The sequence below is a fragment of the Paenibacillus sp. RU5M genome, assembly GCF_900221055.1.
In the GTDB taxonomy this organism is placed as follows: domain Bacteria; phylum Bacillota; class Bacilli; order Paenibacillales; family Paenibacillaceae; genus Paenibacillus; species Paenibacillus marchantiae.
In genome coordinates this window covers 1-57,671 of sequence record NZ_OBQM01000016.1, presented here as the reverse complement: position 1 = coordinate 57,671, position 57,671 = coordinate 1, and the positions used below count along the sequence as shown (strand labels likewise).

The following is a 57,671-nucleotide window of genomic DNA, read 5'->3' as shown; positions in this document are numbered from 1 at the left end:
TGGGACATATTCCCGGAAAACGCAAAAAGGGCGGAGAATGAACAAACGTCATTCTCCGCCCTTAACGTACGGGAAAGTAGGGCCCGTTATAGGTCTATACAAAAAAATCCACGCTGAACACAGCGCGGAAATAGACCCGGACACGTACAATCCCGGAGGCGATTTATGATATCCGCTGTTCTTAACTAAGTACAGGGTAATGGCGCATCATGAAATACACATATGCCACAAGGCACAAGTGAATCGAAGGCCAAACTCCTGAATATGAAACTAGTTAGTTAAGAACGCTCACCGACATCAAAATCTCTCCTTTGATTGAGGAATATGCAACCAATATAAACTGGAAATTGCCTTGAAGTCAACCTTCAATAATAAATAGTGGACTTGAATAACAATGGGTTTTAAAATAACAATAGTAAATTAATCCAATGAAAGCGATATTATACATACGTTTTGCATTAGATCGGGTAGTGATTCCGAAATCGTTCTCGATCAAATAACGCAAAATGCACAAAGGAGGATGCTCTTTTTGCCTAAATACCTGCTGCGTTTGCTCTGTTTTACCATGATTCTCGGAGCCCTTCCGGTCATTGTTATTGGTTCAGTCTCCTATTCGATTGCTTCACGTGACATTGAACAGAAGGTCCGGGAGAGTAATTTGCAGATTCTGCATCAGACCCAAATGCGGGTAGAGCAAGTATTGCGCAGCCTGCAATTATCGTCCATCCAATATGTGAATTCTCCACTGGTATTACAAGCGATGAAAAAACCGCTGGACAGCAGCGAATTTCAGGAAATTCGTGATCTGACTTCCGGATTTAATAATCTGCAATCGGTTACTAATATCGATCAGGCCTATCTCGTGAATCTGGATGAAGACTGGGTCGTTTCGATGCGTTCCTTTGGAAAATTGGATGATTTCAGTATTCGGGACCGGATAGGCTCTTATTTGAAATATACAAACAGCCTGTTCTGGGTAACGCAAAATGTGAGTTCAACCAAAGAAAGTGTGCCGGTATCGGCGGGAGTTGGTGAAGCAACGCCAGAACACGCACCTACTCTTATTTCATCCGACAACGTGGTAAGTATGGTATTCAAGATTCCGATGATACCAACGAATGTGAAACCCAAGGGATTTTTGGTTATAGACATAGCCGATACAGAGCTAAGTACATTTCTAAGTCGAAATCCGAATTCAGGAGATATGTACGTCCTTGATCGGGAGCAAAAATATTTTCTCAACGATACAGAACAAGACGGGAAATACGACACGCTAAATCAGGAAATCCATGAAAAGGTACAAACGACAGGACAGTCGGAGGGTTTCTTCAGTGCAGAGGTCGAGGGAAGTCAGGTGGCAGTTAGCTACCGGCAGTCCCCACTCAATGGTTGGTTGTATGTATCCGTTGTATCGCTGAGTCAGATAACCGCCCAATCGCAGAAAATTGCATTGGTTACGGGAGTGGCTACATTAGTCATGTTATGTTTGACGGGATTAGTAGCCATCTACGGCAGTCGCAAGATGTATTCTCCCATTTCCAGACTTCTGCAGTTTACAAAAGGACTGGATTCTCCATTGGCTCCGTCGGGACGCCGTCAGGATGAATTTATATACATCGAAGAGCGATTATCGACCTTGTTCAGCTCGGAAAAGACGATGCGTGAGCAGATGAAGGGCCAGCATGTTCATTTGCAGGAATTTTTTATGACCAAACTGCTTACAGGCAAAATATCGGAAGATGACTTCAGATATCAGGGTCAGTTATACGATTTTCCAACCTCATGGTCCAGACTTGGGTTACTTACACTTCAGATCGATACCCTTGAAGGGACAAGGTATGAAGAGCAGGACCGGGATCTGCTGCTGTTTGCGTTAAACAATATGGTCGGTGAGCTGCTGCCCTCTGATATTCGTTTTGCACCTGTCATGATTGATGACGCCCAGGTTACGGTATTGGCATCCGTGTTGGATGATGAAGTACAACTAAAAGAGTGGATGCACACTCAAGCGGAATTGATCCGTGAGCGGGTTGTGACCTATCTGAATCTGCCTGTAAGTATCGGTATTAGTCGTTCCTATTCTGCAATAGGTGATTCGCCACGGGCTTACCAGGAGAGTCGTGAGGCTCTGCAAGGCAGGGTAAGTCTGGGCAGCCGTATTATTTTGCATTACGAGGATATTCAGCCGCGAGGTCAGACGGAGGCAGCGTTATATACACAGCTCAGGATGATTGAAGACCAGTTGGCTTCTGCACTCAAGCAAGGGGACGAGGAGAAAACCGATGCGTACTTTAAGCGGTATCTCGGATTGCTCTCAGACAAGAAGCTGCACTTCAGCGAATACCCCGTTATCATGGTTCAACTGTTGTCCCGTGTGTATCAGCTTGTACAGGAGCAGGGGGGGAATGTTGCGGAAGTGTTGGGCGAAAAGGCCTCTATGGCTCGACTACTCAAGTTATCCACATTGGATGAAATGACGAACTGGTTCCGCAAATGTTTATTTCACCCTGTCATTCGATTCTGGCGTGAACAGGAAGAATCTCAATATCTGAATATTGCCCGGCGCATGATTCGGCTGATCGAGGAGCGATATGATCGCGAATTGTCGCTGGAAGCTTGCGCAGAAGAACTGAATTTTCATCCAGTCTATCTGAGCCGTGTGTTCAAGAAGGAGGCTGGTGTGAACTTTACGGAATACCTTGCCGAATACCGGATGGAAAAAGCCAAAACCTGGCTGCAGACGACCAACCTGAAAATATCGGAGATTGCCGAGAAACTCAATTACACCAACCCTACTGCTTTTATCCGTACATTTCGTAAAATTACGGGAACTACCCCCGGAAAATACCGGGAGCAGCAGCGATAAAAGCAACCTGCTCTGCCTGCCATGGCAGGCAGGTTTTTCTTTGTTTCAAGGTCAGCCTTTATTCTGCGTTTGCAGCAGAGTTAAGACAGGAATATCGGAGGTTAAATGTGGTTCATTCAGGGGAGCATTCCAGAATTACAAATGCCTTAAACCCTTGCTGCATAAGGGAAAACAAGAAGCTAAAACGAGACGATAGCCAGTTACCCATTTATCCTCCACAATGAAGACATGAATTCAGGAAGTGATATTTTGTAATCGTTTCCAATGTGGGGAGGAAGACACTATGAAAGCCGAAACGGCGGCTCGAACACGACCCGCTACCCGCAGTGACAAAAACCTGCTGTGGAGGGACATCATCAAAAACCGGTGGCTTTATATTATGTTGATACCGGGCGTGCTTTACTTTGTTATTTTCAAATACATACCCATGTACGGCATTACGATGGCTTTTCAGGATTACACGCCTTATAAGGGCATTCTGGGCAGCGACTGGGTAGGGTTCAAGCACTTCCAGCGTTTCTTCGGGGAACCGCAGTTCTGGACTTTGTTCCGGAATACGTTTTTGCTAGCGATTTATAATATGGTGTTCTTCTTCCCGCTGCCAATTGTATTGGCACTCATGATGAATGAAGTTCGCCGTGAACGATTCAAACGCTTTGTACAGACGCTGGTATATGTTCCGCACTTTGTTTCCTGGGTTGTTGTGGTTGGTGTGTTCTACATGCTGTTCACAACCGAGGGCGGCGCTATTAACGAATTACTTTATAACCTGACGGGACAAAAAGTGGCTTTCCTGCTTGAGCCCGGCTGGTTTCGAACGATGATTGTTGGACAATCCATCTGGAAAGAGGTAGGTTGGGGCACGATTATTTTCCTAGCGGCACTCTCCGGTGTAGATACACAGCTCTATGAAGCTGCACGGATGGATGGTGCCAATCGCTGGCGTCAGACATGGCATATTACATTGCCTGCCATCCGCAGTACAATCATTATTTTGCTCATTCTGCGTCTGGGTAACTTCCTGGATACAGGCTTTGAACAGATCTTCCTGATGCTCACGCCGACGAACCGGGATGTGGGTGAGGTATTTGATACCTACGTCTACACCAAAGGTCTCACACAGGCACAGTACAGTTATAGTGCTGCTGTTGGTTTGTTCAAGTCGGTGGTCGGACTGGCACTTGTACTGGGTGCCAACACGATGGCCAAAAAATTCGGGGAGGAAGGCGTCTACTAACGCTTGGCAGCAGACGTTCTTCACCAGACAGGAGTGAACATTAAGATGCAACAGGATAAAACGTGGGGCAACCGGATCTTTGATATCCTCAATCATGGTTTTCTACTTTTGATCGGAATCGTGACCGTTATCCCGTTCATTTATATTTTGGCCGTCTCGTTTACGAGTCCGCATGAAGTGGCCAAGGGAGGATTCATTCTTTTTCCAAAAGAATTCTCCCTCGCCGCTTACCGTTACATCTTCTCTACAGACACATTGATTCGCAGTCTGGGTGTATCCATTTATATCACTGTAATCGGAACACTGCTTAACCTGTTGTTCACTTCGCTTATGGCGTATCCGCTTTCCAGAAGATACTTGCGTGGACGCCAGCCGATCTTGCTGGGTGTACTGTTCACCATGCTGTTCAGCGGTGGGATGATTCCAACCTACTTTGTCGTAAAATCATTGCACCTGACGGATACATTATGGTCTTTGATGCTGCCTACAGCGATTAGTGCGTTCAACCTGATCGTACTTAAGAACTTCTTCCAAGCCATTCCGGATGAACTGGAGGATGCCGCCAAAATCGATGGATGTAACGATGTGGGCGTATTGTTCCGTATTGTTCTGCCTTTGTCGATGCCAGCAATGGCTACATTCTCTCTCTTTTACGCGGTGGCTCATTGGAACAGCTTCTTCAACGCTGTCATTTATATCAACGATAGTGAAAAGTGGCCCGTACAAGTGTGGCTGCGTGAGATTGTCATCCTGGCTCAGAGCCGGATCGGGGATACCAGTATCGAAGAGACCGAGATTCAGCCGCTCACCATACGCATGGCCGTTATCGTGTTCTCCACGATTCCAATCATGCTGGTGTATCCATTCCTGCAAAAACACTTTGCCAAAGGAGTGATGCTGGGATCGGTAAAAGGTTGAAATTGCGCATGGTTGTACATCAAAACGGGTTCATGACTGTATAAAAAAGGGGAGGTTTTCGTTTGATGAAAGCAACAAAAAAGAAAGCCGTAGCTGTCTTGAGCACATTGGCATTGGTAACAGGCCTGCTGGCAGGATGCGGATCGGATGAAGGTCAGGCTGCCGAGGGCGGAGTGCAGAACGTGTCCATTGCAATAGCACAGGTGGGCGACGTACCGAGCAAAGGCAATGAGGTCCAGCAAAAGATTGAGGCGTATACGAACACCAAACTGGACATTCAGTGGATTCCGGCTTCGGCTTACAATGACAAAATCAATGTCATGATTGCATCCAGCGATATGCCCAAAATTGTGAAAGTACAGTATAACCCAACCGTAACCAGTGCGATGCGTAACGATGTATTCTGGGAAGTTGGACCTTTGCTGAAGGATTATAAAAATCTGTCTGCACAGAACGAGCGTTTCTTTGACAATATCAAGGTGGAAGGCAAAATCTACGGGGTACCCGTATTCTCTGATATTGCCCGTGCAACGGTGATTTACCGTAAAGACTGGTTTGATAAGTTGAATCTCAAGGTACCAACGACACCGGATGAATGGTATGAAACGATAAAGACGCTGGCGAACTCCGATCCGGATGGAGACGGTCAGGATAATACGTTTGGATTGATGCTTTTCAAAAAGTATAACGAGGATCAATATTCCTTCACTACACGTCTTGGCGTAAGTTTTGGTGCACCAAACAAGTGGAAGGTAGAAGATGACGGCAGTTTTACGCCGGAATTCATGACACCGGAATATATGCAGGTGCTGGATTTGCTGAAACGTTTGTATAGCGAGAAACTGCTGAATCAGGACTTTGCCGTATTTGACTCCACAGAAGCGGAGAAGAAATATGATACAGGTGTTGTCGGCATGCGTATCGGTGTCGCCCAGAACGGAAAGAGCCAACAAGAGCGTCTTTCTAAGAATGACCCGGATGGCGTAGTAGACATTGCAGGTTTGCTTGGCGTGAGTGGTGACCGTGTGGCAGGGCAGACGGGTAACTCCGGTATTCTGGCTTTTCCGAAAGCGACGGTGAAATCGGAAGACGAGTTGAAAAAACTGTTGTCTTTCCTGGATAAATTGATGGACCCGGAGATGGCGACGCTGCTGATGCGTGGTATTGAAGACAAACATTACAAGAAAGCTGGCGAGGACCAGGTGGAGATGAGTGACTTCGATGCATTCCAGCGTGAAGTGAAGCCATATCGTGATAACTTGCCTTACGTAGAAGGATACAATGTGCCGAAATTGAAAGATACCGAACTCGGTGAGAAGGGTACGGAACTTGCCAAAGAGCTGGCCGAACATGCTGTGCCAAACCCTGCATTAACCTTGTATTCGTCTACTTATGGCGACCGTGGGGCAGATCTGGATCAGATGATTGCAGATGCGCAGACCAAATATATTATGGGCAAAATCGATGAAAATGGCTGGAAACAGGAAATCGAGAATTGGGGCAATGCGGGCGGTACCAAAATTCGTGAGGAATATGCCGAAGACTACAAAAAACAGGCTAAATAAAAAGCCGGAAGCGGAGGAACATCATGAAAGAAACCCTGCAATTCACACCGGTACGGATGGCTGAACAGTTCATGGAAAGTTATCGCAATCATGAGTTATATCCGACCTGGCATTATGAAAATGGTTGTCTGCTGAAAGCGCTGGAAGAGCTGTACACCCATACCGGAGAACAGAAATATTTCGATTACATTCATGAACTAATGGATAACTTCATTCAAGAGGATGGCTCGATTCGCTCCTATGCAGTCGAGGAATATAACCTGGACCAGATTAACCAGGGGAAATCGCTGTTCCTATTGTTGGACAAAACGGGTGAAGAAAAGTACCGTAAAGCCGCGGATTTGCTCATGGTACAGCTTAAGGGACAGCCTCGTACGAGTGAAGGCGGATTCTGGCACAAGAAAATCTATCCGTTCCAGATGTGGCTGGATGGGCTGTATATGGCAACGCCGTTTCTCACGCAATATGGTGCGGTTACTGGCGAGGAGAAGTGGTTTGACAAGGCAGCATTACAGCTGCTGCTGGTGGAGAAACGTACACGTGATCCACGCAGTGGTCTGCTGTACCATGCCTGGGATGAGAGCAGGGAACAGCGCTGGAGCTCGGGAGAAACCGGATGCTCTCCGCATGTATGGAGCCGGGCGATGGGCTGGTATGTGATGGCGGTAGTGGATACATTGGATCATCTGCCTGTAGATCATGAGCAGCGGGGTCAGATTGTGGGGATTTTCGAACGTGTAGCGAATGCACTTGTACCTGTACAGGACCAACAGTCCGGGTTATGGCCTCATTTGCTCGATCAGCCGGGGCGTGAGCGTAATTATTTGGAGGCTTCGGGAACCTCAATGTTTGTGTATGCACTTGCGAAGGGCGTACTTAAGGGTTATCTGAGTGGAAAGTTTAAAGCGATCGCAGAAAAGGGGTATCAAGGTCTGCTGCTGCATCTGCTGCAAACGGACCGTGAAGGTGTATTGTCCCTGACGCAGTGTAACGGCGGAGCAGGGTTGGGGGGGACCCCGTATCGCGACGGGTCATACGAGTATTATGTAACTGAATCCATTCGGATTAATGATCCGAAATCGGTTGCTCCATTTATTTTGGCAGGAGTGGAGATAGAACTAGCGACACGCTAGTTCTTTTCTTCAGACTTATTTATGATAGCGCATTCATGGGGCGTTTTGCATCAATCCAAGGAGCGACTTCAAATCAGCACAATATAGATCGGAACGGTTCAGTCCGTCTATATTGTGTACCCGTAGCGATTTAATCAAATGAGGCAAAATGTGAACAATTTGGTTATCCAAAGGAGAGATGGTTCATGAGTCCAAAAGGTCGGATGTCCCGTTTAGGCGGATTGGTCGTGGTTGGTGCAATGTCCGCCGGGCTGCTTGCAGGCTGTGGGGGAGAAAAAGCGCCTGCGGCAGGGGAAGGCAAGCTTCCCATTTCGATTTCTTTGATGCAGGTTGGTGATGTGCCGGCCAAGGAGAATGGGATTGAACAAAAGATTGAGGAATATACGAATACGGATGTCAGTGTACAGTGGATTCCGCAGTCTGCTTTTGATGATAAAGTGAATGTCATGGTAGCTTCGGGCGAGATGCCGACCATCATGCGTGTGAATTATGTACCCACAACATTTAACGCAGCCAAAACGGGGCTGTTCTGGGAAATTGGACCCTATCTGAAGGATTATAAGAACCTGTCTGCCCAATCCGAGGCTTATTTTGACAATATCAAGATCGAAGGAAAGGTCTACGGGGTACCCAACTTCCGCGATATTGGGCGTACAGCCATGGTGTACCGCAAGGACTGGTTCGACAAGCTTAAGCTGGATGTACCAAAAACGCTGGATGACTGGTACGAAGTGATGCGCTCCATTCGCAAGGATGATCCTGATGGTAACGGCAAGGAAGATACGTATGGAACGGTACTATTCAAAAAGTACAACGAAGGAGTATCCTCTCCGCTGACACGGATCGCCGTAAGTATTGGTGGGGTGAACAAGTGGGGTGTGGACGATGCGGGTAAACTTACCCCTGAATTCCTGACCACAGAATATGTGGACACGATGAAGCTGTTCAAGCGTCTGTTCAGTGAGGGATTGATCAACAGTGACTTCCCAGCGCTGGACCCTTCTGATGCGGACAAAAAAATCGACTCCGGTCTTGTAGCTATGAAGCTGAACGGTGTTGCTCAGAACGGAAAGTCGTTTCAACAGCGGCTGACACCAAACGTGCCTGATGGCGAGATTGATGTGGCTCCGTTCCAAGGACCGGATGGCATTCGAATTGCCGGGGAACCAGGGAACTATGGCATGCTTGTCATTCCCAAAGCTTCCGTACCGGACGAAGAACAGTTAAAACAGGTGCTGACGTTCCTGGATCAACTGATGGACGAACCACTGAGTACGCTTCAGCTGCGTGGTCTGGAAGACGTGCACTATACGAAGACTTCGGATGGCAAAACCGAGTTCAAGGACTTCGACGGGTATCAGCGTGAAGTGAAGCCTTATCGTGACAATCTGCTAAGCATTGAAGGATATAACGTGCCTGAACTTGTCGATGTACCAATCGGTATGAAGGGCACGAAGATGGCACGTGAGAATGAGCAGTATGCTATTCCAAATCCGGCGCTGACCTTGTCTTCTGCCATCTATACTGAGCGAGGCCAGGAGCTGGACCAGATGATCTGGGATGCACAGACCAAATACATTATGGGCAAAATTGATGATGCTGGATGGGAGCAGGAAGTGGCGAACTGGAGAAAATCCGGTGGCGACCAGCTCATTTCCGAATTTGAAGCGTCTTATGCCCAGCTAAACGGGAAGTAATTTGAAGAACAAGTTGTGTTTTGCGTGAAATGACGTGAAGCATGGCTTGTTTTTTTATGTTCTTTTTCATCCCTAAGATTATGGTTAAGTGACAGAACGGGTATAAAAGGTAAGGAGCATTTGTTCACATTCATTTTATTGCTCATCGAGAGGGGAATATACAGCATGATTGATGACCATCACAAGTTAGACGTATTAAACGTAGTAGATACATACCAAGGAAGAGATCTGGGTGTCACGATGGAACCACAAGCCTGTAGTTTCAAAGTGTGGGCGCCTACCGCAGAGCAGGTAGATGTGCTGTTATCCCCGCCTTCAACAGGGGGAAGTCCCAATGAACAGAAGAATCAGGATGAACAGAAAGAAATACCAATGAACAAACAGGATCAGGGCATCTGGTCCCTGAAGCTCGAAGGTGAGTGGAACGGTTATCGTTATATGTACAGGGCAACCTTTGATGACGGAAGACAGGAGATTGCGGTTGATCCATATGCACGGGCTGTGACCATGAATGGAGAAATGGGAGTCATCGTCAGGCTCGAACAGACCCACCCGAATGGCTGGAATGAGGATATTCGTCCAGAACTGGCGAGCCCGGTAGATGCGATCTTATATGAGCTGCATGTGCGCGATTTCTCGATCCATGAGTCATCCGGCATGAGGCACAAAGGAAAGTATCTTGCTTTTACCGAGACAGGTTTGCACGATTCAAACGGGAATACACTGGGGATCGATCATTTGGCTGAGCTGGGAATTACTCATGTACATCTGCTACCGGTTTTTGATTTTGCGACAGTGGACGAATCGAAGGAAGATGACGGGACTTCCGATTGCTCACGTTATAACTGGGGCTATGATCCGCTCCACTACAACGTTCCAGAAGGTTCTTATGCATCCCGTGCAGATGAGCCGGAGACAAGAATTCGAGAGTTCAAATCGATGGTACTCGCCCTTCATGAGAAGGGGATCGGAGTCATTATGGATGTGGTGTACAATCATACGTTTGATACGGTAGCCAGTTCATTTGAGAAGCTTGTTCCAGGATATTACTACCGTCAGAATCCGGATGGCACGTACAGCAATGGATCTGGTACAGGCAATGAAGTGGCTACGGAGCGCCCGATGGTGCGCAAATTCATTATCGACTCCGTACGATACTGGGCAGAGGAATACCATGTGGACGGGTTTCGTTTTGACCTGATGGGTCTGATGGACACTGCAACGATGAAAGAGCTCGCAGCAGAACTGCATGCCAAAGTTTCTCCGTCCATCCTCTTATACGGTGAACCCTGGGGAGCGTTGGAATCACCCCTTGGGGATCAAATGACACTTAAGGGAGCACAGCGTAAAGCCGGATTTGCTGTATTTAACGATAACCTCCGTGGAACGATCAAAGGCGATAGTGATGGAGCGGGAACCGGATTTGCTACTGGAGCGGAGGGAAAGGAAGATGATATATGGACAGGCGTACGGGGAGCCATTACCGATTTTACGGATAACCCATCTGAAACAATTAATTATGTAACCGTACATGATAATCTCAACCTGTGGGACAAAGTCGCCCAGACACAAGGATTGCACGATACACTGGGATTTATCACATATAGTGAGGATGGTCGTGTGAAAGGCGGCGCCAACGTGGAAGAGGCTGTACAGCAGGCGAAGCCGTATTTGCACGTTGACCCCGATCGTATACTGGAGAACGAAACGGTCCGGCGTTGTCTACTTGCTAATGGCATCGTATTGACTTCCCAGGGGGTTCCTTTGCTTGCGGCTGGAGATGAATTTCTGCGAAGTAAATATGGTGATGCCAACAGTCATGAGAGTGGGGATTCAGTCAATGCCATTCGGTGGGAGCAAAAGCAGCAGTTTAAACCTGTTCATGATTATTATCGTGGTCTGATCCGTCTTCGATGCGAGCATCCTGCTTTTCGTCTTCGTAACCGGGAAGAGATTGAGCACCATGTTCGATTGCTTGAAAAAGGAAAAGGGCTGTTGGCCTATGAACTGGCAGGAACGGCTGTCGGAGATTCATGGGGACGGATAATCGTTATATATAATGCTTCCAAAGAAACCCGTACAACCTCCGTTCCTTCAGGTACATGGAATGTGGTCGTAGAGCAGGGGCAGGCTGGTACCGAGACGCTGCGTACGGCCAAGGATGGTCAGGTCAGCATTCCCGCTATATCCATGACGGTTATGTATTCAGGTGAATGAACGTTATTGCACCCTTTCTCCATTGTGGGACGAGGGTGTTTTGTTTTCTCCCGCCTTTTTTTCATCAGGACAGGTACAAATGCTGTCAATCTATGGCGCTTGTTTACATATGCTGTATCTTGAAAGCGATTGCTATGTAGATTTGCATCACATTCAATATGCTAATTGAAAGCCTCTGCTCAACCGATATGTTGAGTACAGACAACCCCGGGTTGACAAATGACGTCTCGCTCCGTAACATCGGGACAACACGAAATCAATGGATATAAAGGCGGTGGGAACGATGCCGGAATGGACATCTTTTCGTTATGAAGGCAACGATCTTGGCTTAACATATACGCGTACAGCAAGCACATTTAAGCTGTGGGCACCTACAGCTCAGCAGGTTTCTATACTCATTTTTGATGATGAGGGACATTATGATGCAAGTGGTAAAGTAACCGAACATGATGACGGACAGCAACGGTCGATGACCCGTGACCCGGATGGAATATGGAGTGTGCAGCTTGAAGGGGATTGGGCCGGACATTATTATATGTATCACATTACGCATGATCAGCATATTGCAGTGGCACCCGATCCTTACGCTCGTGCTGTATCGGCGAACGGACAGCGAACAGCCATAATTGACCTGGATACAACCAATCCAGTGGATTGGGAAGAGGATGTGAAGCCCGTATTTCTACGTCCGGCAGATGCAGTTCTATATGAATTACATGTGCGTGACTTCTCCTCCGACCCTCATGCCGATATTCCGTATAAGGGCAAATATTTGGCATTTACAGCTTCCGGGTTGACGGACAGAGGTGGCAACTCCATCGGTGTAGATCATCTTGTTGAACTCGGCATCACGCATGTGCATCTTCTGCCAGTAGCGGATTATCAGACGGTGGATGAATTGGCAGCGACAACGGACGCCGGTACGAATGCCAAATTGCCATACAACTGGGGATATGATCCGCAGCACTATAACGTGCCGGAGGGTTCCTATGCAACCAATCCGCGTGATCCTGCGGTTCGAATTCGGGAGTTCAAGGCTCTCATTCATTCCTTGCACCGACAAGGCATTCGTGTCGTGCTTGATGTGGTTTATAACCATACGTACAGCGTGGATGATGGACCTTTTGAACGAATTGTACCAAGTTATTATTATCGTTACCGTGAGGACGGCACATTGAGCAATGGCTCGGGTGTAGGCAATGAACTGGCTACAGAGCGCCCCATGGTGCGAAAATATATTTTGGACTCTCTCCTGTATTGGGCAGAGGAATATCATGTGGACGGGTTTCGCTTCGACCTCATGGGTCTGATTGATACAGACACGATGAACGAAGTGACCCGTGAGCTGAGAGAACAGATTGATTCGGCTTTTCTGATCTACGGGGAGCCATGGACAGGCGGAGATTCACCTCTGGATCGGAAAACGTTAAAAGGAACCCAGCGCGGTCAGGGATTTTCCGTTTTTAACGATCATTTCCGCAGTGCCATCAAAGGGGATAGTGATGGTATCGGCAAAGGTTTTGTTACAGGAGCAGACGGTAGGGAGTACGAAATTGCCATGGGTGTAGCTGGAGCGCTGGATGATTTCACATCTTCACCGGTGGAATCCGTCAATTATGTAACAGCACATGATAATCTCAACCTGTGGGACAAAATCGCAACAACGATGTACCTCAGGCATGATCTCGGTTACCCTGTATGGAGAGACGGGCAGCCCGTAGAAGGAGGCAGTGCGGAATCGGCGGTTAAAGCGGCGGACCCTTATCGTTATGTCGATGCGGATGATGTACTTGATCATGAGATGGTCCGTCGTTCCTTGCTCTCAACAGGGATTCTACTTACCTCACAGGGGATTCCATTTCTTCATGCAGGAGATGAGATGCTGAGATCCAAAGCAGGAGATCACAATAGTTATCGCAGCGGGGACGCCGTGAATACGATCACTTGGGCTAACAAAGCTCGATTCAGACCTGTTTTTGACTATTATCGCGGCCTGATTCATCTGCGCCGCACACATCCGGCCTTTCGCATGATTAACGCCGAACAGGTAAGGAATCATCTTCGCATGATGCGAGCAGAAGGAAATGTGGTTGCATTTACACTGGATCACGGAGCGAATCAGGATACCTGGAATCAGATCGTGGTGATTTACAACGGTACAGGTCAGCAGCAGCAAGTGAGTCTGCCGGAGGGTGACTGGCATATCGTGGTGAATGATCACCAGGCAGGTACAGATCTCATTGAGACGGTGAGCGGAACCGCAATGGTAGAACGATGGTCACTGATGGTAATGTACGACACGGAGTATGCTGGCGGTGCTGAACCCGCTGTGATTGAGATTCATTCGCCGCGTCTTGTTTACAGTGTCGGAGAGATTGCCGGTTTGCGAGCATCGGTCAGAGACCGTTTTGGTAATGTGGTGGAGAACGCATCTGTGAACTGGAGCTCTTCGAACCCACAGATTATTGCGATTCAATCCGATGGGACAATTCATACGGTGGAGACCGGAGAAGCCACGATTAGCGTCCAATGTGGCACGATTACCACAGAGTGTACGCTGCAGGTTGATTACCTCCATCCGGAACGAATTGAAATTATCGGGGAATCCGTGATGTACACAACACGTGTCAGTCGATTCCGCGCCTTGGTTCTGGATCAATTCGGCCAGCCTTTGCAAGGTATGAATATACGGTGGAGCTCGTCTCATCTGGATCATGCAGCGGTTAGTACAGCAGGCATTGTGCGTGCTTTAACACCAGGATCTACCCAGATTATCGCGGAGGCTGGAGGGATTAAGGCATCGCTGAATATCAAAATCCACAAACCAATTTCGCGAATAGTGACTCTCCGATATGAACGGGAAGATCAGCATTATGAGGGATGGGATGTCTGGGTATGGGGCACAGGCATGGAGGACGGAGCGGTCTCCTTTGAGCGAGTAGGCAATGCAGCAGAAGCCCGTTTTCGGGTGGCTGCAGGACTGCATCATCTGGGCTTAATCATTCGGCTGAATGAATGGGAAGCCAAAGATACCTGCGGAGACCGTTATGTTGATATCGGACCTGAAGACGGCGATGTGCACATTATCGTTCACAGTGGGTCGGATCAGATGCAGGTTATCCGTGAAAGTGATGTAGAGGATGATCGTAACAGCGCATAGCTGGTCAGGTTATAACTTCATACAAATGGTTGAAAAATATAGGCTTAACAAGCGGTCGGAAGGTATTCCGGCTGCTTTTTTGTTCATCAGAAAGAACCATTTTCACCCGAAAAATAAAAAAACTGCACATGTCAGTGTTTGAGATGGTCTTTCATTGGGGTAAATATAGATATGGCCCCAGATTCGGCCACGCACGAAAAGGCCATTCTGGTCTAAGAGAGAAGCTTACGGCTTCCTAACAAATATGAAGTAAGGATCCCTTGAAGGAGGATGTTCAATCATGAAATCCAACGGAAAAATGGCTCAACTTACGGCAACACCAAGAACTGAAAAGAAAGGTGCAGCATTGCGCCTGTTAAGACAAGGCGGACGTGTTCCGGCTGTCGTTTATGGCCCGGGATTAGAAGGTGCCGCGATACATGTAGATGAAAAAGAAGTGCTGAAAGTAGCACGTACAGGTCGCTCCGAGATGTTCAACCTCAATCTTGAGGGTGGCAAAACGGTTCCAGTGCTGATCAAGGATCAGCAGGAACGTAACGGACGTCTGCTGCACGTGGACTTCCTGCAAATTTCGAAGAACAAGCCGATCAGCGTTAGTGTATCGATCGACTTCCAGGGTACCGCAGCCGGCTCCAAGGCAGGCGGTGTGTTCCAGACACAGGAAACTCAACTGGAGGTCGAAGGACTTCCGGCTGATCTGCCAACCTCCATTGAGGTGGATGTTAGCGGACTGGAAATTGGTGATCGTTTGACAGCTGGAGATATCAAGCTCGAAAAAGGTCTGACTCTGGTGACGTCAGGTGATTCCATCATCGCTTCCGTGATGCCGCCACAAGCGGCTGAGGAAGAGCCTACGGCTTCTGCTGATGAAGCAGCACCGGCAGCACCAGAAGAACCAGCTAAAGAAGAATAGGGAGTCAGAATATTTATTATTCTGTATCTCAACCAAGCCCGGTCATCACGACCGGGCTTTTTTATATTGGAAATGGACAAGTGGAGTCGCTGGAGATGCGCGATAATGAATGTCGTTTTGACTTATGACAGATGGCTACATAGTCGAGCTATTCGGTATGATAACGTTGCCTGTTTGCGTGAAACAGCGTTACAGTATACTATGATTCGGAGCAGCAACAATACACTTTGGAATAATTTGCACAAGAAAGCAGGTTTCGCAACATGTTTGATCCGACGATTTATGACAATTTGAAAGTAGGCTTCGAAAATTACCTATATGATCTCGATAATTTGGATGAACTTATTTCCATAACAGATCGGAAGGATCAGCTTGAGATGGCTCGTATGTCCAGAGAGTTCGTGCTGCAATTCTGCCTGAGAGATTGTCCTGAGGTAACTGGCGAAGTGGTACTGAGCACATCGCTTGAGGATCTCGCGGCTGAGATTTTGGAGACACCAGGTGGTCCATCAGGTTGCCGTTTGCGGCTGCGGTTCAGAATGGTTGTTAAGGAGCCTGAGACTCAATGTCCGGCGATTAGCCCCATATTACAAGAGAGCTGGCCGGAACAACGAAAATTGCAGCATATTCATTATATATTTGAAGATCAGCCAGCAACTTACGCCGTCACTGCTGAAATACATTTTGACCGTAGTGTGAATGAAGATCAGATGGGAGATATCCCTGATCTGTGCGACCATATGGTCAATGTGATGACTAAATTATTGCAATTGCACAAATAACCAAGCGAAAAAGTCTTGTCTCTGCTCAAAGAGACAAGACTTTTTTTATTTTTTTTTGAATGCCAAATAGGCTATCAGGCGTAGGTATAAGGACTTGAGGTTAATATTTTACGCAAGCAAGTAAGAGAATGTATATTTAATAAGCCGAATAAGTGCGATTGAACTATATACATAAGGTGAAATTGCGAAAGTGAGTTTGGGACTAAAGATTTAGTACCGGACTAAAGGAACTAGTTTTCCTTGCCGATAAAATATCGAAGGGGAGAAACTACATGACAGAGAAATTAATTCGTCTTCTGCGTATACTTCAGGCTATACAAGCGAATCCCGGAATTTCCGCCAAAGAATTGGCGTTGAAATGCGGTACCACTGTGCGCACGATTTATCGCGATCTCCGAATTTTGGACAGGGTTGCCCCTATCATGAATGAAGGTTATGGCAAGGGATATCGGTTCATTGGTGAATTTGCCATGTATCCTCTGGATTTTACCGAACAGGAAGCGATGGTATTCTCGATGCTTCCATCCGTGGTGGATACTTCGCAACTCCCGGCTGAATTTGATTCAGCCTTTGACAAGGTGATGACAGCTCATACCAAAATGAAATCGAGAAACAGTGACATTGTAGAAAATATTGCAGGCATTATTCGTATGGGTACACCTGCATACCGGGAAGAAGGGAAGTATCCCAACTTGCTTATTCCAGTCATTGAAGCCATTCTGGATCAACAAACGATTCGAACCCAATATCATACGCTTACGAAAAATGAAATAACGGTCCGCGACATTGACCCCTATTACCTCATTCCGCGCGATCAGCGTTTCTACTTGATTGGTTATTGCCACTTGCTGAAGAAAGTACGTTTGTTTCGGATCAGTCGCTTTCTGGACGTTATCCAGACCAATACCCATTTTGTTATGGGTGATTTCAACATAACGCAGTTCATGAAAAATACGTGGTCCATTGATCGTGGGGATAAACTGATTCATTTTAAAGTAAGGTTCAGTAAAGAGGTGGCCCCCTACATAAAAGAAGAAGAAATGTTTGTTCGTCCACGAATGACTGATTTGCCTGATGGCGGATTGTTATTTGAAGTAACGTTGAACAGTAGTCGTGAATTCCTGAAATGGTTATATCAATTTGGCCCCGAAGCGGAGGTTCTTGAACCCCGCGAATATCGTAAAGAAATTCGTAAACAACTCATAGAGTGGATGAAGCATTATGCGGAAGATCAATAATTTCAACCCTTCTAAATTCAAAAAAATGTGTAAAAGGAGCTTTTTCGATGAGTACCAAATTATTTGCAGCCATGTATGGAATGGAACATTATCATGGTGTAGAAGCTTTAAATGTAGGCGATATCCTGTTTCTGGTCAAAGACCCCGACAATCGGGTGGACTCTCGAGCCATCAAGGTAGTGGTTCCACCCATTGGGACGGTTGGATATATTGTTAATAATCCGCTGCTCGCTCCTCATGGTTGCTGGACAGGCTCGGGAATCTATGATGCTTTCCGCCAACAAACCTGCGCTAAAGTAAGGTTTGCCATGAAAGATATGATTATTGTGGAGTTAATTGAAATGATGTACGTTCCTGTTCCGCATATGGATAGTTTTATTGCAGACTGGCAGTCACGTGAAAAAGCCTAACGAAATCACAAGCTTATACAAGATTTATCCGCGGATGAGTCTTGTATAAGCTGCTTCAAGATGCATGGCTGTCCGGGCCCAACTGAACTGTTCAACTGCACTGGCACGGCCAGCTTCTCCAAGCGAACGAGCGAGAGAAGGATTGTCTGCGAGTTTAGACAGGTAAGCAGCGAAACTTCGGGGATTGTGATACTGTCTCACAAGGTATCCATTACTCCCCGATACAATGATTTCACGAATGCCTCCATTGTCTGAAGCAATGACGGGTAGTCCTGAAGCCATAGCTTCAACATTAACCAGCCCGAAGGCCTCATGTTGTTGGGAAGGGCACACTAGACAGTCCACAGCCCTGTACAAACGGTCAATACGTTCATGAGCGATCTGACCTCGGAAGGCGGCATCCACCTTTAATTTTCGGGCAAGCTGTCGCAGCTTGCGGACGTAAACTGGAGGTCCTTTCCCTGCAATGATCAGTTGTACGGATACCTGCTGCTGAATAAGAGCTACGGCACGAATCAATATGTCCACACCTTTGCCGGGAATCAGTCGGCCTACATACAGAATGGAGAATGGCCCTGTAATACCAAACTGCTTCCGCAGAAGCTGCTGCTCTCCTTTAGCTGCAGGCAAAAAGCGGCTTAGGTCTGCGCCAAGTGGTACAACACCCATCCGTCGTTTCAAGGATGGAAATCGGCGACCCAGCCTTTGTCTGAGAGATTGACTGTTGACGGCAATCCAGTTCGCTTTTTTTAACAGCGCTAATCTTGCAGGACCTGGTTGTGCAAAAGTTAACGAGTGAAGATAGAGCACCACAGGTAACGAAGGGAAGGCGCGTTTAATTGCAGCCATACTATGAGGTCTGTTGTCTACCTGGATCAAATCGAAGGGCTGAATTTTCAGAAAACGGATCACTGCCCTTGTGTACTCGCTGGGACTGGTTGCTGGTACACGACGGATCGTAATGCCATCTAATTGCTCTGTGATGGCAAGGCCGGGCATCTGACGACTTAAGATCGTCACCTGGTGACGGAGTGCAAGTTCGCGAGCAATGCCGAGGAGGCAGATTTCGACTGATCCGTTACCTGGGACTGGCAATTTTTCAGGCGCTATCAGGGCTATTTTCATCATCAACAGGCTCCTCCTTGTCCATATTCGTAACAATCTACTTTGGTCATATATCCTATGTGCATCGGGTGGATTTGGCTCCTGTGGAACTACGCGTGAGGGGAAATTGCGTTTTTGTGATATACTGTACGGGATGCAGTGAAATCGTTGCGCGTATTTAGAAGCAGGAGGAAAAAAATGTTACATTCAACACTCAGCCGCTTTCGACTGCTGTTGTGGTTGCAGGGGCTTTCATATGTGCTGTTGTTATTTGTTGCTTTTCCATTAAGGGAATCAGGAATCATGCCTCAGGCAGTCACGTGGTTTGGCAACATCTATGGCTTTTTATTTCTGATGTATTTATTATTTATGGTGAGTCTTTATACCACGCAAAAATGGCGTTTACGTCGTCCAATTGCTTTGTTTTTTGTCTCATTTATCCCGCTAGGCAATTTCATCTATGATTTGCTGGTCTTTCGCAAGCTGGACCGTAGTCAGTCAAATAAAGCTTGACTTTGCTTATCGTTATGAATATGATGAGAACAGATTATTGAACCTGTTTCAACTTAAAACTAAATATTCCTGATGTTAAAGGGGAGTAGCTTTCACAGTAAAGTCGTCAGTTCGGGATTATATCCCCGGCTTTATTGGCAGCAATTTTGTTGTTAGCGAGACCTTTACCAAGTTTTCATACTGGGTAAAGGTCTCTTTTTGTGAATAAAAAGGACCTTACCAGTAATGGTAAAGGTCCTTTTTTTTGTACATCATAAGGATACTAAGGAGGAGTCAATTTTGGATTTGTCATTATTATTGGAGTATGGGTGGGTTCTCGTCGTATTAGTAGTCCTGGAGGGATTGCTTGCAGCGGATAATGCATTGGTTCTTGCCATTATGGTTAAGCATTTACCTGATGATAAACGCAAAAAGGCGTTATTTTATGGTTTGATGGGAGCGTTTATTTTCCGATTGGGTTCGTTGTTCCTGATCTCGTTCCTCGTGGACGTATGGCAGGTTCAAGCGATTGGTGCCCTGTACCTGTTGTACATCTCCATTAACCACATTGTCAAAAAGGTGTTGGGTAGCCGAAACAAAACAGATGAAGCGGCTGATTCCGCTCCCAAAAAACAAAAAAAACAATCTGGTTTCTGGATGACTGTATTCAAGGTGGAAGTGGCAGATATCGCGTTCGCGGTCGATTCCATTCTCGCAGCTGTGGCGCTGGCTGTTGCCTTGCCGCCAAGTGGTCTTCCTCCGATCGGTGGACTTGACGGTGGCCAGTTTATCGTCATCTTCCTCGGCGGATTTATCGGTCTCGTCATCATGAGATTTGCGGCTTCCTTCTTCGTTAAGTTGCTTCATTCCCGTCCAGGGCTTGAAGTTGCAGCCTTCGTTATCGTCGGCTGGGTTGGGGTTAAGTTGGCTGTTATTACACTTGCACACCCTTCACTGGGCGTTCTGGATGAGCATTTCCCGGAAAATAAAATTTGGAAATTTGGATTCTACATTGTGCTGATTACGATTGCAGTATGCGGTTGGTTCCTGTCTTCCAAGGTGCCTGAAAAAGAAGATGAAAATCCTGTGGAAGAATTGGAAAAACAAGCAGGGAAATGATAAGATGCAAATTCAAATCTGTCAAAACATGTACCATCAATAATCGATATCTAATCTCATGATATGCATGAGTAAGCAGGGTCTGTTCCTTACAGACCCTGCTTTTTTTATATAAGTTATTGGCACGAAGTTAAATCTAATGCATATGAAAAATAGGGAATTTTCCAAGAAAAGGGTTGACACATCGAAACGAGTCCGCTTAATATAAACATAATATTAATGAAGGGAGGCCGAGAGATATGATGGTTGGTTATGATTTGAAATTCACAAAGACACTACGAAGCACAGACACAATTGTATATCCAGTTCATCGTCTCTTTGGCCTCATACGGGCGACATAGGGGAAGATGCATATCGTTTATCCTTGGAACGTTATTAATCGATATGCTACTCTCGGCGTATATAGCAATGGAGAACAGATGCGGCATGTTCATGCTGCTTTTGTTTTCTGTTATTGTCATGAAGAAGTCACGGGCGAACTGTCCGTGGCTTCTTTTTTGTTGTACTGACTATGGATATGAATTCGGAATAACGTTAGGTTCAATTTTGAAATGAACCGAATTAGCTGAACGTATAGGAAGGAATAATAAACATTTATGAATACACAACCTAATTTATTTACGACTCAAAATGAACTCACAGGTGGCTACCGACATGAAGTCAAATTGCCTGCTGGGGACTTAACGGTATATGCGGCACAACAACTATTCTCGTCATTGGACTATAAGGTGTTCGAGATGGCGAACAACAATCTTCAAATCCCGGGCATTTCCTATATGAGCTATACGCCTGACGTGCATGTCGGTGTAGGCACCTGCATCGGTACAACGGCGGTATGGGATGCCAAGAGTGGCTATGTATCTCCATCCATCGTAGGCAGTGATATCGGCTGTGGCATGCGGGTGCATATGACCAATTTGCATAAGGACGACCTGAAGGATGTGAAGCTGCGCCGTAAACTCGTGAAAGCCATTGAGAAAGTGCTGCCGATGGAGGCAAATCAGCGCGGTCATTACTCGGATATTCGTTTGGAGCATATTGTGCGAAAGGGTCTGCATGGATTACCTAAAAAATATATCCCGGACAGCTATACACCCAAAAAATCAACTTCCATCACTCATGTAGAGAGCAGCAAATTTGCCTTTGATGAGGAAGTGTTGAATCTGGTACCGGATATGACTTGGCATCGGGCTCATCGCCAGTTAGGAACTTTGGGTGGAGGCAATCATTTTGCCGAGATTCAAACGATTGAGATTGCGGAGGAAAATCGGGAGATTGCGGAAGCCTGGGGTCTGTACGATGGACAAATTGTTGTCATGATTCATTCCGGTTCCCGGGCTTGGGGTGGGTATGTAAGCCAAACTAGTTCATCAGCGATTGCGAAAGTGATGCAGCGAAATGGTCTGGGGACATCCGATCCAAGACTGGTTTTTGCTCCGCTTGAACATGCGGAAGGTCTCCATTACGTCAATATGATGTATTCTGCACTGAATTATGCTGTGGTGAACCGCCATCTGATTGCTTATGCAATTCGCGAAGCTTTTCGGGATGTGTTTGGTCCAAAATGCGAATTTCGAACCCTCTATGATCTGATGCACAATTATGCATGGGAGGAATCGCACTCGGATCAAGGTTCCGTTTTTGTACACCGCAAAGGAGCTACACGTGCATTACCTGCTGGTCATCCGGATAATCCGAAGCCATATCTGGCAACAGGTCATCCCGCGCTTATACCCGGTTCAATGGGGACGGCTTCGTATATCATGGTAGGTCAACCCGAGGGGAAGGATAACTATTATTCGATTTGTCATGGGGCAGGACGCATTCGTTCGCGTACAGCAACGAAGCGCCTGGTTACCGTGGAGGATTTTGCCTCGGCGCTGGGTGTGGGAACTGAAGATGAGATTGTGGTGAACCAGCGTTCGCTTGAATCGATTCTTGATGAATCGCCGCAAGCTTATAAAAATGTCGATGAAATTATTGATAGTGTTACCGGCGCAGGTCTGGCTCAAGTTGTAGCCAAATGTAAACCACTTGCCGCTGTGAAGGGAGCTAAGTAATGACGATAGAGAAAGAACAATTGAATCATAATAGAGTCATCTATTCCTATGAGGAGCAACAAGACAGTCAAATCCGAAACGAAGGCTATGCCATATATGCCCGCTTGATTCGCGGCATCATTGAAGCGCTTGGCAATCGATACGGCGTTCGTTATGAACTCTATGCAAGTGATGATCCAAACAGTGAATACTGGGATCTGCTAAAAGAAGATCTGCAAAGCAACAGTACGGAAGTGGAATTGGTTGCCCGGATTTTCGAAGATCTGGAGCTGCGTACACTGCATTATGAGGATGATGGAGATGCACCAACCTATGGGGTGCATTATTCGATTCGCAACAATGTATTTGCCTATCCGCAGTGGGGCGTGGCTCTCGTCCGCATTCCTTTCTTCCGGGAGAATGGGATATACAATGAGGATTTTGTTTTTGCTACAGGAGAAGAGGAATTGAAGCAATTTCTGGGCAGTGTAAGGGAACGGGAACGGCAGCAAAATATGAAAAAAGTCACGGTGTACACGGATGCTCGCAATGGCAGTGATCGTCATGTGGAATCCATTACCCGCTCTGTGGGGCGGGATGAGGTCGTGCTTTCTCCGCAAATTAAACAGGATATTTTCCGTTCGTTGGACCAGTTTTTCGAGGCAGATCGTTCCTTTTATCGGGACTATGATATTCCTTACAAACGTGGCATCCTGCTGTACGGCCATCCTGGAAACGGAAAAACGACCCTCGTGAAATCCATTGCGGGAAGCATTCCGGGGCCTGCGGCATATTGGCAAATTACCGAATACACAAACAGTGAATCGGTACGTGAAGTGTTCGAAGCAGCCAAACGTTTGGCTCCCATGGTACTAATTATTGAGGATATCGATTCCATGCCGGATGAAGTTCGTTCCTTTTTCCTGAATACATTGGATGGGGCAACGTCCAAAGAGGGCATTTTCCTAATTGGCACCACGAATTATCCGGAGAAAATAGACCCAGGGCTCATGAACCGTGCCGGTCGGTTTGATCGGGCTTATGAAATACCGCTACCGGACGAAGGGCTGCGCCTGCAATATTTGAACCAACGCGGCTTTGATGTCTTCGCAGGGGAAGAAGGTACGCTGGAAGCTGCACGATTGACGGATACCTTTTCTCTTGCTCAACTTGGAGAGCTGTATGTCAGCGCAGCGCTGGAATGGCACCAGAATGGCCAGACAGACATTGTGCAGATCATTCAGTCGATGCGAGGAGAGTTGGACAAGAGCCATAAACATAACTGGCTGGCTCAGCCAGGTAAAGGCCGTGCAGGTTTTTATTAATCGAATATAACCATTAAAATATTCTCACCTCAATTGGTTATACTAAGGCTGTCTGAATCAACATACAATGACTTTTGGGAGGTACATAACGCAGTCTTGAACTGTGTAAGATGCCCGGAAGTGACGCAATCTGTTTATAATGCCTTGTTATAGGCTGTAGAACAGAGAAAAGGGCATATGAACAAAAGGTAATATACAACAATTTTCATGCCAATTGTTTAAATGCTTCTGTAGCGGTTAATAGTAGACAGACAACAACAAAAACTTTAATTAGAGGTGAATGATATGGGTTGGTTATGGTCATTAATTATCGGTGGTATCATTGGATGGTTGGCAGGTCTGATTGTTGGTCGTGACATTCCCGGCGGCGTTATCGGTAACATCATTGCCGGTTTTATCGGCGGATGGTTAGGTGGAGTAATCCTGGGAGATATGGGTCCAGAAATGGGCGGATTCTACATAGTACCGGCATTAATCGGTGCCATCGTACTTGTAGCAATCGTGAGCTTGATCTTCCGTTCTATGGGCCGAAGCCGCGGGTAACGAATTCAAGAATTCTTGAATATACAGTTAGTCGGCAACACGCACTTTGAATAACTGTTGATATAACAGATGCTTCTGAAGAGGTTGATGGAAGTCCACGGACGTGGCTTTCCATCAACCTCTTTTTGTTTTAAGATATAGGTACAACAGAAAGGGATGAGTGTGCATGGAAAAAGCTACATTTGCCGGCGGATGCTTCTGGTGTATGGTTACACCATTTGAAGAGCAACCAGGCATTCATGGTATTGTATCAGGCTATACCGGCGGTCACGTCGATAATCCAACATATGAGCAGGTCAAAACCGGGGAGACCGGTCATGTCGAGGTCGTTGAAATCACGTTTGATCCAGAGGTGTTTCCGTATGAACGTCTGCTGGAGCTATATTGGCCCCAGACGGACCCAACCGATGATGGAGGGCAATTTCAGGATCGTGGAAGTCAGTACCGGACAGCGATCTTTGTCCATAATGAACGTCAACGTGAGCTCGCAGAGCAGTCCAAGCAGGAACTGGCAGCAAGCGGGCGGTTCAATCAACCGATTGTGACGGAGATTCGGGATGCAGTTGTGTTCTATCCGGCAGAAGATTACCACCAGGATTACCACAAGAAAAATGAGAAGCATTACAAAGAAGACCGTGCGGAATCCGGACGGGATGAATTTATTGAAGAAAACTGGAATAAATAATTAAGTTCATTAGATTAGCCAAATTGCATCAGATCTTATTGAAAAAGCCGGGAGAGTTCCAACAGGAACTTCCCCAGCTTTTTTTGATTGTTCAATGATTAAGAGAATGTTATCTCAATGGCTACAGAACTTATCTACGTTCTCTGCGTTGATGGGAGAACTCCCCTTTGCCAATCAAGAGTAGGGTGAAAAGGTGAACGATACTATTATAACAGTTTGCCCAGAGAGGAAAAACAAGAGGGGGACTCTACATCGTTGTGTGAAATAACAGAACGCCCTGTTAACCGTTAGTCGGTCAACCAGAGCGCTCCATTTACTATTTAGCTGAGGCTGTCTTCAATACATACTTGGATAATGCATCGTCATTGATCTGATAAATAATATGATCGTTGTACGTTGAATACCCATCGAGCAATCCAGGAGAGGATGCAAACGTATATTCATGTACTGTATCCAATGTTTGCGGATCGAGAATATAACCTTTTTTGGCGAAATCAAGTTTATACTGCCCGTCCTGTGTACGATCAACCTGCATGAGAATAGGCTGCTCTTCCTTAAATGTACGTTCAGTCACTTGGCCTTTCATGGTGTACAGCTCCAGCTTTTGGCCTGTAAACAGAGTGTAACTGTTGCCTGCGGTCTGAACATAGGCATCACCGGCAATAGCACGGCCCCAGGCGAGTTTGCCATCGGTGCCAAAGCCCATCAGCTTGTTACCCGTGTTGGCAAAATTGGCACGCATGATCACGGAGCCATCTTCCAGAATGGCCAGTGATTCACCGCCACCGTCACCCAGAGTGTTGGCATTGCTCGGGAACTGATAGAAGGAAAGACGATTCAGCGTACGATCGTAAATCTCCACTTTGGGATTAGCGGCCTGCTGCCAGAAGCTGCCCACTTTGGTTTGTTTGCTGGCATCGACTACGATTCGATCACTGCCTGCTTTGAGTACAGCACCGTTGATTGTTTTTTCCGTAATCAGTTTTCCCTTTTTGTCATACAGCGAGATGGCTGAACGAACGGAACCGTTCGATTGAACACCAGGGCTCGAAGCGATCAATAACGTATCGTCGTCCAGAAGGTACATGGATGATGAATTACTCATGTTTTTGACCCAGTTGGTTTTGCCGGAAGTATTGAACGAGTATACCTTTTTGGTTCCATCCGAATATTCCATATATACGTAAGCTGTGCCGTTGCTGGTATATAGCGAATTGGAGTAGGTTGTATAAGGCCCACTTTTCTCATGGAAAATAACGTTCCATTTCAATTGTCCGGTCGTGGCATCCAGCGCCTGAAGCGAATCCAACTGCCAATCCAGCTTCGTATTGCTGCTTGTTTTGGTTACGGGCTGGGAAGAATGCACATACACCAGATTTTTCGCAGGTACTGCGTTCACTTCGTTGACGATAACGTCTTTCTCCGTATTCACTTGCGTGAGAGAGAGAGAAGATGATGTCCATGAAGGCTTAGGCAAGGGTGCATTTTGTTCTGCGGCCGCGTAGCTTGGTGTATGCAGGCTGAAGAGGAGCGTGCCACTGAGAAGAAGCGCAGCCCATGTTTTGGACTTTCGTTTGTTGGATGTATGCAAGTTATAAACCACCTTTCTTCGATTCAAAATAGAACCGATTGTTGAATTCTACCATTTCACACATGTGAAATTCAACCTGAGTGTCTGTAACCTTTTATGATTGAGGTGTAATATTAATGTTGTTTGGAGAATTTCGAGGGTTACAGGGAATTCATCTTCTTTCTGTTACGAGAGAAGTCTGCTATATTTAGTCGGGTGACGAGGGCTAAGAGGGAGATTAGCCTGACAGATTAGAGGAACGACAAGGAGAACAGACATGAACTGGAATGAAAATATGACCACTGTGGGTATAGGCGTTATCGTCCTTTTACTGCTCATTGCCTGGATCATTCGCCGTGTAATTCGGCGAGGGCAGCGCATACGAAGTGAGGCCAATCCGCGTAAGATTACGATTAAGGATATCGATAAAATGCAGGATGGATCGGAATTTGAACTGTACCTGTATCATTTATTCCAACAACTCGGTTATGCCGAAGTACATAAGACCACAAGCAGCCGTGATTTTGGTGCGGACCTTGTATTTGTGGATAGAGCAGGCAGACGTAATGTCATTCAGGCCAAGCGTTACGGAGCAAATCATCCGGTTGGACTCAGCGCAGTACAGGAGATTTACACGTCCATGCGTTATTATGAAGCAGATCGATCCATCGTTCTCACCTCAGCCAGATATACGGAAGCATGCCGGACGCTGGCAGCGGTCAACGGGGTGAAGCTGCTGGACCGTGAAGATCTGATGGACCTGATCATGCTGTTTAAATCCAGAAGAATGGAAGAAGCACTGGAATTGATTGAGGAAGACGATCAGGAACCTGTGGAAACATGGCAATCACGGCGAAAAAGAGTTCCACGTTAATCACCTTCACTTGTCTGCCTGCACATGATATATTGAGTGCATACCAACCAAGGGAGTGTGTTCAATTATCATGGCACGTACACAAACGCAAAAAGTATTGCGCAAAGCAGAGCGGTCAGGACAGTGGTGTCCAGAGCAAAGTCGGAGAGTAAACGGAGATTATGGAGCGTTATCCCAGCATGTTCGACTCATGCCCACGAAACAGGAAAAATTGCAAAAGGTCAAACACAAGAAGCGGACCCAGGATGGTGGTGCTTCTTTTTATTTTGTCTGTGATGTGCGGAGTGCTGCATAAGCATCAAAATTTTAAAAAAAGCTCTTCCTTCGATTGGTATGACATCCCTTGGACTGTTAAAATCAATGTATATCTTTTGAATTGGATCAATTATAGCTATACATCCTCCTATCTTCGATGAAGGGAAGAATTCTACATATGACAACAGCGCTTCGCATGGATAAAAAAATCGTTCGGCGTTTTTTGCTGCAGACGCAATCTTTATTGGGACGTTGGCCCGCCGTTTCCTTGCCTTCGGGTCCTGAACAGGTGATGCAACTGATTCGCTCCCTTGGCTGCGTGCAGATTGATCCTGTCGCTGCCGTAACCGGAAATCAGCATTTGGTGCTGGGCGCTCGTGATCCGGGCTATACCTCCGAATATTTACATACGTTGTTGAGTGATCATAAAGTGTTCGAATATTTTGCAAATGCCGCATGTGTTATTCCGATCGAAGATTATGCGATGTTCGAACCTGTACGTGCTCGATTAAGGGATCGTCTGGCTCCGTCATTGGAAGGGCTGGGAAACACGGTGCAGCATGTGCTAAAACGTTTGGAAGAAGAGGGGCCGTTACCCTCCAGAGCTTTTCGTGCCGTCGAACGGGTAAGCGGATATTGGGACAATGCGGATGTACCGAAAACGAAGGATACTACGCTAGCGTTAAACTTGCTGCTGGATTCGGCTGCCATTCGTGTCGTCGCAAGGCAGGGCAATGAACGTTATTTTCATATTACTGAATCTGGATTGTTGGAGCAGGGCGAATCCACGACAGCGGAAATCGACTCTTTGACTCAAAGGCAAGCTTTGATGGACAAATACATATATGCTTATCGGGTCGTGGACGTGCGAGATCCACGATTGGGCTGGATGAAATCCACCGCTGCTGAACGTCGGAATGATATGGCTGCACGAGTCGCAGATGGTTGCATGATCCCGCTGGAGGTAGAGGACGTTTCGACGCCTTATTATATCCGTGCAGAAGATGAAGATTTGTTGCGTGAGATGGAAAGGGAAGAAATGCATTATGATCCATCAGGTCCGGTACGATTCCTGCCTCCACTGGACAACCTGCTGTGGAGACGGGAACGGATTGTGGATTTATTTGATTTCCATTATAAGTGGGAGATATACACACCAGAGGTGAAACGAACTTACGGATATTATGCCATGCCCATTCTTCACGGCGATCGGCTGATTGGACGTATGGATCCGCGACTCGATCGCAAAACGGGCGTGCTAACGGTTCGGTTGTTATCGATGGAAGAGACTGCTCCGCCTGTGGAGGAATGGATCGCGGATTTTCGGGAGGGACTCCAGTTCTTTGCAACGATGCATGGAGCGCGATCCATCACGGTAGAGAAGACGGAGCCGAAGGGGTTGAAAAAGCAACTCAAGTCGATCTTATAGAATCGGTAGACGTCAAAAAGGGAGCGAAAGCTCGCTCCCCTAAGGCTGAATTTGGACCTGTAATAAGCTTGTTACGCCAGTCCCACAGCAATATTGCTTTTCAATTAACGCAGATGTGGTACTTCAACATTTGGATCAACATCTGCTTCATAATCCACGCCGTCGGTTTCGAAACCGAACAGTTGGAAGAACTCCTGACGGTATCCTACCAAATCGGACAGATCGTAGATATTGTCGGTGGTCAGCTCGTTCCAGAGCTTCGCCACTTCTTCCTGAACATCCGCTCTCATCTCCCAATCGTCAATACGAATACGCCCTGCTTCATCGGTCGGAACTTCTCCTCCCGCATAGAGGCGATCAGCGAACAAGCGTTGCAATTGCTCGATGCAGCCTTCATGCAAGCCTTTTTCCTTCATGACTTTGTACAATGCAGAGATATACAACGGCACCACTGGAATTGCGGAGCTTGACTGGGTTACCAGCGCTTTGGCTACGGTTAGGTAAGCACGTCCGCCCTTTGCACTCAGACGATCATTCAGCTTGTGGGCTGTCGCTTCTAGATGGTTTTTGGCCTGACCGATGGAACCATCACGATAGATCGCATGTGTAAGTTCAGGACCGATGTAAGAGAAGGCAATGGTTGTTGCATTGTCGGCGAGTACGCCACCTTGTTGCAAGGCATCCATCCACAGTTCCCAATCATCTCCGCCCATCACGGTCACGGTCTGGCGAATTTCTTCTTCGGTTGCCGGATCAAGCGTAATGGAAGTCACTTCTCCCGTATGGAAATTGACTGTTTTGTTCGTGTACGATTGTCCAATCGGTTTGAGCACGGAGTTGAATACTTCACCAGTATTCGGATCGGTACGGCGTGCCGACGCTACGCTGTAGACAACCAGATCAACCTGACCGAGTTCACTGCGAATCAGTTCAACGGCCTTTTCTCTTGTTTCATTGGCAAAGGCATCACCTGTGATGCTGTATGATTTCAGTCCTGCCTCTTCCGCAGCTTTCTCAAATGCAGCGGAGTTGTACCAGCCTGCTGAAGCCGTACGTTTTTCAGTGGCACTGCTTGGGCGGTAAATGCCGATGGTGTTGGCTCCGGCACCAAATGCGGATACGACGCGCGAAGCAAGTCCATATCCAGTGGAAGCTCCGATAACGAGTACGTTCCGCGGTCCGTTCAATTGCGGTTGGGATTTTACATAATCAATTTGTTCCTGCACTTGTGCAGCACAGCCTACAGGATGGGAAGTTGTACAAATAAAACCACGTGTTCTTGGTTTAATAATCATTCATTTGCATCCTTTCATATTCAACTCTGGTTCATCATTAATGGATAATGCTCTGGTACATACCTCCTTATTGTAAAACAATTGCCTCCGAAACGGAAACCGTTTCGATGGATTTGGCTAAAAGACGGTATCCGGCTTCGCATCCGGGATGATATTATATAATTTGAATTAAACATTTACACGATAACGGAGAGGACAGAACAGATCTGGAGAAGCGAAGCGTTCGCCTTTATCACTGGATTTTCCCCTTCTATAAGGGATTCGAAAAAATCTGGGGATAACAGCGATCGAAAGATGGTTTTGGCCACGTAGTGCTCTAGTGTAAAATCATTCGTTCAACTTATAGTAATTCCAGGATCGAAACGAAAGGAAGACTAGCCATGCTGAAGGAACGGATTGAATTTCTGAGCAAAAGAAAGCAAATCTCCCGCAAAGACCTCGTGGAAGGTCTGGTTACGCAGGCTCACTTTGCCAATATTCTGGCCGATCGTTACCCACTCCCTGAAGATCTGGCAGAGGCTATTGCGTCACGTCTTGGCGTTACAACTTCCTATCTGTTAAATGCTTCTGCACAGGATGACGAAACACTCGCGCGGGCAGAGGCTATTTTTGAACAAATGTCAGTTCCAGCTTCGGTGATAGCAGAAGATATCGTGCACGCACTTGAGGATCGGGATGATGCGCTGACAGTAGAGCTGACCACGGCCTTAATGAAAGCGGTCTATTACCAACAATTAAATGATGCATCGGCTCATGAATATATACATACATCTTATTTGAATTTTTATCTGGAGAAATACGGCCGTCCTGACGATGTAGATCTGCCGCGTCCGTTAGCCAAGGCGTTATTATATTACAAAGTTCAGTACTATCGTTCCAAGATTGCTTCTGTAGATGTGTTAACGCATGCAACCAGGCTCAGTGAATTGGCCCTTCCGGGAAGTGAATTCTGGCTATCTGTGCAAAATATCAAGATGGAAGCCCACATTCAGGTCAAACAGTACGAAGAGGCCAAGCAGGTGTTCGATCTCATAATGAGACATGTCTATGATCAGCGGCTGTTTCATCGCTTATCCGGTTTATATGTGGCTTACAGCGGATATTGCTTTGCAATGGGACTGGTACAGGAGGCGCTCTCGGCATTAACCATGGCAGAGGCGAATCTGGTGTATGCCGGTAATCAGGGCGATCTGGTCACGGCAATTGCGAATAATCGGATTGTCATGTTAACCATGACGGGGGAACTGGATCAGGCGCAGTCGGAGATCGAGCGATTCGAATCCCTGTTGCAGCAGGAACCCGAAGAAACCCAACAGGCCATGAAGCCGTTAGTGAGTGTGTATCGGTGTGAAGTGGCACTGGCACGAAAAAACTGGGGTGTACTTGCACAAAGTGTGGATCAACTGTTGAATAGTGCAACGACTCAGGATCAGCAGATGAGCGCAACCTTCTACCAAAGCCATCTGGCTCTTGCACATGGAGATCGTGAAGTGTTCATGGAGCGTGCGCTTTCGTGTCTGCCTTATTTTGAGTCCGTGCAGCATGTCATGCGTCTTGAACCTTTATATGAGGGAATGGCCGTGGTGTCCGAGGATCAGCGAAAATATAAGGAAGCCGCCATGTATTATCGGAAGCTGGTCTACCTGTTACGCAAAAAATAGATTGAAAATCGGCTTGGAACCGCCATTTTTTTGCATGATTTTGTTCAACACCGGTGCATTAGGCACAAAATATGCCTCCCAACCTTTCATTCAAGAGTCGTTTTCGGCTCTTTTTTTTGCGGAATCAACCGAAATGTATGTTAAAGAAACGAAAATCCAGTGGATTAATCACCGGTTTTTTCGTTTCTTTTGTATGCAGTCAAAAGGGTATTCAAGGACAAGCCGTCCTGTTTATACTTTAACTATAACCAAAAACAAAAAAACGAGGTGTTCATTATGGGATGGTTTGGTAAAAAGAACAAGCAGGAAGATGCGATTGCGAAGGCGGATAAAATGATGAATAAAGGACTTACCGGCATGATGATGAAAGGTTTTGTATCAAAGGAACATCGGGAAGCCATCAACCAGAGTCTGGATTCGGCGAAGCAGGCACAACTGGCGGCAAGTGGTTCCCTTCCCTTAACTGCAACAGCCACGGTAATCACGATTACCGATACGGGTAAGCTGATCAATTTTGATCCAATTGTTGTGCTTGTTCTGGATGTAACAGAGACAAATGGCAATCAGTATCAGCGAACATTGGAAACACTGGTGTCCAAGATGCAGATTCCACGCGTGGGAGATCGGGTGGGACTGGGGCAAAATCCAGCGAATCCGACAGAGTTGATCTACATGGGATTGTTGTCCGAGTAGAAGGTGCTCAAACTGCAAGATGGTAGGTTATCATTTAATGAATGCAATTAACAACGAATAATAGAGATAGAGAGGGTGGGGCAGATGGTAGGTTTCCTGAGATTAATAGGTGTGTTGACTGTATTCGGGGTGGGATTCTCCCCATTTCTGGCACAACAGTTGTGGAATGATCCTTTTATCATTATGCAGGCATGGTGGTATACACCAGCGATTTTTGCCGGATTTGGGCTGATCTTTATTCCCACCATTTTGGCTAATATCTTCGGCGTCGGGAGAGTGAAATCAGGATTATCGGCGGTTGGTGTCATTAAAAGCATCCAGCAGACGGGTACGTATATTAATGAGCAGCCGGAAGTTCGACTGGGCCTGACCGTCTCGCTTAAAGGGCGTGAGAAATACGATACCGAGTTGAGAACCATTATTCCGTTGACGTCCATGGCTCAGTTCCAGCCGGGCAGCTTTATTCCGTTAGTGGTCTCCGTGAAGGATGAACGGAAGGTAGGGCTTGATCTGAAAGGACGACTGTCTCAGGAAGATATGCAGCAATTGCTGGATGAAAAGATGGTGCAGCATGGCGTGGCTCCTGAGATGATGGATATTGCACGAACGGGCGAGAAAGCGATGGCCAAAATTTTGGATGTTACTCCACTTGGAAGCGGAGGTAATGGCAAAATCAAACTGCAGCTTACGCTTAGTGTAACGAAGTCAAATGGAGAGACATTTAAGGTCACTATGCCAAAGGAAATTTATCCATCTACCCTACCTCAGGTTCAGCAAGGTCATATTATTAACGTGATCTACTCGAAGCAGGACCCGTCAAAGTTGGTGCTGGCACTGAATGTACAGGAGGGACAGTTAAGTGACCTCTTCTCATCCTGATGCTGTATGAACAAAAAACCTGTAACATCACGATGCTAGTGATGGTGCAGGTTTCTTTTGTGTATTTTATTTTGGGGAAAATCTGGATGAGCTTAGCTTAAGATCAGACGATGCCCAGGCGCATCCGATAAGAGAATAGGACTCGTCTCGATTCTCCATCAAAAATGCGTGTAGCCAGCTGTCTAAATTCGTCTGCTACCTCGAGCAGATCAGTGGCTCCGAGTTTCACTGCCGTTTGCAGACCTCCTTGGCTTAGTGCCAGATTGACGTATCGGTCCGCATCGAATGTTTCCCGATGATGAAACAAAATTTCACGCGAATAACGGAACAAGCCGGACTGCTGAATCTGCTGCAAATGTCCGTCTTTACTCCATTTATGTGCTTGATTTTCCTGAGGAGCCAGACTGGCAGCTCGATGATCTGCCTCCGTATTCAAATGCAGATAGGCTTGTTCCAGCTGCCAATCGACCACTGGTGGCCAGTCACAGTCGTAGGCAGCAAATATGCCGCCTGGACGCAGTACACGCGCAAATTCGCGCAGTGTGGACTGGGGCTCCATCCAGTGGAACGACTGTGAGCAGGTCACGATATCCACACTGCCATCAGGTAGTCCCAGTTCGTGGGACAGGCCGGAGACAAAGCGAAGATGGTCCGGTTTGCCTGCGGCTTCCCATTTGGACTCTGCGACAGCTCTCATATCATCGCTTGGTTCGACGCCAATAACACGTTCTGCCTCATTTAGCCAAATCCATGACGATAAGCCCGTACCACAGCCAACATCTGCGACCAAGCGAGGTTTGCTGCCCAAATAATTCGTCAGAATATCTACGACCTCGGTGGGCGCAGCGGGCCGGTTCTGGTCATATAACGTACCGAAACCTTTGAATCGTTCCACATTGTTACGTCTAATGTCTTGCATGGACAAACCTCCTTCAGGAAATGGATAGATAGCAAAAAAGTAAAAGAATCAACAGATGATCAGAGCTACATTATATCATTCATTTTCCAACCTGTTGTTAACGACCTGTTGTAAATGTTCTACCGCTTTGATATGTCGCCTAAGCAGTTCCTGTCCAACGTGTGCAGGCTTGATTACGGTCAGGTCAGATCCAAACGACATCAGGAAGGAGTACAGCCATTCTCCCTCATTGAGTTCAAGGGCAATGCGCAGCCTGCCGTCGGGCTCTTTTTCAACGCGTGATGGTTCAAAAAAATCATACACCCTATACGCAATAGAGTTGGAGAACGACAGTTCCAGAGCGATTTGGTTGATAGAGACTTGTGTCTCATTTTCCGTTGATCCGATGTTCATGTTGTTTCGGGGAACCCTCGGCAGAAATTTCAGCTGGGTAATGCGTTTCATTTTGAACGTCTGAAATTCGTTTCGGTCGTGCTCGTCGTGAATGTACCCCTTGAAATACCAAGTACTGTTCTTGAACAAAAGTTTGAGAGGTTCAACCGTCGGAACACTCTTCTCTCCATCCGAATTGACATAGTGAAACGTAATCCATTGATTGGTGAAGATCGCCTGTTTGACCTGATTGAACAGTTCCCTCTCTTGCAGTGGAATGCTGCCCCATGGCGAAAAGTCGAACTCGATCCAATCCAGCTTGTGATCAAACAGGGCGGTTAAACGTTTGAGCATATGGGCAGTGTTAAGGTGAGGGATGGCGCTGACGCTATATAATCCAAGCAAAATTTCATTCTGATCATCTTCGGACAACAGGGATTTGTCCATGACAAAGTTGTCCATGAGATGGATGCCGCCATGCTTTCCGGTTGTCGTGTATACGGGAATACCCGCCGCACTCAGTCTGTCGATATCACGATACACCGTGCGCACGGATATCTCGAACAAACGCGCGAGCTCGGGTGCGGTAGCTTTCTTTTTCTCTAATAACAGCAATAGCATTCTGAATAATCGGTTATTTTCCATGCCGACATTATACCATGACAATAGGTGTCAGGGTATGGGTGGTACACTGGATGTATAGTGTTAGGAAGATCAAGAAGGAGGAATTGATGATGTCGATGAAAGAAGGATTTTTCTGGGGTGGCGCTACGGCTGCCAATCAGTTTGAAGGTGGATGGGACAAGGGTGGTAAAGGCCCAAGTACTTCCGATATGATGACAGGTGGAACGCACACGACACCACGGCGGATTACGCCTGTACTGGAAGAGGGTACGTATTATCCGAGCCATGAAGCGGTTGATTTTTATGGTCATTACAAAGAGGATATTGCCCTGATGGCTGAAATGGGCTTCAAAATGTTCCGCATGTCCATTAACTGGTCCAGAATCTACCCGAACGGTTATGATCTGGAGCCAAACGAAGAGGGATTGCAGTTCTATGACAACGTCTTTGCCGAGTTGAAAAAGTACAACATTGAACCGCTCGTGACCATTTCTCACTACGAGACACCATTTGGTCTGACCCAGAAATATAACGGCTGGGCTTCGCGCGAAGTGATTGATTGTTATATCCGATATTGTACAACCCTCTTCAACCGATACAAAGATCAGGTGAAATACTGGCTGACCTTCAACGAGATCAACTGTCTGACAATGCCAATGGGGGCTTATATGGCTGCAGGTATCCTGTTTGAAGGCAAAGAGACATTGATCGATGGCGTTGATGATCCACAGACCCGCTTCCAGGCGCTGCATCACCAATTTGTTGCAAGTGCAAAAGCAGTGAAGCTGGGACATGAAATCAATCCTGATTTCCAAATCGGCTGTATGGTCGCTTTCATGACAACATATCCGAATACATGCAATCCGGACGATATTTTGCTCGCGCAGAAGAAGGACCAGCTGTCCAACATGATCTGTGGAGACGTACAGGTTCGTGGAGCATACCCTGGATTCGCCAAACGTTTCTTCGCCGAAGAAGGCATCCAGATCGAGATGCAGCCGGAAGATGCACAGACTCTGCGTGAAGGCTGCGTGGACTTCTATTCCTTTAGCTATTACATGTCCTTGGTCGAGAGTGCGGATGAGTCGTTGGATAGAGCAGAGGGAAATCTGCTGGGCGGCATCAAAAATCCGTATCTGGAAGCTTCCGACTGGGGCTGGCAGATCGATCCGAAAGGATTACGTTACACCCTGAACCACCTGTATGATCGTTACCAAATTCCATTGATGGTTGTGGAGAACGGGCTGGGTGCAGTGGATGTAGTGGAGGAAGATGGCTCTATTCAAGATGACTATCGGATTGATTATTTGAGAGGTCACATTGAACAAATGAAAGAAGCCGTTGCCGACGGTGTGGAGCTTATCGCTTACACGATGTGGGGATGTATCGACTTGGTCAGCGCATCCACGGGAGAGATGAAGAAGCGTTATGGCTTCATTCATGTGAACAAGGACAATGATGGCAATGGTGATTTCAGCAGAACACCGAAGAAGAGCTTCCACTGGTACAAAAAAGTCATTGAATCCAATGGCGAGGAGCTCTAAGTTGCCACTGTAAAATAGATTCATAATGACGTAAAGAACCTCACTGGTGCTGGATGCACCTGTGAGGTTCTTTACGTTTGGTTTGTTTTCAAGCATGGGTTGGATCATTGCATGGTGAGCGAAAAAACCTAAGCGAGAGGTTTGGACTGTAACAGGGAAAGGCGTTCCAGATGTCGCTGATAGAACCATATGCATACGGCAAGCCAGCATCCACTCAGAAAGTACCCACCCACTACATCACTGGGATAGTGTACCCCCAGATAAATTCGGCTCATTCCAATCGTCAGGATAAAGATTGCGCTCACGATAATCATGAGTACGCGTCCAGTCGCTGTCGGTACATGCTTCCAGATCAGGAAGGCCAAGCCGCCATACAAGCTGAACGCTGCCATCGAATGGCCACTTGGGAAGCTGTAACCACTCACCTCAATAATCCGGTTAATCGTAGGTCTGGCGCGCTGGAATACCAGCTTAATCAATGCATTTAGCAAAGTCGAGCCTGCAATGACACAGGCCAGGAAGAGCAGTTCGCGTTTGTGCCTGAGGTAGATATACAGCACAAGCATGGCGAGAATGGTAATGACAACCACAGGCACTTCGCTGCCAATCCAGGTAAAGAGCTGCATGAACCGTGTCATTCCGGGTGATTCCATGCCCTGAATCCAGCCAATCAAGGTATCATCAAAGGTGTGAATCTGATTGTCGCTGATGGACAGGGCGATACTTACAAATGCAATGAGGCATCCCGCTGCAACGAGCAGCGGGATGGAGATATTCTTTTTCCAATTCTGATTCAAGTGACGGTTTCCTCCAAGGTGTCTGAATTCTAATGATGCTCAATACAATATTCGTATTATGCTATAATCTTACAATAAATATCGCTTCAAACAAAATGTGAACGATTACAAGATGGGTGTTGCAATCTGAGCCGGGGGTGAAAGGATGAAGCGCTTAGTATGGTTTGCATTGATTTTGTTGTTGGTTGGATTGGGTTACACAGTATTCCCTGGGGAAAAAGCTTATGCTTGCAGCTGTGTAGAATCGAATGCTCAAGAGAAACTGAAGACGTCCACATCGGTTTTTACAGGTAAAGTTGTGAAAAGGGGTGGGACGCAAATATTCAGCCCTGACCGATTGAGAGCATATACCTTTGAAGTGGATACCGCATGGAAGGGTGTTTCTTCTAAACGAATGACTGTCATGGGTAATGATGCCGGTTCGGAATCTTGTGGGATTCAATTGGAGAAGAACCAATCCTATCTGATCTTTGCTTATAAGAATAAAATGGACGATAAGTTGCATACGAATCTTTGCAGTGGCAATGTTTCCATTGATCAAGCTGGAGACGCGTTAAAGCTGCTGGGAGCAGGAAAAGTAGTGAGTCAGGATGATTTTGAAAAAACCGATCAAGGACGAAGTTGGTCATTTTATCTCATCATATATGGTGGGGTTATTCTATTGCTTGTATTGGTAAGTGGCTGGATCTGGAGAAGGAAGAAGCGCGCGTGATGTTAGGATCTGAATTAAGGGAGAATGGCAGTACGGCAACGGAAGAGAAAAGAAAATCCCCGTGTGGAACGTTGAGATAAACGCGTTCCATGCGGGGATTTTATACATTTTGTCGGATAATCGTACCGATTCAATTAGTTTAACTGCAGCATATATTCATAAGCCGTGATACCGAATACTCGTTTAAAGTGTCTGTTCAGATGAGTCAGGTCGACAAAACCACATTCGGCTACAGCGGAGTAAACATCCTTATGCGTTTCAATGGACTGTCTGGCACGCTCCACCTTACAATTCAGAAAAAACTGATAAGGCGATATGCCGGCATGGGACTTGAACTCGCGGATAAATTGAAACTTGGACATGTTGAATTCCGCACTCAGGTCGTCCAGCTTCAGAACATCTTCAATACTGCAAAACATCATTTCTTTCGCTTTTCGAACCAGATTGTCCTGAGGCCGCCATAACTTGGTGTCCATTTCCGACTGGGAGAGTAATTGCAACAGGCCCAAGAGCAGTTCACTGCATCTCGCTTCATCCTGTCCGTTTTGAACAGCATCATTCAGCATCAGGATGCTTCGTGCAAGCACAGGGTCATAGACGATGGGGCTATTAAAACGCAATTCCTTTTTCCCTAGAACCTCTTCGACCAAATCCGGCTTCAGATATAGCATGACATAGTCTATGCCGGCTTTGTCATAGGAACTTCCATCATGGGACTGCTCCCGGTTGAATAACATCACGCCGTTTTTGTGGGAGGCCTGATAATGTCCGTCCAGATGGTATTGCTGAATACCGCGAAGCGTGACTCCTACTGCATATTCCTCGTGGCAATGCTTTTTATAGGTGAAATCCGTAAAGCTGGCGGATAAAGCCAGTACGTCCTGTGATTTCTTATAGTTAAACAATTCCATGCTGCACACACCTCCCGCGCGTTAGATGATTCCTGATACCATGATGGCTGAGTATAACAAAAAAAGGGCCATTAGAATACTCACTGCTTTTTGATGACGATTGAGTAAGGTTCTGAAGATGGAGCCAAACACGGCCCAACTGGAATAGGCCAAGAAGCCGATGATGGTAATAATGATCACGAACAGAAACGTTGACATGGTGCTATCGTAGTACGGCAGAACATAACTGGGAATGACAGTGAACGTGAACAGAACCACTTTTGGATTCACAAACTGCATGATTAAACCGTTTAGAAACCCCGTAACTTGCTTCGATGCCGTCTCGGTGGAACCCATTTTATAGACTTGATAAGCCAGATATATCATATAGACACTACCCACGATCTGCATCACATGGAGAATGCCAGGCAATATCTCAGCGAGAAGATGATTAAGAAGAGCAGAAGCAGCTAGTAATAAGCCAAATGCAACGGTGGCACCCCACACATACTCCATCGTTTTCCGGGGGCCAACCTGCCCGACGGAAGTGAGAATCACAATATTGCTGGGGCCAGGTGTAAAGGTAACGACAATACAATAGATGAAAAAAGATGTAAGATTCATAGGGCCTCCCCGAGTTGTAGTTACATGATCATACTCCGGGGAGGCATTGGCTTATAGTACATTATTGCAGCAGAATGCACATGAGTAGGAAAAAAACATAACTTTCCAGCTAATAGAAACGTCATAGAAGTAACTACTCTGATATCGAGGTGATTAAATGAAAGCTGTAAGTAAGTTGCTGTTCCTATGTATGATACCTCTTTTATTGTCTGCCTGCTTAAAAAATGGGGAAGGTATCCAACCGATCAATAATTTGGATCTGAGTCCTCCAGTTGAAATTTCATTTGAAGAGGCGGAAGCTAGGACCCCGTTTGAAATCAAACAACCGTCAGTTCCTTTCCAAGTTACTCAAAAATCAGCGAGGATTTTAGATACCAATGGTACATTTGAAGCAGTCGAAATCACGTATGCAAATACCGACGAAGGATTGAACCTGATCACTATGATTACAAACTCAAAGGTGGATACGCCTCCGAAGGGGAAGAAAGGTCAAAAATTATCTAATGGCTCTCAAACATGGGACCAAGGAGACGGTAATGTAAGTGCCATCTATTGGAGAAACGAGGGTTTAACGTACTCTCTTATTTCAGGGAAAAACAACAATCTTGAACCGTTATACGATTATCAAACATTAGTTGAAATAGCAAATACATTAAAATGAAGCATAAGGCAGTTCTCTTTTAGATTGAAAATAACACCAAAAGACTCAACCTCACTGTATGTAGAGAGGAAGTTGAGTCTTTTGGTTACTGTATTAAAGTACCTGTTCAATGAATAAAGACTGAAAGGTTAATTTACATTAAGGCATCCAGAAAACGAGTTGCGATGCCGAAATAGATAAACAACGACAATATATCATTCAACGTTGTGATTAATGGGCCGGAGGCGACCGCAGGGTCTACTTTGAAACGACTGAGCAGAAGAGGAATACAAGTACCGGTCAATGTTCCGATAACCAGGGTGAAGAATAGTGATACTCCAATAATCGCTCCGAGCAGCCAGTCACCTTGCCAGAAATAGGCGATGACCGTGATCAGCAAACCGCATACAAGTCCAATCATGGTGCCTACTTTAATCTCTCGGCCAATAAGCGCGAGCACTGTAGCCTTGTCCAGCTTTCGTCCAATCAAGCCACGTACAACCACTGCAAGGGATTGTGTACCCGTATTCCCCGTCATACCGGCTATCATGGGCATGAAGAACGCCAGTGCCACAACCTGATTCAGTGTGTCTTCGAAAAAATCCACGATGCTGCCTGAGATCAGTCCGATAAATAACAATAAAATCAGCCAAGGAAGGCGACGTCTGACGGCAACCAATGGTTTGGTATCAAAATCGATATCTTTACTGCCGCCACCCATCTTGGCGATGTCTTCACTGGCTTCGTCCATAATAATATCAATAACATCGTCCATTTGGATAACACCGCATAATCTGCGGTTCTCATCCACGACAGGCAGAGCCATAAACTCATAACGCTGCAACAGTTGTGCGGCCTCTTCCTGGTCCATATCGACTGTTGCATGGATGACACGCCGAGTCATCAGCTCTTCCACTTTGGTGTTGTCATCTGCCTGAGCAAGGGATTGATAACTCACGACTCCAACCAGTTTGCCTTCATCATCGGTGACATACAGATAACTGGTCGCAGGAATGTGCAGCGTAGCCTGCGATTCTCTCAGTGCTTCCTTTGCGGTTTCATGCGATAACAGGGTACGGTAACGATCGGTCATGATTCGTCCAGCCGTTTCCGGTGGATAGTTCAACACGGAGCGGATAATGGCTGAATGGTCGAGATTCATATTGGATAGCAGTTCTTCTCTGCGTTGGAGGGGCAGATCATGCATGAAGCGAATCAGATCACTTTTGTCCATTTGCTGCATGACTTCAAGAGTGCGCTCCGGGCCTAACTGTTCGAATAGATGCACCTGTTCGTGAAGCGTGAGCGCTTCTGCCATGTCGGCGAGCACGTCCGGTTTGAATAAGAGCAAGAAGCGTTTCGTCTCTTGTTCAGGGAACTTTTTATATACCAGAGAAAGGTCGTAGGGATGAAGTTCTTTGGCCCATTTGTAAAATTCGGTCAGGTTTTGGGTTTGCACGAATTGCACAAGGAGCTCCGTAATCTCTTCAACCGAAAAATCTTTTTTGGGATGGGATCGATTCATATGTAGTCTCCTTTCTATATGGGTTCAACAAATGAATATTTACACTGGCACTCCGATGACAGAACAACCTTCCGATCGCTGTTATCCCCAGATTTTTTTGATTCCTTTCTGAAAAAGGGGAAATCCGGGGATAAAGGCGAACGCTTCGCTTCTTCAGGTTATTTCTGTCCTCTCCGTTATTGTGTAAATGTTTGGTTGAACATATTTCAACTCCGTATTCTTAAACGAAATGGAATGGAAGTTAAACAGCGACCACAGGAAATGCATATTGTAATCTTGCTAATACATTCGATATGGGCTTACAAATGAATGCTGCCGGGATATACTTGTTGTAGAAAACCCGATGAGGAGGAGACATGTGGAATCGGTTGTAAGAACACAATTATTATCTCTGGTCGAACCGGAATATCAGAAATTCTCGGCTGCGCTCATTCCGAATATCACGAATCTGCTAGGTGTGAGACTGCCTGAAATACGCAAGATGGCGAAACAAATCGTCAAAGAGGACTGGCGTGCCTATCTGAAAACCGCTGATGATGATTATTTTGAAGAAGTGATGCTGCAAGCGATGGTTATCGGTCATGCCCAAGCAGATATGGAGGAACTTCTGCAACATATTGCCTGGTTTGTTCCCAAAATAGATAACTGGTCAGTATGCGACAGCTTCTGCGGTGGTTTGAAATATACAAAGGCACATCTGGATCAGGTGTGGCATTTCTTGCAGCCCTATCTGGTATCCAACCAGGAGTATGACATTCGCTTCGGGGTTGTGATGCTGTTGAACTTTTATATGGAAGAAAAATATATCAGCAGAGTGCTTGCTTCATTAGATACCATTCATCACGAAGGGTACTATGTGAAAATGGCAGTGGCCTGGGCGATTTCCATCGCTTATGTGAAGCAGCCTGAGGCCACGCTGCGTTATTTGCAGAACAATAACTTGGACGACTTTACGTACAATAAGGCTCTTCAGAAAATAACGGAGTCCTATCGTGTTGATCCCGAGACGAAGCAGATCATCCGCAGCATGAAACGAAAAGTGAAAAAAACGGTTCGTGTGTAGTATGTGTGCATAACGAGAAAAGAAACCAGATATAAACCTACGAGGGGAAAGGACGATAGACGTATGAGAAAGAGCATCAAGTGGACCAAAATGGAATTAGACGGTCGTCCGTGGGTATTGCTTGCCACCGAAAAAGGGTTATGCCGGGTCATCATGCCCAATGAAACGCTGGAAGATTGGAGTAGTTGGATTGGCCGAATTGCTCCTGGAGTGGAGCTCGAAGAGAATGAAGCAGCGTTGAAGCATACCGGCATGATGGATTGGATGGAATCCTATTTTGCCGGAGACAAGGTGGCTTTCACAGACGAAATTCCACTTGATTTGATCGGAACGGCATTCCAACAGCAGGTATGGGCGGAGTTGGGGAATGTTCCTTATGGTGAGACAAGAACCTATGGCGACATTGCTGCTGCGGTAGGAAGACCTTCAGCGGTGCGAGCTGTTGGGGCAGCCAATGGAGCCAACCCCATTCCGGTACTGCTGCCGTGTCATCGCATTATCGGTGCCAACCGCAAGCTGACCGGTTTTCGCGGAGGACTGGAGATGAAGCGAAGACTGCTGGATATTGAACAGATCGAAGGCGTGACGGATGGCGGCCATGCGCGGTTTAATTTCTGATCATCATATTTTCATATAAAAAAGAAGCAGTGAACTATTAGCTAAGTACTTAGCTTGGTTCTAAATATGTACAGGCACTTCCCTAGTGTCTGTTTTTTTTGCATTCTCTAATGTTAGAAGAATGGAAGATGAACGGAAATATTGCGAAAGTAAAGTTTTTGTCTTCCTTCTGGGTTCACGCCGCTATTTTCGCATATACCACATTTTGGGTTATGATGGACGTGTATTACTAGGAAGGCGGAGTCACAGTTCGTTTATGAAATGGATGATCAGGTTATCAGGACTGCTTACGCATACCACCAAGGAAAGGGAAATCGAAGCGAAGAAATGAACAATAATAAAAATACAATTTATTTAAAAATGAGTATTGTGTTGATCGTTGCTACCATAGGTTGTCTACTTGTTGTTCACTACTTGCGTACCAAAACAAACACGAACATGTATCAATTTTTAACGTGGGACATTTTTTTGGCATGGGTTCCATTCATCATTTCATCAACGATTAGTTATGTAAGCAATAGGAAACTTACAAGAACGAGCATCGCACTAGTCGGGGTGATGTGTGCATGCTGGCTGTTCTTTCTACCGAATTCGGCATATCTTTTCACAGAAATTTTGCATGCATTCAGATACTTTGATCCTCAAGGGGAAACTAAATTCTGGGTTAATATTGATTTTTGGTATAGCCTTACCCTAACGTTTGTCGTAGCCATACTTGGTTTACTTCTGTCCATTTGCTCCATACATCAAGTCCACAAATTGTTAAATAAACGATTAAACCCATTTAGCGGTATGGTAGTTGTAGGCGTTGTTTTACTTCTGAGCAGTCTAGGGGTATACATCGGGAGATTTAATCGGTGGAATAGTTGGGATGTCTTGAAGCAGCCTGGCCTCATTTTAAAGGATATCATGACTGATTTAAGTGCAGGCAACAGCATTCTGGTTGAATTTGTGGCTATGGTATTTGTGATTCAAGTTTTGGGATATATTACACTTCGTATACTAATGGGGAAGTCCAATAATATCTAGACGATAATCGTATGGAACACCAACGTTTTAACTATTTTTGCTGAATGAAGTCCTATGGTACCATGGACCACAGAAGATGAATCGGTACTCGATGCTAGATAGACCGAGTGGAAAGAGGGAGTGACCATGTTGAAGCAAGAATACTGGTTAACCAACGTATCATTGGAGCAAAGTTATGTAATGGAAGACGGGCAGGTAACTGGCACCCGGACGAGCCTTGGTCATCTGCGGATTGAAGATGGAGTCATTGCAGCCATCGTGGATGGGGATACGGAATTAACAAGCGAGTTGCCAAAGGTTGATGGTAAAGGATTGCTGCTGTTGCCTTCGATCGAGGAAGCCCATATTCATTTGGATAAAACGTATTATGATGCACCATGGAAAGCGGTTCGACGCATCTCCAGCATTTTCGAACGTATCGAAGAAGAGAAAGTGTTGCTGCCCAAGCTATTACCCGATGCAAAGCGTCAGGCGGAGAGCATTCTGAGCCTGATTCAGGGATATGGTTCCACCCATGTGCGCAGTCATTGCAATATTGAACCGGTCAGCGGGTTGAAACGGCTGGAAGCGACAAAGCAGGCATTGGAGACATTTTCGGGCAAAATATCCTCTGAAATCGTCGCTTTCCCGCAGCATGGACTTCTCCGCTCTAATTCGGTTGAGCTCATGCGTCAAGCCATGGCGGAAGGGGCTACTCATGTAGGTGGACTTGATCCTCACACCGTGGACGAGCATATTGAGAAATCGCTTAACGCAATGGTCGAACTGGCTGTTCAGTATCAGGCAGGCATCGATATTCATTTGCATGATTCTGGAGAACCGGGTAAACAAACGTTGCTGCAATTGGCTGATCTGACCGAAGAAGCAGGACTTCAGGGTAAAGTTACCGTAAGCCATGCGTTCTGGTTCGCCCGTGCGGAGCAGCAAGAAGCGGAAGATATGGCCAAGCGATTGGCCTCCCTTGGTATGAGCGTTGCTTCGACCGTGCCTATCGGTAAAATGATGATGCCACTTCCGATGCTCCATCAACATGGGGTGAACGTGAAGCTGGCGACAGACAGTCTGACGGATCATTGGTCACCGTTTGGGAATGGAGATCAACTGGAGAAAGCCGGCCGTTTTGCCGAATTGTACGGGTATAACGATGAACGCTCCTTGGCTCAGTCTCTTGCATTTGTCACAAGTGGTATCACTCCACTGGATTCAGAGGGACAACAGGTATGGCCGAAGGTAGGGGATACAGCTAGTTTTGTACTGGTAGAAGCAAGTTGCTCGGCAGAGGCGGTTGCCAGAAGGTCTGCGCGACAAGCGGTATGGTTTGAAGGAAGACTGGTAAGTGGATCGGTAGAATAGAGCATACTGGAATGGATGGACCACGGGAAACCGTGGTTTTTTGTTCTGGACCTGTAAGGAAAGAACTGCTAATCAGCAGGTGGAAAAAGAGGAAGGAACTGTTCGCATATACCGCTTTTTGGGTTATTATGGACGTAGTTATCATTTAATTTACTATTTAAGTTGAGGAGTGGTACCTGATGATCAGAGAGGCCGAAGCAAGGGATGTCGAGGTTATTGAAAGGTTGTACAAAGAATTATTACCAAACAACCTGAATACGAAGGTACTGGCAGAGCGGATTGAAGAAGTAAGGGATAATCCCAACAGTTTCTTATTTGTTTACGAAGTCGGTGATCAGGTTATTGGGACTGCGCATTTACATATTTGTCTGGATGCTTTAGTGGAAAATAGACCTTTTGGCGTGGTTGAGCGGGTTATCATTACGGAGCATGTGCAGAGCAAGGGTCATGGATCTGAACTTATGAAGCATATAGAGGATGCATGCATACAGAAAAATTGTATAAAGGTGTTTCTCACCAGCGGTTCATCCAGGTACGAAGCACACGGCTTCTACACGAAGTTAGGATACGATGGGGAATCCAGCAAGGCTTTTAAGAAATATTTATAAAACAGCTCAAGCTTGATTGTATATTCGTATCCATTTTTTTTATGAATAGATGGGAGGATATATAGATGAAAGACATGAACTATTATGAAACTTTTATTGCAGCAGCAGAAGATTGTCCTGTTAAAGTGGCAGAGATCCCCAAAGCCAAAAACGGCGGCAAAACCGTTCCAGTTATACAATATGAAATGATAACAAACCACCCTTATCAATATACGCAAGAGGATGTCATGTTTGAAGTGTTCGCGCAGCGCAATGATATACCCGACGAACAAAGATCCATAGAGAGAACTAAGTTTTTCTCTAAGGGACAACCCTGTCTTCGTACTTCTTCGTTGGGTAAACGTTACGGTTGGGGCATTCATCATAATTCACAAGGGAAAGTGGCGATCTACGCCGTTGAATCCGAAGCATATAAAGAGTTCTTAAACGACAGCAGTTTAAAACATGTAAAGGCGATGCGTTCGAGCCGTCAATAGCTCTATTTGTTGGAGCACCAATGCTAAGCAGTCAGAATTTAAAAGATAACTATAGGGAGGCAGTATGATAGTAGACCTCACTCCAGTAACATTGGCAGAGAAAAGTATGTTATCGAATCTGTATCAACTGTACCATTATGATTTCAGCGAATATACAAGCGAGGATATCAATCAAGAAGGTAAATACGATGTGAATATTGACTTCATTTGGGAAGGGGATAACAGGTGGAGGCCATATTTCATTACGATTTCTGGCACTATAGCAGGTTTTGTTATTGTGCTTCTTGAAAATTTAGATACCGATCCAGATCCTACACATGTAATCTATGATTTTATGATCCTGAAGAAGTTTAGAAGAAGTGGAGTTGGATATGCTGCTGCGATGCAGACATTTGAGTTATACAAAGCCAATTGGGCACTTGCTCAGATGGAGAGTAACACTCCTGCAATAGCGTTTTGGCGAAAGGTGTTAAAAGATTATACAAACGATCATTATACGGAAACATTCAGAGACGATGCCAGAAAGTATATTCAGACATTTAGTACGAAGGAATAAAAACAAACATAGGTTAAGGAGAAAAAAATGAAAATTCGTTCTGTCTCATTAGCTATTTTGAGGAAAGAAGATCGCATTTTGGTTCAGGAAATTAACTTCCCGGATATTTCAACTACTTTCTACAGACCTATTGGTGGAACGATAGAGTTCGGTGAGAACAGTAAGAAAACTCTGATCAGGGAGCTCAAGGAAGAGTTGGATCAAGAGATCGAAGAGCCCCGATTAATTTCCTTTATTGAAAATATTTTTGGGATAGAAGATGAATTAGGTCATGAAATTTATTTTAACTATGAAGCATCATTTATAGATAAATCTCAATACAATCAGGAAGAATTTGTTGGATTAGAAGGTTCTATCCCCTATAAGGCATGTTGGAAACCAATCACTTATTTTTCAACAACAATGGATGATGTAAAGCTAGTTCCTGATGGACCGTTCATTCAAAGGAATACGTTTGAAGAGAAGAACGGGATTATTCGTTACTACATAAAGAAAGATTAGCGTTGTACGCGTATGACAATATCCTGATCATGATTGCCGAACCCGGAACCATAAAGTGTTAATCCCCCGACGTTAGCCCCCTCCTCGTCAACTGTGAAACGAAGCGTCCAGAATGGTTGCTCCAGTTGGATATCCTCGATCGTCACGTCTGACATCCGCTCTCCATCCATATACGTACCCGAGGTATCAACACGAATTGTCTTTAATAATCCATATTGATTCACATTGCGATGCCACCATGTTGGTGTATATTTGCCTCGGGCAGCTCTTCCGAAGTCAGCGGGGCTTGTCCACGTTCCAAGCGAAATGCCGTTAAACGTAAATCGGATATCCGATGGCCAATGATCTCTTAAGCCCGGGGCTTCAGAAGCCAGTTCCACTGAAATTTCAATGGCGTTAGCAGTCTGATCGGGAAGCATATAGTTAGGCGTTTTGTATTCGACATAACCTCTTCCAAACCAAAGGATGGCAGCGTGAACCCGCTCAGGATCAAGAAAGTAGCGTGGGTCGTCCCAAACACCAATTTCTTTCTCGTGCGTTCCAAGACCACAGGTAGGATGGATTTCAAATGCAGTATAGTGACCCACTGAAATTGTCTGCTCTCTAACCCTTGCTGTCCGGCTGGGGGATGGTAGTTCGATCTCGATGTTATTTTGTTTGAGAAAACACAATTTGTGGGTGCCTCCATTCAGGCGTATCCTACGGCTATCAATCAGTCCGGCTTGCTCAAGCTTCCGTATATGCATCGTGACGATGGAGGGGCTAAGTTCTAACGCAGCCGCAATATCCTTGACATTCATTTCGCTAACTGCAATCAAATCCATGATCCTCCATCTAACCTCGCTTGCCAGGGCTTCGTATAACGGTATGAATTTAGGATCTCCGTTCGCTTTAATCATCCTTAACAATCTCCTAACCTGATTTATTGAAATCATATATATATTAATTTAATGAATTTAACTGGACTCTTCAACTCTAATGCATTGAAAGTATGTTTGCGATAGTGTTTAATTTTTTTATCTACTTATGAAGTTGGATTCTTAAATATATGAATTATAGAAAAAGAGGTGGCTCAAATGAAATACAATAATCCGGTTATTAAAGGATTCTATCCTGATCCGAGCATCTGCAAGGTGGATGACACTTATTATCTGGTGTGCAGTTCTTTTCAGTATTTTCCGGGTGTCCCGCTTTTTGAAAGCAAAGATTTATTGAATTGGACCCAAATCGGTCATTGTTTAACTCGAAAAAGCCAGATTCGTCTGGAGACGGTGGGCAGCTCTGGAGGTGTCTTCGCCCCTACAATTCGATACAACAATGGGCGATTCTATATGACCACGACGAACGACACGACGCGTCAGAATTTCTACATATGGACTGACGATATATACGGGGAGTGGTCAGAACCGATTATTGTGGATCAAGGGGGAATCGATCCGGATTTGTATTTTGAAGATGGTAAGGCCCTCTTTATGAGCAACGGGACCGATGATGAAGGGATTGGGGGAATCGTTCAGTGTGAAATTGACATTGAAACAGGTCGCAAAAAGACTCCAAGCCGTTCAATATGGCAAGGATCAGGCGGACGTTATCTGGAAAGCCCACATTTGTATAAAATCAATGGATACTATTACCTCATGGCATCTGAAGGCGGAACCGAATACGGTCATATGGTCACGTATGCGCGGGGAGATTCTCCTTCCGGTCCTTTCGAACCCTATGCCAAGAATCCTGTTCTAACCAACCGTAATCTGGGAGGTTATAAACTACAAGGGGTTGGCCATGGCGACCTGATTCAGGACGAGGAAGGCAACTGGTGGATTTTCCATTTGGGATTCCGTCAGAGTGGACAGTGGCTTACCTATCATCATCTGGGCCGGGAAGTATTCCTTACGCCAGTTACCTTCGACGAGGAAGGCTGGTTTACGGCAGGGTATGAAGGTACGACGCTTATGAGTTTTGACACTGATCGTATTTCCGACACAGTCATTCAACAAGAGAAGAAAAGCTATACGTTCGAGAACACGGATTGGAATCTGGACTGGTGTTATCTTCGTCATCCCAATACAGAAAATTACTTGTTAGAGCAAGGCAACTTAAAGTTAAAAGGAACCGAAGTGACACTGGATGTTCCAGCATCCCCGACATTCATTGGCCTACGCCAAAAAGACTTTGATGCGACCATCTCTGTTGACGTTAGTCTTACGAATGGCGAGGCAGGCATCACCATCTATATGGATGAACAGCACCATTATGACTTGGCCATTCGCAAAGAGCAGAGCGGGTATAAGGTGATTGAGCGTTTGAATATTGGGGATATCAAATCAGTCGAAAATGAAGTTGAACTGGGAAGTGATCATCATGCCACATTGGTTATACAGGCAAGCCATGAACGCTACAGCTTCCTGATTCATGCAGATGGCAAGGACATCCTCTTAGGTACAGCACAGACGAAATACCTTTCTTCAGAAGTTGCCGGGGGATTTACAGGGGTGCTCATTGGTCTTTACGCTAGTGGCGAAGATTCTGAAGCTGAGTTTTCTAAATTTAAGTGTGATTATCTTTGAAAAGGTAAGGGGAGGGACATTTGTTCCTTCTCTTTTTTGTCATTTCTCGTGATTTCTCAAACAAAAGTGTAGTAGCACTTGTTTATGTATTATATGCCGCAAGCAAATAACGAGTTGTATGCTGAGAGAATAGAATACATAGTACACCATATTCGGATTACCTGCGAGGAATAAGCTGTAGTAGAGAGGGGAAAAGGCATGAATGATAGTACTTCATATTCTTTAGTCGTTGCGAATCAAACTAGCTATGCCAAGTACTTTGCGACGTATAGAAAGAATATCTGGTTTAGACCGAGCTGGGCATCTCTTCAAGAAATGATGCTAGACGCAAGTGATTGTTATTGGATCTATCAAGACAATCAACGAGTGGGCGGGATTTCTTTGACAAGCAGTGAGCTCGGATCTTTCTTCATGATTCCTCCGTCCATGTTGACTGTAGATCTGGTTCATTTCTTAAAGAATTATGCCATTCAAAATTCAGGGGGTCAGTCAAAGGTAGATGCATACAATGTTCTGGCTGAACATATTGATGTGTTGAAGTCGGCTGGTTTCGAAGTGTTAAACACAAGAAAATGTATGATTAGACCTACAGAGAAGATTGAAAATGACCTCCATACTAATTTTATTTCTATTAAACCCAAATTGGAGCATTTGCCAAGCATTGTTCAAGTCATGAACGAATCATATCGTGGAGGAATGGATGAAGGGAATCTGGATACATATCGGAATGACGTGAGTTATTATTTTGAACATAACCGTCAGGATGAGCTGTTGAATGCATCATCGGTTTTAGTAGATAAAAAGACGAACGAAGTCGTTGGGTTTTGTTTGATTTCGATGTGGGAGGATATGCCTCTTGTGTATGATATATCGGTTAAGCCGGGCTATAGTAATCAGGGTCTAGGAAGATATATGTTATACAAGGCGATTTCTCATTTGGAAGGTTTCTCTCCAACCATTCGTTTGTTCGTTACTATGGGAAATAAGGCTGACTATTTATATACCAAATTAGGTTTTCTTTCAGGAGAGGAAGCATCTCACTTGGTTTATAGAGTCGTGTAGAGAATTGATGATAGATACTATACTTAATGAAATCGAAGGGAGGACTACATGGAAGATCAATGGAGAATTGCAGCGTATGATCCTGCTTGGAGGCACATGTTCCTCGAGACCGGAATGAATTTTAGAGAGGCGTTGGGAGAAAAGGCTGTGCGGATTGACCATGTCGGATCAACTTCCATCGTCGGAATGGATGCCAAGCCGATCATAGATATACAAATTTCCGTATCTAAGTATGATAGTTTGCTTAACTACAAGCATGAAATTGAAGCGGCCGGCTTCGTATTCAGAGAAGAAAATTCGGATAAAACCAAGCGATATTTTCGCGAAGTACCCGGAAGCAGGAGAACGCATGTACATGTAAGACAAGCAGGGAGTTTCTCTGAGCAGATGAACTTGCTTTTTAGAGATTATTTGAGGGAACATCCAGCGGATCGATTGAAATACGCGGAAGATAAGCACAGGCTTATGGCATTATACAAGGACCAGCGTCCAAAATACGTGGAAGGCAAAGGACCGATGGTGTGGAGCATTATTAGAGAAAGCTCATATATGGTCTCAAGAAATCGGGTGGCAACCGGGAGAATCTGACGCATAGGAACATTCATTGTATATGGATAACCTTATGGGAGTGATGAGATGAAAATTGGAAGAAAGCTGCTGACGACTGTTCTAACCATCATTAGTTTTACTTTAATTGCAAGTATCATATCCATGAATGAATCCTACAGCTTTGATTTTTATATTCTTATTTATCTTGTATATGCGACTCCCCTGATCACATTGATCGGGTTACCGTTATCTTTATTGCTGGACTATCTGTTGAGCAGAATTCAGTTCGTTAATCATGCCTTGTATCTAAGTTTGAGAATACTGGGTTACGCATGTGCTGGAGTCTTAGGTATGTTTATCTATTATTTACTCATGGGCGCTGGAGAAGAAATTTTAAATTTTAAAGAGTCGTTAGTTTTGACTTTATTTGGCGTTCTAGCTGCTATACTATTTGTGTTGATCGATGTGGGATTGGAAGGTTTGTTAACGGTGCGAAAACGGAAGAAGGAGTCATAACAATTGCTGATTTAATATTATTATTCAGGAGGAATATAAGATGCCAACCCACTGTGCACTTCTTGTTATCGATGTTCAGGTAGCCATGTTCGATGAATCAGATCCCGTATATCAGGGTGACGTATTGCTTCAGAAAATACAACACGTCATTTCCAAGGCTCGGCAAAAAGGTCACTCCGTTATCTACATTCAGCACAGTGAAGGAGCAGGCAGTCCCCTTGAGCGTGGAACGGCAGGTTGGGCGATTCATCCGTCCATTGCGCCGATCACGGGTGACCTTATTATTGAAAAGCAAACCCCGGATTCGTTTCACGAAACAGATCTGAATCTGAAATTGCAAGAAAACGGAGTGACGGATCTTATTCTGACTGGCATGCAGACGGAAATATGCGTGGATACGACTTGTCGCAGAGCAAGTAGCCTTGGCTATGCAGTAACCTTGGTTCGTGATGCTCACAGCACATGGAATTCCAATATTCTTCAAGCTGAGCAAATTATAGAACATCACAATTCTGTTCTGAGCATGTTTGCGAATGTGGTGGATACCGAAAATGTAATGAATGGATGAGATGGATTGACGTTTAATAAAAGAATATTTAATCTTTCAGCCTGGCTTGCTGTGTTGGCAGTCATTTTTATTCCTGGAACAGCCTACACGGAGGGTACTTTACGAACAGAGTATGGTTTTCCATTCCGGTTCTTTACTGATTATCACTATAAGACACCTGATGATACGATCTGGTTTCTTTCCAGTGTAAATGTGAATGCCCTTCTTTATCTGTTTAATGTCCTGTTTATATACGCTGGAATTCATGTTTTACTCTATGTAAAGAAGAGAATAACGACGCCAAAAGAGTAGGAGCTGCGACGATCGCGGCTCTTTTATTTTTACCATATCATGGGTTATGATAGGAGGCACGAATAGAGTGAGACCCAGAAGCAAGGTTATGGACAAGAAATGATGCATGCGTTAACCCGATTGTTTTCCGAGCTTGGTTATAAGGAAATCAGAATCAATGTGGCGCTCAAAATTGGCCTGCATTACGATTTTGGACCAAATGGGGATTTGATCAGATTAGCGGGATTTACGGAGACCTTGAATATTCAGATAAGACTTTTGCCAATATGGAACTGATCAAAACAGTTAAAAAGCATGATATATAAATTGAACTAAACATTTACACGAGAACGTAGAGGGCAGAAATAACCTGAAGAAGCGGAGCGTTCGCCTAAAAGCTTTCTGAAAGAAAGCTACATCGGAAGCATACGCTATCCCCGGATTTTCCCCTTTGAAAAGGGATTCCAAAAAATCTGGGGATAACAGCGATCGGAAGGTTGTTCTGTCATCGGAGTGGCAAGTGTAAATATTTTTTAGTTAAATATATAGAAAAGGAGAATGGCTAAATGGAATCTTTCTTTCGTTATAACTGGATCGTGCGTGAGCAATGGTTTCAGTGGTGTGAGGATGTACCGCTTGAAGAGCTGCTTCGGCCTCGAACAGGCGGGGTAGGCAATATATTGCAAACGTTTTTTCATATCATTGATGTAGAGTGGAGCTGGCTCCAAGTATTGCAGGGCAAACCGGATGGTATGGAGAATTTTGATAATTATAAAACACTGGAAGCCGTACGACAATTCGATCGTAAGCTGCGACCTGATGTGGAGGCATTTGTTCTATCCTGGGACCCCGGCATGGAAAAGAGACCTTGCATCGATCCCGAATTGGATAGCACCGTCGCCAAGGAATCGTGGGGAGAAGTGATGCGACACGTGATTGCTCATGAGATTCACCATATGGGGCAATTATCGGTATGGTCCAGAGAACTGGACAAGAAGCCTGTGTCTGCCAATTTCATTGGTAAAGGACTTATTACACCTGACAACTAGAGAGAAGAGGAGACACTATGATTCATTGCAGAGAAGCTAGAATTGGGGATGGCGAGGGGATTAGCCAATTATCCCATCAACTGGGTTACACCAGTACAACAGAAGAGATCATCGAAAGGTTGAATCGAATAAGCTCAATGACTGATCATTATGTTTGCGTAGCTGAGATCGATTCCCTTGTTGTGGGTTGGGGGCACGTACAGGGAAGATATTCTATCGAAAGTGTAGCTTTTGCCGAGATTGGTGGCTTGGTTGTCGATGAGCATCATAGAGGTGCGGGAATTGGTAAAAAGATCATGAGTGAATGTGAGAAGTGGGCACGGATGAACGGGTTTAACAAGATTCGCGTGCGATCAAGCGGTAAAAGGGAAGCTACGCATCGGTTCTATATTGCCATCGGATATAATGAGACGAAGTGGCAGAAGGTTTTTGATAAATCATTATAAAGATCTATGGAGTATCAAATGCCGTTATTTCTAATTTCACAGAGAAGGGTCGGACAAAATGAGTATAACGCTGGAAAATATCCGCTGGGTCGAGTTGAACGAAGAAATTCGCTGTCTGCTTGAAAAACCATACAAGATGCTTCCCCTGTCACCAGGACTGGAAGCAAACGTTGTGAAGATAGAATGTACAGATCACAATTATGTGTTAAAGATCTGGAACAAGGACTCCAAACCCAATATTCGCAACCAGTATGAACTATTATCTGAACTATACGAGAGTGGAATACAAGTCTCCCAACCGTACGGTTGGGGCATGGATGTGGATTCTAATCAAGTCCTGTTAACAAGTTATGACGGGGAACCTATAGCCAAGTTAAGCAAAACCAAGCTGGAGCAATTGGCTCAAAAGTTAATTCAAGTCCATGGTTATGATGTAAAGGATACAGGTAACGCGGCTGCAAATTACATACCACAATATGATTTCGTTGGATATTTTTTTCCCTCCATTGAACTGCATGAGGATATGCATCAGATTCTGACGACCCTTCTTCAACGAACTGAGTTGAGGCAAGATCATTTGATCCATGGTGATTATAACCTGGGAAATGTTCTGGAGGCAGGTGATCAATATGCGATCATAGATTGGACAAATGGGCAGCGCGGTGATCCAAGGTACGATATGGCATGGTCCATTTTTTTGATGACGGTCTATGCGGGGGAACGAAACGGTAAGATGTACAGTGCTCTATTCAAGAGTCTGACGGAATACACACCAGATGATGCGGAAATTTTTGAAGCGATGGCTTGTTTGCGCTGGATCTTATTAAAGCGAGTGTCTAATGTTCCAATGGGCCCGGGTGTGATGCAGCGGATTAAAAAGATTATTGGCAATAATTCATATTTAAATGATGAACTGCTGTAGTATTGTCCTAAACTGTCCTTCCCTGCATACCTATGGTATAGAGGAGTGTGATGGGTATGGAAGAGAAGGTGCAAACCTATTTTGAACTGAAACAGCAGCAAAAAGAAATTGAACAACGTCTATCTGTGTTACGAGATGAGATTGTCGGGTATTGTGAGGAGCAGGGCGTCTATGAGACGCAAGTTGGCGGATACGCCGTGAAAACGGTGCTTCAGCACCGCAAGGAATATGATGATCAGAAGCTGTATGCTTCCCTTCCCGATCCGGACATCTGGCGACTGCTGTCCAAGGTGGACAGCCATAAGCTGAAAAGCCTGATCAAGCTGAACATACTCACTGAGGAGCAGATTAGTCCAGCTTGCACGGTGAAGCTAGTAACATTATTACAGGTGGACAAGTTGTAACCCTTCGCACGGCATTATATATTAACCATTCTATATCGTTATCACAAAGCACCTTCCAAGGCATATTGCTCTGTTGCAATCATCGACGGAATACGGAGGTGTTTTTGTTTTTGCGTGGAAGCAAAAGCTGGCCTTTGTATTCGATCAGCAGCTAAGCCAAAGAAGCCGTTCTGGAGTAACATTAAGGAGTATCAGTCATACTTTCTTTGTCATTCACACATATATGAAAACGCTCCCCGAGGAGCTGATTGAATCGGTCATGAGGTGGCCGGTTTTTCGTATTATCAGGTTAGCCAGTAATTACTGGTTGGCCTTTTTTTGTGGTCGTTTTACGATGGGGGAAGCCGGGAGAACGTGGCGGTTTTAGG

General features: G+C 45.6%; 54 protein-coding genes. 44 read left to right on the top strand and 10 right to left on the bottom strand.

The window, feature by feature from the left end; all coding sequences use genetic code 11:
• Window positions 1-529 precede the first annotated feature (529 nt).
• The 12 genes from CRO25_RS29625 (at window position 530) to CRO25_RS29570 (ending at window position 18,136) form a co-directional block, all read left to right on the top strand.
• Window positions 530-2,866, top strand: a complete 2,337-nt coding sequence (locus CRO25_RS29625; protein WP_179132300.1) for a helix-turn-helix domain-containing protein — start codon at window positions 530-532, stop codon at window positions 2,864-2,866.
• 283 nt (window positions 2,867-3,149) lie between these two features.
• Window positions 3,150-4,103: a sugar ABC transporter permease gene (locus CRO25_RS29620; RefSeq protein WP_063566889.1), complete on the top strand. Its 954-nt coding sequence runs from the start codon at window positions 3,150-3,152 to the stop codon at window positions 4,101-4,103.
• A gap of 45 nt (window positions 4,104-4,148) precedes the next feature.
• On the top strand, window positions 4,149-5,021 hold the full coding sequence (locus CRO25_RS29615) for a carbohydrate ABC transporter permease (RefSeq protein WP_024633116.1): 873 nt from the start codon (window positions 4,149-4,151) through the stop codon (window positions 5,019-5,021).
• Between the two features lie 65 nt (window positions 5,022-5,086).
• Window positions 5,087-6,586 carry an extracellular solute-binding protein gene (locus CRO25_RS29610; RefSeq protein WP_079697437.1) on the top strand — a complete coding sequence of 500 codons (1,500 nt, stop codon included), beginning with the start codon at window positions 5,087-5,089 and terminating at the stop codon, window positions 6,584-6,586.
• 23 nt (window positions 6,587-6,609) lie between these two features.
• On the top strand, window positions 6,610-7,719 hold the full coding sequence (locus CRO25_RS29605) for a glycoside hydrolase family 105 protein (protein WP_079697436.1): 1,110 nt from the start codon (window positions 6,610-6,612) through the stop codon (window positions 7,717-7,719).
• A 185-nt stretch (window positions 7,720-7,904) separates the two neighbouring features.
• Window positions 7,905-9,416 carry an extracellular solute-binding protein gene (locus CRO25_RS29600; protein WP_079697435.1) on the top strand — a complete coding sequence of 504 codons (1,512 nt, stop codon included), beginning with the start codon at window positions 7,905-7,907 and terminating at the stop codon, window positions 9,414-9,416.
• 165 nt (window positions 9,417-9,581) lie between these two features.
• Window positions 9,582-11,633, top strand: a complete 2,052-nt coding sequence (gene pulA / locus CRO25_RS29595) for a type I pullulanase (protein WP_079697434.1) — start codon at window positions 9,582-9,584, stop codon at window positions 11,631-11,633.
• 283 nt (window positions 11,634-11,916) lie between these two features.
• On the top strand, window positions 11,917-14,793 hold the full coding sequence (pulA, locus tag CRO25_RS29590; protein ID WP_079697433.1) for a type I pullulanase: 2,877 nt from the start codon (window positions 11,917-11,919) through the stop codon (window positions 14,791-14,793).
• Window positions 14,794-15,073: 280 nt separating this feature from the next.
• Entirely contained in the window at window positions 15,074-15,706 is a 633-nt protein-coding gene (locus CRO25_RS29585; RefSeq protein ID WP_063566894.1) for a 50S ribosomal protein L25, read from the top strand.
• Window positions 15,707-15,969: 263 nt separating this feature from the next.
• Entirely contained in the window at window positions 15,970-16,488 is a 519-nt protein-coding gene (locus tag CRO25_RS29580) for a hypothetical protein (RefSeq protein WP_079697432.1), read from the top strand.
• A 272-nt stretch (window positions 16,489-16,760) separates the two neighbouring features.
• Window positions 16,761-17,726, top strand: a complete 966-nt coding sequence (locus tag CRO25_RS29575; RefSeq protein ID WP_079697431.1) for a YafY family protein — start codon at window positions 16,761-16,763, stop codon at window positions 17,724-17,726.
• A 47-nt stretch (window positions 17,727-17,773) separates the two neighbouring features.
• Window positions 17,774-18,136 carry an HIRAN domain-containing protein gene (locus CRO25_RS29570; protein ID WP_063566897.1) on the top strand — a complete coding sequence of 121 codons (363 nt, stop codon included), beginning with the start codon at window positions 17,774-17,776 and terminating at the stop codon, window positions 18,134-18,136.
• A 24-nt stretch (window positions 18,137-18,160) separates the two neighbouring features.
• Here CRO25_RS29570 and CRO25_RS29565 read toward each other — a convergent pair whose 3' ends face one another.
• The gene (locus tag CRO25_RS29565; protein ID WP_256863785.1) at window positions 18,161-19,264 is read right to left on the bottom strand and encodes a glycosyltransferase family 4 protein; all 1,104 of its coding nucleotides are present in this window, start codon (window positions 19,262-19,264) and stop codon (window positions 18,161-18,163) included.
• Between the two features lie 174 nt (window positions 19,265-19,438).
• On the opposite strand from CRO25_RS29565, the gene CRO25_RS29560 reads away from it, so the two are divergent.
• The 6 genes from CRO25_RS29560 (at window position 19,439) to msrA (ending at window position 25,443) form a co-directional block, all read left to right on the top strand.
• A complete protein-coding gene (locus CRO25_RS29560; protein ID WP_064635903.1) occupies window positions 19,439-19,753 on the top strand; it encodes a DUF3817 domain-containing protein in 315 nt (104 codons plus the stop codon).
• A 279-nt stretch (window positions 19,754-20,032) separates the two neighbouring features.
• Complete coding sequence (locus CRO25_RS29555; protein ID WP_079697430.1) at window positions 20,033-20,851, top strand: TerC family protein; 819 nt, start codon at window positions 20,033-20,035, stop codon at window positions 20,849-20,851.
• Between the two features lie 596 nt (window positions 20,852-21,447).
• Entirely contained in the window at window positions 21,448-22,911 is a 1,464-nt protein-coding gene (locus CRO25_RS29550; RefSeq protein WP_079697429.1) for an RtcB family protein, read from the top strand.
• Complete coding sequence (locus tag CRO25_RS29545) at window positions 22,911-24,215, top strand: AAA family ATPase (RefSeq protein WP_079697428.1); 1,305 nt, start codon at window positions 22,911-22,913, stop codon at window positions 24,213-24,215. Before CRO25_RS29550 ends, CRO25_RS29545 begins: the two co-directional genes overlap by 1 nt.
• A gap of 285 nt (window positions 24,216-24,500) precedes the next feature.
• Window positions 24,501-24,758 (top strand): GlsB/YeaQ/YmgE family stress response membrane protein, encoded by a 258-nt coding sequence (locus tag CRO25_RS29540; RefSeq protein WP_017686880.1) that lies wholly within the window; start codon window positions 24,501-24,503, stop codon window positions 24,756-24,758.
• A 166-nt stretch (window positions 24,759-24,924) separates the two neighbouring features.
• Window positions 24,925-25,443, top strand: coding sequence for a peptide-methionine (S)-S-oxide reductase MsrA (gene msrA, locus CRO25_RS29535; protein ID WP_072734724.1), 519 nt, complete (start codon window positions 24,925-24,927; stop codon window positions 25,441-25,443).
• A 316-nt stretch (window positions 25,444-25,759) separates the two neighbouring features.
• Here msrA and CRO25_RS29530 read toward each other — a convergent pair whose 3' ends face one another.
• On the bottom strand, window positions 25,760-27,034 hold the full coding sequence (locus CRO25_RS29530; protein ID WP_079697427.1) for a hypothetical protein: 1,275 nt from the start codon (window positions 27,032-27,034) through the stop codon (window positions 25,760-25,762).
• A gap of 256 nt (window positions 27,035-27,290) precedes the next feature.
• Between CRO25_RS29530 and CRO25_RS29525 the strand changes: the two genes are divergently transcribed.
• The 3 genes from CRO25_RS29525 to CRO25_RS29515 all read left to right on the top strand — a co-directional run bounded on the left by CRO25_RS29525 (window position 27,291) and on the right by CRO25_RS29515 (window position 29,571).
• A complete protein-coding gene (locus CRO25_RS29525; RefSeq protein WP_063565251.1) occupies window positions 27,291-27,887 on the top strand; it encodes a restriction endonuclease in 597 nt (198 codons plus the stop codon).
• A 70-nt stretch (window positions 27,888-27,957) separates the two neighbouring features.
• Window positions 27,958-28,182 (top strand): hypothetical protein, encoded by a 225-nt coding sequence (locus tag CRO25_RS29520; protein ID WP_072734723.1) that lies wholly within the window; start codon window positions 27,958-27,960, stop codon window positions 28,180-28,182.
• A gap of 138 nt (window positions 28,183-28,320) precedes the next feature.
• A complete protein-coding gene (locus CRO25_RS29515) occupies window positions 28,321-29,571 on the top strand; it encodes a DNA glycosylase AlkZ-like family protein (protein WP_079697426.1) in 1,251 nt (416 codons plus the stop codon).
• 104 nt (window positions 29,572-29,675) lie between these two features.
• Here the strand turns inward: CRO25_RS29515 and fabV are convergent, their stop codons facing one another.
• Entirely contained in the window at window positions 29,676-30,866 is a 1,191-nt protein-coding gene (fabV, locus tag CRO25_RS29510) for an enoyl-ACP reductase FabV (RefSeq protein WP_079697425.1), read from the bottom strand.
• A gap of 380 nt (window positions 30,867-31,246) precedes the next feature.
• Here fabV and CRO25_RS29505 point away from each other — a divergent pair, with 380 nt between their 5' ends.
• From CRO25_RS29505 to CRO25_RS29495, 3 genes are all read left to right on the top strand, one after another.
• Complete coding sequence (locus CRO25_RS29505) at window positions 31,247-32,527, top strand: transcriptional regulator (RefSeq protein ID WP_079697424.1); 1,281 nt, start codon at window positions 31,247-31,249, stop codon at window positions 32,525-32,527.
• A 276-nt stretch (window positions 32,528-32,803) separates the two neighbouring features.
• Window positions 32,804-33,220 (top strand): hypothetical protein, encoded by a 417-nt coding sequence (locus tag CRO25_RS29500; RefSeq protein WP_079697423.1) that lies wholly within the window; start codon window positions 32,804-32,806, stop codon window positions 33,218-33,220.
• Window positions 33,221-33,304: 84 nt separating this feature from the next.
• Window positions 33,305-34,099 (top strand): hypothetical protein, encoded by a 795-nt coding sequence (locus CRO25_RS29495; RefSeq protein ID WP_079697422.1) that lies wholly within the window; start codon window positions 33,305-33,307, stop codon window positions 34,097-34,099.
• A 103-nt stretch (window positions 34,100-34,202) separates the two neighbouring features.
• Here CRO25_RS29495 and CRO25_RS29490 read toward each other — a convergent pair whose 3' ends face one another.
• Both CRO25_RS29490 and CRO25_RS29485 read right to left on the bottom strand, forming a co-directional pair.
• Complete coding sequence (locus CRO25_RS29490; protein ID WP_079697421.1) at window positions 34,203-35,018, bottom strand: class I SAM-dependent methyltransferase; 816 nt, start codon at window positions 35,016-35,018, stop codon at window positions 34,203-34,205.
• Window positions 35,019-35,093: 75 nt separating this feature from the next.
• The gene (locus CRO25_RS29485; RefSeq protein WP_079697459.1) at window positions 35,094-36,011 is read right to left on the bottom strand and encodes a YafY family protein; all 918 of its coding nucleotides are present in this window, start codon (window positions 36,009-36,011) and stop codon (window positions 35,094-35,096) included.
• A 113-nt stretch (window positions 36,012-36,124) separates the two neighbouring features.
• Between CRO25_RS29485 and CRO25_RS29480 the strand changes: the two genes are divergently transcribed.
• Window positions 36,125-37,558: a glycoside hydrolase family 1 protein gene (locus tag CRO25_RS29480; protein ID WP_063565260.1), complete on the top strand. Its 1,434-nt coding sequence runs from the start codon at window positions 36,125-36,127 to the stop codon at window positions 37,556-37,558.
• Window positions 37,559-37,686: 128 nt separating this feature from the next.
• Here CRO25_RS29480 and CRO25_RS29475 read toward each other — a convergent pair whose 3' ends face one another.
• Window positions 37,687-38,355 carry a phosphatase PAP2 family protein gene (locus tag CRO25_RS29475; protein WP_063565261.1) on the bottom strand — a complete coding sequence of 223 codons (669 nt, stop codon included), beginning with the start codon at window positions 38,353-38,355 and terminating at the stop codon, window positions 37,687-37,689.
• 145 nt (window positions 38,356-38,500) lie between these two features.
• Between CRO25_RS29475 and CRO25_RS29470 the strand changes: the two genes are divergently transcribed.
• Entirely contained in the window at window positions 38,501-39,067 is a 567-nt protein-coding gene (locus CRO25_RS29470; protein ID WP_079697420.1) for a hypothetical protein, read from the top strand.
• A gap of 134 nt (window positions 39,068-39,201) precedes the next feature.
• Here the strand turns inward: CRO25_RS29470 and CRO25_RS29465 are convergent, their stop codons facing one another.
• On the bottom strand, window positions 39,202-39,978 hold the full coding sequence (locus CRO25_RS29465; RefSeq protein ID WP_063565263.1) for an AraC family transcriptional regulator: 777 nt from the start codon (window positions 39,976-39,978) through the stop codon (window positions 39,202-39,204).
• 21 nt (window positions 39,979-39,999) lie between these two features.
• A complete protein-coding gene (locus tag CRO25_RS29460; RefSeq protein WP_063565264.1) occupies window positions 40,000-40,581 on the bottom strand; it encodes a LysE family translocator in 582 nt (193 codons plus the stop codon).
• 157 nt (window positions 40,582-40,738) lie between these two features.
• Between CRO25_RS29460 and CRO25_RS29455 the strand changes: the two genes are divergently transcribed.
• Entirely contained in the window at window positions 40,739-41,242 is a 504-nt protein-coding gene (locus CRO25_RS29455; protein WP_079697419.1) for a hypothetical protein, read from the top strand.
• A 133-nt stretch (window positions 41,243-41,375) separates the two neighbouring features.
• Here the strand turns inward: CRO25_RS29455 and mgtE are convergent, their stop codons facing one another.
• Window positions 41,376-42,746, bottom strand: a complete 1,371-nt coding sequence (gene mgtE / locus CRO25_RS29450) for a magnesium transporter (protein ID WP_064635927.1) — start codon at window positions 42,744-42,746, stop codon at window positions 41,376-41,378.
• A 358-nt stretch (window positions 42,747-43,104) separates the two neighbouring features.
• On the opposite strand from mgtE, the gene CRO25_RS29445 reads away from it, so the two are divergent.
• The 8 genes from CRO25_RS29445 (at window position 43,105) to CRO25_RS29410 (ending at window position 48,950) form a co-directional block, all read left to right on the top strand.
• Window positions 43,105-43,809: a DNA alkylation repair protein gene (locus CRO25_RS29445; RefSeq protein ID WP_079697418.1), complete on the top strand. Its 705-nt coding sequence runs from the start codon at window positions 43,105-43,107 to the stop codon at window positions 43,807-43,809.
• 63 nt (window positions 43,810-43,872) lie between these two features.
• The gene (locus tag CRO25_RS29440) at window positions 43,873-44,427 is read left to right on the top strand and encodes a methylated-DNA--[protein]-cysteine S-methyltransferase (RefSeq protein ID WP_079697417.1); all 555 of its coding nucleotides are present in this window, start codon (window positions 43,873-43,875) and stop codon (window positions 44,425-44,427) included.
• Between the two features lie 261 nt (window positions 44,428-44,688).
• Window positions 44,689-45,456, top strand: a complete 768-nt coding sequence (locus tag CRO25_RS29435) for a DUF1361 domain-containing protein (RefSeq protein ID WP_079697416.1) — start codon at window positions 44,689-44,691, stop codon at window positions 45,454-45,456.
• Window positions 45,457-45,582: 126 nt separating this feature from the next.
• Window positions 45,583-46,809, top strand: coding sequence for an amidohydrolase (locus CRO25_RS29430; protein ID WP_079697415.1), 1,227 nt, complete (start codon window positions 45,583-45,585; stop codon window positions 46,807-46,809).
• A 179-nt stretch (window positions 46,810-46,988) separates the two neighbouring features.
• Window positions 46,989-47,417 (top strand): GNAT family N-acetyltransferase, encoded by a 429-nt coding sequence (locus CRO25_RS29425; protein WP_179132299.1) that lies wholly within the window; start codon window positions 46,989-46,991, stop codon window positions 47,415-47,417.
• A gap of 65 nt (window positions 47,418-47,482) precedes the next feature.
• Entirely contained in the window at window positions 47,483-47,893 is a 411-nt protein-coding gene (locus CRO25_RS29420; RefSeq protein ID WP_079697413.1) for a DUF6157 family protein, read from the top strand.
• Window positions 47,894-47,957: 64 nt separating this feature from the next.
• On the top strand, window positions 47,958-48,449 hold the full coding sequence (locus CRO25_RS29415; RefSeq protein ID WP_079697412.1) for a GNAT family N-acetyltransferase: 492 nt from the start codon (window positions 47,958-47,960) through the stop codon (window positions 48,447-48,449).
• Window positions 48,450-48,476: 27 nt separating this feature from the next.
• Window positions 48,477-48,950 carry an NUDIX hydrolase gene (locus CRO25_RS29410; protein WP_079697411.1) on the top strand — a complete coding sequence of 158 codons (474 nt, stop codon included), beginning with the start codon at window positions 48,477-48,479 and terminating at the stop codon, window positions 48,948-48,950.
• Here the strand turns inward: CRO25_RS29410 and CRO25_RS29405 are convergent.
• Window positions 48,947-49,849, bottom strand: coding sequence for a transcriptional regulator (locus CRO25_RS29405; protein ID WP_079697410.1), 903 nt, complete (start codon window positions 49,847-49,849; stop codon window positions 48,947-48,949). The genes CRO25_RS29410 and CRO25_RS29405 overlap by 4 nt on opposite strands.
• A gap of 177 nt (window positions 49,850-50,026) precedes the next feature.
• On the opposite strand from CRO25_RS29405, the gene CRO25_RS29400 reads away from it, so the two are divergent.
• The 9 genes from CRO25_RS29400 to CRO25_RS29350 all read left to right on the top strand — a co-directional run bounded on the left by CRO25_RS29400 (window position 50,027) and on the right by CRO25_RS29350 (window position 57,303).
• Entirely contained in the window at window positions 50,027-51,517 is a 1,491-nt protein-coding gene (locus tag CRO25_RS29400) for a glycoside hydrolase family 43 protein (protein WP_079697409.1), read from the top strand.
• Window positions 51,518-51,715: 198 nt separating this feature from the next.
• Window positions 51,716-52,579: a GNAT family N-acetyltransferase gene (locus tag CRO25_RS29395; protein WP_079697408.1), complete on the top strand. Its 864-nt coding sequence runs from the start codon at window positions 51,716-51,718 to the stop codon at window positions 52,577-52,579.
• A gap of 48 nt (window positions 52,580-52,627) precedes the next feature.
• Window positions 52,628-53,167 (top strand): GrpB family protein, encoded by a 540-nt coding sequence (locus CRO25_RS29390; RefSeq protein ID WP_256863783.1) that lies wholly within the window; start codon window positions 52,628-52,630, stop codon window positions 53,165-53,167.
• Between the two features lie 48 nt (window positions 53,168-53,215).
• Window positions 53,216-53,644, top strand: coding sequence for a hypothetical protein (locus CRO25_RS29385; RefSeq protein ID WP_079697407.1), 429 nt, complete (start codon window positions 53,216-53,218; stop codon window positions 53,642-53,644).
• A 40-nt stretch (window positions 53,645-53,684) separates the two neighbouring features.
• On the top strand, window positions 53,685-54,212 hold the full coding sequence (locus CRO25_RS29380) for a cysteine hydrolase family protein (protein ID WP_079697406.1): 528 nt from the start codon (window positions 53,685-53,687) through the stop codon (window positions 54,210-54,212).
• 836 nt (window positions 54,213-55,048) lie between these two features.
• Window positions 55,049-55,531: a DinB family protein gene (locus tag CRO25_RS29365; RefSeq protein ID WP_079697404.1), complete on the top strand. Its 483-nt coding sequence runs from the start codon at window positions 55,049-55,051 to the stop codon at window positions 55,529-55,531.
• A gap of 17 nt (window positions 55,532-55,548) precedes the next feature.
• Complete coding sequence (locus CRO25_RS29360; protein ID WP_079697403.1) at window positions 55,549-55,977, top strand: GNAT family N-acetyltransferase; 429 nt, start codon at window positions 55,549-55,551, stop codon at window positions 55,975-55,977.
• 58 nt (window positions 55,978-56,035) lie between these two features.
• Window positions 56,036-56,899, top strand: coding sequence for an aminoglycoside phosphotransferase family protein (locus CRO25_RS29355; RefSeq protein WP_079697402.1), 864 nt, complete (start codon window positions 56,036-56,038; stop codon window positions 56,897-56,899).
• A 50-nt stretch (window positions 56,900-56,949) separates the two neighbouring features.
• Window positions 56,950-57,303, top strand: a complete 354-nt coding sequence (locus CRO25_RS29350) for a hypothetical protein (RefSeq protein ID WP_079697401.1) — start codon at window positions 56,950-56,952, stop codon at window positions 57,301-57,303.
• Window positions 57,304-57,671: the final 368 nt, after the last annotated feature.

What these genes read in the sequence shown, in the direction of transcription:
- CRO25_RS29620 (WP_063566889.1), top strand. Translation starts at nt 3,150, where the DNA reads ATGAAAGCCGAAACGGCGGCTCGAACACGACCCGCTACCCGCAGTGAC.
- CRO25_RS29615 (WP_024633116.1), top strand. Translation starts at nt 4,149, where the DNA reads ATGCAACAGGATAAAACGTGGGGCAACCGGATCTTTGATATCCTCAAT.
- CRO25_RS29610 (WP_079697437.1), top strand. Translation starts at nt 5,087, where the DNA reads ATGAAAGCAACAAAAAAGAAAGCCGTAGCTGTCTTGAGCACATTGGCA.
- CRO25_RS29605 (WP_079697436.1), top strand. Translation starts at nt 6,610, where the DNA reads ATGAAAGAAACCCTGCAATTCACACCGGTACGGATGGCTGAACAGTTC.
- CRO25_RS29600 (WP_079697435.1), top strand. Translation starts at nt 7,905, where the DNA reads ATGAGTCCAAAAGGTCGGATGTCCCGTTTAGGCGGATTGGTCGTGGTT.
- pulA (WP_079697434.1), top strand. Translation starts at nt 9,582, where the DNA reads ATGATTGATGACCATCACAAGTTAGACGTATTAAACGTAGTAGATACA.
- pulA (WP_079697433.1), top strand. Translation starts at nt 11,917, where the DNA reads ATGCCGGAATGGACATCTTTTCGTTATGAAGGCAACGATCTTGGCTTA.
- CRO25_RS29585 (WP_063566894.1), top strand. Translation starts at nt 15,074, where the DNA reads ATGAAATCCAACGGAAAAATGGCTCAACTTACGGCAACACCAAGAACT.
- CRO25_RS29580 (WP_079697432.1), top strand. Translation starts at nt 15,970, where the DNA reads ATGTTTGATCCGACGATTTATGACAATTTGAAAGTAGGCTTCGAAAAT.
- CRO25_RS29575 (WP_079697431.1), top strand. Translation starts at nt 16,761, where the DNA reads ATGACAGAGAAATTAATTCGTCTTCTGCGTATACTTCAGGCTATACAA.
- CRO25_RS29570 (WP_063566897.1), top strand. Translation starts at nt 17,774, where the DNA reads ATGAGTACCAAATTATTTGCAGCCATGTATGGAATGGAACATTATCAT.
- CRO25_RS29565 (WP_256863785.1), bottom strand. Translation starts at nt 19,264, where the DNA reads ATGATGAAAATAGCCCTGATAGCGCCTGAAAAATTGCCAGTCCCAGGT.
- CRO25_RS29560 (WP_064635903.1), top strand. Translation starts at nt 19,439, where the DNA reads ATGTTACATTCAACACTCAGCCGCTTTCGACTGCTGTTGTGGTTGCAG.
- CRO25_RS29550 (WP_079697429.1), top strand. Translation starts at nt 21,448, where the DNA reads ATGAATACACAACCTAATTTATTTACGACTCAAAATGAACTCACAGGT.
- CRO25_RS29545 (WP_079697428.1), top strand. Translation starts at nt 22,911, where the DNA reads ATGACGATAGAGAAAGAACAATTGAATCATAATAGAGTCATCTATTCC.
- CRO25_RS29540 (WP_017686880.1), top strand. Translation starts at nt 24,501, where the DNA reads ATGGGTTGGTTATGGTCATTAATTATCGGTGGTATCATTGGATGGTTG.
- msrA (WP_072734724.1), top strand. Translation starts at nt 24,925, where the DNA reads ATGGAAAAAGCTACATTTGCCGGCGGATGCTTCTGGTGTATGGTTACA.
- CRO25_RS29525 (WP_063565251.1), top strand. Translation starts at nt 27,291, where the DNA reads ATGAACTGGAATGAAAATATGACCACTGTGGGTATAGGCGTTATCGTC.
- CRO25_RS29520 (WP_072734723.1), top strand. Translation starts at nt 27,958, where the DNA reads ATGGCACGTACACAAACGCAAAAAGTATTGCGCAAAGCAGAGCGGTCA.
- CRO25_RS29515 (WP_079697426.1), top strand. Translation starts at nt 28,321, where the DNA reads ATGACAACAGCGCTTCGCATGGATAAAAAAATCGTTCGGCGTTTTTTG.
- fabV (WP_079697425.1), bottom strand. Translation starts at nt 30,866, where the DNA reads ATGATTATTAAACCAAGAACACGTGGTTTTATTTGTACAACTTCCCAT.
- CRO25_RS29505 (WP_079697424.1), top strand. Translation starts at nt 31,247, where the DNA reads ATGCTGAAGGAACGGATTGAATTTCTGAGCAAAAGAAAGCAAATCTCC.
- CRO25_RS29500 (WP_079697423.1), top strand. Translation starts at nt 32,804, where the DNA reads ATGGGATGGTTTGGTAAAAAGAACAAGCAGGAAGATGCGATTGCGAAG.
- CRO25_RS29495 (WP_079697422.1), top strand. Translation starts at nt 33,305, where the DNA reads ATGGTAGGTTTCCTGAGATTAATAGGTGTGTTGACTGTATTCGGGGTG.
- CRO25_RS29490 (WP_079697421.1), bottom strand. Translation starts at nt 35,018, where the DNA reads ATGCAAGACATTAGACGTAACAATGTGGAACGATTCAAAGGTTTCGGT.
- CRO25_RS29485 (WP_079697459.1), bottom strand. Translation starts at nt 36,011, where the DNA reads ATGCTATTGCTGTTATTAGAGAAAAAGAAAGCTACCGCACCCGAGCTC.
- CRO25_RS29480 (WP_063565260.1), top strand. Translation starts at nt 36,125, where the DNA reads ATGTCGATGAAAGAAGGATTTTTCTGGGGTGGCGCTACGGCTGCCAAT.
- CRO25_RS29470 (WP_079697420.1), top strand. Translation starts at nt 38,501, where the DNA reads ATGAAGCGCTTAGTATGGTTTGCATTGATTTTGTTGTTGGTTGGATTG.
- CRO25_RS29465 (WP_063565263.1), bottom strand. Translation starts at nt 39,978, where the DNA reads ATGGAATTGTTTAACTATAAGAAATCACAGGACGTACTGGCTTTATCC.
- CRO25_RS29460 (WP_063565264.1), bottom strand. Translation starts at nt 40,581, where the DNA reads ATGAATCTTACATCTTTTTTCATCTATTGTATTGTCGTTACCTTTACA.
- CRO25_RS29455 (WP_079697419.1), top strand. Translation starts at nt 40,739, where the DNA reads ATGAAAGCTGTAAGTAAGTTGCTGTTCCTATGTATGATACCTCTTTTA.
- mgtE (WP_064635927.1), bottom strand. Translation starts at nt 42,746, where the DNA reads ATGAATCGATCCCATCCCAAAAAAGATTTTTCGGTTGAAGAGATTACG.
- CRO25_RS29440 (WP_079697417.1), top strand. Translation starts at nt 43,873, where the DNA reads ATGAGAAAGAGCATCAAGTGGACCAAAATGGAATTAGACGGTCGTCCG.
- CRO25_RS29435 (WP_079697416.1), top strand. Translation starts at nt 44,689, where the DNA reads ATGGATGATCAGGTTATCAGGACTGCTTACGCATACCACCAAGGAAAG.
- CRO25_RS29430 (WP_079697415.1), top strand. Translation starts at nt 45,583, where the DNA reads ATGTTGAAGCAAGAATACTGGTTAACCAACGTATCATTGGAGCAAAGT.
- CRO25_RS29425 (WP_179132299.1), top strand. Translation starts at nt 46,989, where the DNA reads ATGATCAGAGAGGCCGAAGCAAGGGATGTCGAGGTTATTGAAAGGTTG.
- CRO25_RS29420 (WP_079697413.1), top strand. Translation starts at nt 47,483, where the DNA reads ATGAAAGACATGAACTATTATGAAACTTTTATTGCAGCAGCAGAAGAT.
- CRO25_RS29415 (WP_079697412.1), top strand. Translation starts at nt 47,958, where the DNA reads ATGATAGTAGACCTCACTCCAGTAACATTGGCAGAGAAAAGTATGTTA.
- CRO25_RS29410 (WP_079697411.1), top strand. Translation starts at nt 48,477, where the DNA reads ATGAAAATTCGTTCTGTCTCATTAGCTATTTTGAGGAAAGAAGATCGC.
- CRO25_RS29405 (WP_079697410.1), bottom strand. Translation starts at nt 49,849, where the DNA reads ATGATTAAAGCGAACGGAGATCCTAAATTCATACCGTTATACGAAGCC.
- CRO25_RS29400 (WP_079697409.1), top strand. Translation starts at nt 50,027, where the DNA reads ATGAAATACAATAATCCGGTTATTAAAGGATTCTATCCTGATCCGAGC.
- CRO25_RS29395 (WP_079697408.1), top strand. Translation starts at nt 51,716, where the DNA reads ATGAATGATAGTACTTCATATTCTTTAGTCGTTGCGAATCAAACTAGC.
- CRO25_RS29390 (WP_256863783.1), top strand. Translation starts at nt 52,628, where the DNA reads ATGGAAGATCAATGGAGAATTGCAGCGTATGATCCTGCTTGGAGGCAC.
- CRO25_RS29385 (WP_079697407.1), top strand. Translation starts at nt 53,216, where the DNA reads ATGAAAATTGGAAGAAAGCTGCTGACGACTGTTCTAACCATCATTAGT.
- CRO25_RS29380 (WP_079697406.1), top strand. Translation starts at nt 53,685, where the DNA reads ATGCCAACCCACTGTGCACTTCTTGTTATCGATGTTCAGGTAGCCATG.
- CRO25_RS29365 (WP_079697404.1), top strand. Translation starts at nt 55,049, where the DNA reads ATGGAATCTTTCTTTCGTTATAACTGGATCGTGCGTGAGCAATGGTTT.
- CRO25_RS29360 (WP_079697403.1), top strand. Translation starts at nt 55,549, where the DNA reads ATGATTCATTGCAGAGAAGCTAGAATTGGGGATGGCGAGGGGATTAGC.
- CRO25_RS29355 (WP_079697402.1), top strand. Translation starts at nt 56,036, where the DNA reads ATGAGTATAACGCTGGAAAATATCCGCTGGGTCGAGTTGAACGAAGAA.
- CRO25_RS29350 (WP_079697401.1), top strand. Translation starts at nt 56,950, where the DNA reads ATGGGTATGGAAGAGAAGGTGCAAACCTATTTTGAACTGAAACAGCAG.